Origin of the sequence: Sphingobium sp. (assembly GCF_049304695.1) — a bacterium.
Lineage (GTDB): Bacteria > Pseudomonadota > Alphaproteobacteria > Sphingomonadales > Sphingomonadaceae > Sphingobium.
The window spans coordinates 1-44,567 of sequence record NZ_JBAQOK010000005.1 but is presented as its reverse complement, the minus strand read 5'-3'; the positions used below and the strand labels follow the sequence as shown (position 1 = coordinate 44,567).

Below are 44,567 nucleotides of genomic sequence, written 5' to 3'. Positions count from 1 at the left end.
TCTGCCGGTAATCCCAAACTGGCGGACGACCGAGCTTCGAACGCGGTGGGAGCAGCGGTTCCAAAATCGCCCATTCCGCGTCAGTCAGATCACTTGGCAAAAGCAGTTCGGCTCTGGCATACTGCCGCCGGGTGGTGTAGGTCCACATGTGTCACTCCGTCGTCGTTTCGCAACTCCGACTGAATCACATCTCGCTGATATCACCCAACTTCTTTTTCGGTCAGCCTCTTAGGTTATCCAGCCAAGTATATGAGCGAATGGAGTGCGGTCCGTGTGGGCTGATACTGAAACCGACGTCGACTTCCTGAACTATTCCGAGGTTGCCGAGATGATCGCCGAGATGATCGGCGACGACACGTTGTTGCCGTTGTCCCTGGGCGTGTTCGGTGGTTGGGGCATTGGCAAGTCCAGCACGCTCAACTTGATCGAGGACCTGCTGAAGAAAGAAGGCGATGCCCATCTGGTCGTCCGCTTCGACGCCTGGCTGTATCAGGGTTTTGACGATGCCCGCGCAGCTCTCATGTCGGTCATCGCCAATGCCCTTGCCGCCGCTGCGCCGGAGGACATGAAGAAGAAAGCCGGCAGCCTCATCAAGCGGGTCAATAAGGTCCGCATGCTCGGCCTGCTCGTCGAGGGCGGTGCAGCGATGATGGGCTTTCCCACTTTCGGCGCAGCTGGCCGCTTGGTCGAGGCTGGAGGAAAGGCGCTCGGGGATGGACTCGACGAGGAGGATCGCGAGGACGCCGGAGAGGATGCGGAAAAGCTCGCCGAGAAGGCAGGCAAGCTGCTGAATCCCGCCAAGGCGCCGACCGAGGAAATCACAGCGTTTCGCAAGGAATTCGGTGAAATTCTTGCAGGACTCGACAAGAAGCTGGTCGTGTTCATCGACAACCTCGATCGTTGTCTTCCGTCCAACTCGATCCAGACCTTGGAGGCGATTCGCCTGTTCCTGTTCCTGCCGAACACTGCGTTCGTCGTGGCCGCTGACGAGGACATGATCCGGCACGCGGTGTCACAGCATTTCCACGATCCCGACGAGCGCCTTGTCACCGACTATCTCGACAAGCTGATCCAGGTGCCCGTGTATGTGCCGCGTCCGGGCATCCTGGAGATCCGTGCCTATCTCACGATGCTAAACGCCGTGCGCTCAGGTTGTGCCGAGGACAAGATCGCCGCGTTGCGCGACTTTCTCATCGAAGATCTTCGCCACTCTTGGGAGGATGGCGATGGCTACGACGTCGACAAGGTCATGGGATTGCTCGGATCGGCCGAACCGGGGCTGCGCAATCAGATCGAGCTGGGTCTCAGGATGGCACCGACGCTGGCGCAATCGGCTAAAGTCAATGGCAACCCGCGCATCGTGAAGAGGATGATGAACGTGGTGCGGATGCGCGCATCGGTCGCAAAGCGAAGAGTCATGAACCTCGACGAGACCGTCATTGCCAAGCTCGCGTTGTTCGAGCGATGCACCGACAGCAAGTCGATCCAGGCACTCCAGCACGAGATCTAGACCGCCGAGGGCGGCAAGTGCGAACTCTTCGCGAAGGCTGAAGCTGCGCAGACCGAAGCCGCACTGCGCGATCTTCTGCCCGACGCCATGAAGCCGCATCTTACAGTCCTTCGGGATTGGTTCGGTCTCGCTCCCAAACTGGCCGGCGTGGATCTGCGCCCGGCCGTCTATTTGTCGCGCGAGACGGTTCCGATGCGACTCCGCGGATCGGCCCTGTCACCCTCCACGCTCAAGGCAGTGGAAACGCTGCTCGCAACCGCGACCGTCGGCTCCTCAGTCGCGCGGGAGACTGCGGAGGGTATTGATGCCTCCGAAGCCGTCGCGGCGATGGATGCGATGATCGCTGAAATACGGAAAAGCGCAGACTGGTCGAAGGGCAGGAGCGATGTGCGCGGTGGCGTCGTCCTCGCGCGGACGTGGCCCGATGCGGCGGAGAGGCTCGGCCAGTATCTCACGTCGCTCACCTACCAGCCCAAATGGCTGAAGGCGCTGATTAAGAACGATTCCTGGGTGGAGATGGACTGATGGGCACTTCAGCTTCCGCGAAAGGACCAAACAGCAGATCGCCGTTGGTGCCACCCTGGGCTGACGCCACGCCCGGAGCGCCGGTGCCGCAGCCTGCCGGGCAACGCTTCCGTGGTTTCCGCACGGAATTCGGCAAGGTGGCGAGTGGCAGCGGCGGCTCCATGGCCAAAGCGCTGCAAAAATACGCTTCGGCCGCCACTGGTGGCTCCGCCGTCGGGCCACGGCGCTTCGGTCCAGCCTACGCGGCCGGCGCCGACCTCGCACAGGCCCTATCTGGTGGCGAAATCCAGACCGCCTCCGGGACGTTCAACCTCTCCGCTCTGGCAGGTATGCCGGTGGACGAGGCGGCTCAGGCGATAGCCGAGGCTCTCGCCCCCGAGAACGCCGATGTCGATCAGGTGCGCGCGGCGATGCAGGAGGCCTTGGCCGAAGTGCTTGGCGAGGATGGAGTATTTGATCCGGCGGCTATCGAGCCCGATCAGATCGTGACAGTGCTGGTCGAGTTCTTCTCGCAGATACTCTTCCAGGAGATATCGGCTGCGGCAGGCGAGGCATGGAAGAAGGCGCCAAGCGTCGAACGCTCGACCGCCACGGAGAACGAGCTTCTCGAGGTGGTGCGGGCCGCGATGGACGCACATCTCTCACCCCGCCTAACGGGCGACCTCGGCACCTTGACCCGCGATCAGATCGCAAAGATCGAGCAATCCGCCCTTGCGGACATCTGGCAGGTGTGGAGCGACACCGAATGACCCGTGTCGTTCTCGAACTGGATCCGGTGCGCGTCGGCGAAGGGCTCGCGGACGATGATATCCCTGTGCTGCTCTATGGTGCACATACCTCCATCAAGGGCGCCGGCCTGATCGGCAACGACCTGCGCGACCGCTTCTCCCGTCTGGGGGTTCCGCCATCGCGACAGGCAATGGACCTGGTCGCGGTAGCAATGGCGGTGACGGCCGCCGACACCTTCGTTCTGCGAGACGACGCTGCTGACGGCTGGCGGCGGGAGATCGAGATCGACGTGCCAGTGATCGAGGCGGACCGCTGGACGGCCCTGGCACCACTTCTTTCGAAAGCGCTGGGCTTCCTCAGCGGGGACAGCTGGTCGTTCAGATTTCGCAGCGGAGGTTTCGAACCGCCGACAAGGCTCGACGTGCGAAATCGCGCGGTGATAGACCCCTCCAAGATCGACGCCGTCGCTCTCTTCTCAGGCGGACTCGACAGCGGGCTCGGCGTAATGGACCTGATCGACGGCGGCATCCGGCCACTCCTGGTCAGCCATGCGCCGCGTGGCGACAAAACCTATCAGGCCGCGGTTGCCGGTTTTCTCCCATCCAAACCCCAACGCTTCGAGTTCAACAGCTATCCGAGCTGCGAGGGCGCCACCGAGATCACCACGCGCACCCGGAGCTTTCTCTTCCTCACCTTCGCAGCCCTCGTTGCGCAGGCGGTGCGGACCTTCCGCGGATCCGCTTCGATCGAACTCTTCATGTGCGAGAACGGGCTGATCGCTCTCAACCCGCCTCTGACGGCACGTCGTATCGGCGCACTAAGCACCAGAACTGCGCATCCCCACTATCTCGCGCTTCTCCAGGAGCTCTTCGACGCTATCAGTCTCGGGGTTAGGATCACAAACCCGCATCGACACGAAACCAAGGGAGAGATGCTGGCGCGTCGGGCGAATCAGGCGAATATCGCGGAGTTCGCCACGGCGACCGTCTCCTGTGGGAACTGGAAGCGGAAGAACATGCAGTGCGGTCGCTGCTGGCCATGCTCGATCCGCCGCTCGTCCTTCCATCGAGCCGGACTGACCGATGGAACCGAGTATGATACGGACAAGCTGGTCGACGCGCTCGGCGAAGACGACTACAGGGACGACATCGTGTCCATCCATACCGCGCTCAGGCGTCGTTATGACCGAGGCCTTCGGAGGTGGGTGATGCAGACCGGACCGCTTCCACGGGATCTCACAGAACGCACAGCGCTCTTCGCCGTCGTCGAACGTGGTATGGACGAACTCGAGAACTTCTTCGCGTCACATGGACTGAGAATTTGATCGACTTCCACTGCCATCTGGATCTCTATCCGGACCCAGTTCGAGAGGTTCGCGATGCGGAAGCCGCTGGCGTCTACGTCCTATCCGTCACGACGACGCCACGCGCATGGGTGCGAACAGCCCAGCTCGCCAAGGGGCACAAGCGCATCCGCACCGCGCTAGGTCTGCATCCGCAGCTCGCTCATGAGCGCCACAACGAGTTGGGGTTGTTTGAGGATCTGCTCCCCCGATCGCGCTATGTCGGTGAAATTGGCCTCGATGGGGGGCCTGGCTATCGTGAACACAAAGCTCTGCAGAGGAAGGTGTTCGATACCGTCCTACACCTCTCCAATAAGGGTGGTGGCCGGATCATGAGCATCCACAGTCGTCACGCCGTGGACGAGATCCTCGACCAGTTAGCCAAGGTCCCTGGGGCCGGCCTACCGATCCTGCACTGGTTCTCGGGGACCTCGTCGCAGCTTCGCCGGGCAGCTGACATCGGTTGCTGGTTCTCGGTCGGACCCGCCATGTTGCGAGGGGCGAAGGGTAGATCCCTTGCCAAAGCCATGCCGCGCAATCGGATTTTGACTGAAACCGATGGGCCCTTCGGAAGCGGTCCCGATGGCCCTCTGCACCCCGCAGACGCCTGGATCGCAGTCAAGCAGCTGGCTGGAATATGGGAGGTGCCTCTGGTCGAGGCCAAGAGGCAGCTTTTCGATAACCTAAGGTTTCTGAGCGAATCAGGACCAGATCATATCCGTGCGCGAACCCCAGTCGCCCAGCGCTCGATCGCCTAGAACGGAGTGCATCGGACCTGCTCGAGAAATCACTCCGTGGACAACGCCCAATCTTAACCGAAGCGAGATGTGCTTAGATGTTTCCATTGGAATTTCATCTGGCGGCCACTCCGCGGTCGCTCCAGGCAAAGAACAGCTCGAAGGAGAAATGGAAGGCGACTGTCGCCGACGCTGCACGCCAGCGGGCCGAGGAAACCAGCGAATTCGTCTGGCTGGAAGAAGATGCATCGCTAGCTGTCACAATTTTCTATTTTCCGATCGCGCCTATGGAAGGTGACGTCGACAACATCGTGAAGCCCATCCTCGATGCAATGATCGGCCAAGCGTATCTGGACGACAGATCGATAGAGAGGGTCGTCTCCCAGAAGTTCGAACCCGGAAAGGGCTGGTCCTTCGGCACTCCTACAAGTCAATTGGCAGCAGCATTGGATGCTGTGTCGGAATCCGGCGAGCCGCAACCAGTAGTTTATATCCGGGTCGATGACGATCTGAGTTGGAGGACAAATTCATGAGCGCAACTCAGCACGAAGCGAGTCAGGACGAGCGCGATCTTCTGGATTCGTTGCGCCGACAATATGAGGCAGAGGGCTTTTCGTTCGAGGTCGAACCTAATCGGAAAGGCATGCCTGAGTTCTTGGGGAGCTACACACCCGACGCTGTCGCGCGGAAGGGTGACGAGCACGTCGCGATCGAAGTCAAACGGAGCCGAAACCGCGTGAATGAAGGCAACCTTCAGCGAATCAGGGCGCGGTTTGAAGGGCAGCCCAACTGGAAGTTCGTTGTAGCCTATGTCGCCGACGATCCGTTGAAGTCGCTGATGATCAGATCGTCGGCGGTCACCCAAATCCGCATACAACTCGACGATGTTCGGTCACTGATGGATCAAGGCTACAACCGGGCTGCGTTCCTGCTTGCGTGGTCCCTGCTCGAAACTACCCTGCTCAATGTCGAAGGCGAGGATGAGGCCCGCCCTCGAACTCCGGGAAGCGTACTTCAGGCATTAGCCATGCTTGGTCGCATCGAACCCGAGACGGAGCAGTTGCTTCGCCCGCTGATTGTTCGGCGTAACGCCGTCGTTCACGGTGATCTGGGTATTCAGCCTACGCAGGAAGACGTGTCAGTCGTGGTGTCCGTCATCGAAGAGGCTCTCTCGGACTAACGGCGAAAATCATCTCTGAACGGAGCGAAGCTAAATCATCGCTATCTGCCGCGCCCCATCCGGCGGAGGCGATCCGCTCCGCCACAGATCCTTCCTCGGCTGCACCAGCACGCGGTCGGCCGGAAGAGGTGGTCGGAACTGGAACCGGATGACGTCCCTGATGCCGCCGCGCAGCCGGTCGTCATACTCGGACGGATCTAGCAGCACCGGCATGCGGTCGTTGGTCGGCGGGATGGCCTCGTTGGCCTCCATGGTCATGCCGGCATAGACCGGTCCTTCGCCCGGAATGTTCCTGCAGAAGCCCGCCCATGCCGCGATGGGCTGGTCCTTCACCGAAAACCAGGTGCGCGTCTTCGCTCCCTCGTCCCCAGCGGGATTGGCGAAATGCGTTAGCACGACGAGGCAGCGGTAGCGCGGCTCTACGACCATCTCCTCCCACATCGGATTGGTGAGGTCCGCCACCATGCCGACACGTCCGGGATCCTCGCCGCGCTCCCGCATGTCTTTCGTCAGGCGGGGAAAGCCCCAGGTCACCCGACCATCCGCCGGCGATGTTCATCTGGCGCCGGCGGCGATACCGCATCGTGCAGGCCAACGGCCCTGAACGGCTGCATGGCGAATGGTGGAAGGACGGCGGCCACGAGGCCGGCACGCCCTTATCCGTCCGCGATTATTTCCAAGTCGAAACTGAGCGTGGCGGCCGATACTGGTTGTTCCGTCTTGGGGACGGCGAGAGTCCAGCGACCGGTCCCATGCGATGGTTCATCCACGGCGCGTTCGCATGACTTCCAGCCTCGTCTCATTCCATGCCGCGATGGAACACCTCATAGTTTTTGTTCGCTGGAGCCGGCGCGATGGCCCATCGCGGCCGCTTGCCCTTACCAACGCCGAGCGCCGCCATCATAAGCGCCGCGTCGGTGTTAGTGTAGTCGGCACATTCCTCGTAAGTATGTTCACGACGGGCGTTAAAGAACGGGATTACACCGTATTTTTCCGCAAACCAGGCGATCAAATCGGCTTCGACATTCTTAAAAAGGTCGGGGCGGTTGCGGCGCCGCGTCCGGCAGACTCGGATCTCGATCTTCACATCCTTTCCGAACTCGTCGATCTCGTGCAGCCATCGGCTAAGGTGCGTAGACAACCGGCCGAGCGCGGATCCCCGCCCAATATAAAGGACCGGCGATCGTCCCGTTGGATAGGCGATGACAAAATCGCCCTTCATGCGGATGATGTAAACGCATCGCTTCAGATCAGCCGCGCCATAGCCCTGTTCCGCAAGCGCTTCGGTCAGTTCTTTCTTCAGCGTTTTCACGACGGCCGCGTCTGTTTTCAGCGACCGATCTGGCTTCAGGATGATCGTCTCCAGCCATACCAGCCCCGCAGTCGTCTCGTCAGCCATTCAGCAAATATCTCCAACCTTGTCCGACCGCACCCCACGGCCGTATTGCGCAAAGGTATCGCCTACCATGGGGAAGTCGAGGCGCGCCGCGCTTTATGACTGGCGACGATCCCCTCCATGGCGCACGCTACGTTGAACTGCAGGCGACCACGCACTTCTCCTTCCTGCGAGGGGCTTCGAGCCCGGAGGAGTTGTCTTCCGCTGCTGCTGTCCTAGGCCTGCCCGCGCTGGGCGTGGTCGATCAAAACAGCTTCGGCAGCTCGGTCCGCGCCTGGGACGCACAGAAGGTCACCGGCGTGCGCGCCGTCATTGGCTGTCGTCTCGATCTGGTCTGCGGCACGTCGCTGCTGGTCCATCCCACCGACCGCGAGGCCTATTCCCGGCTCTGCCGCCTGCTCAGCATTGGCAAGGGCAATGCCGGCAAGGGCTCCTGCCATCTCCACTGGTCCGACGTCGCCGACTGGGCCGAGGGCGTCATCGGCATCCTCGTGCCTGACCGCGCCGACGCGGCGACGGAGGAGGCGTTGGATCGGCTGGCCGGCATATTCGGCGACCGGGCCTACATGGCGCTGACCATCCGACGACGGCCGAAGGACGCTATCCGGCTGCTTGACCTCGCGGCCATGGCGATGAAGGCGAAGGTGCCAACCGTCGCCACCGGCGACGTGCTCTATCATACCCCCGACCGCCGGCTCCTACAGGACGTGGTGAGCTGCATCAGGGAAAAGTGCCCGGTCGACACGCTCGGACGGCGCCGCGAGCGGTTCGCGGACCGGCACATGAAGAGCGGGCAGGAGATGGAAAGGTTGTTCGCCCGCTATCTGGGTGATCTGGCGCCGCTTAGGCGCAGCGTTGAGATCGCCCGGCGCTGCACCTTCGACCTCGGCCAGCTCACCTACACCTATCCCGACGAGATCGGCGACAGCGGCCTGACGCCGCAGCAGGAACTGGAGCGGCTGACCTGGGAGAAGGCGCCCGGCCGCTATCCGGGCGGCGTGCCCAACAATGTCCGGCAGCAGCTCGAGCATGAGCTGAAGCTGATCGGCGATCTGGCCTACGCCTCCTATTTCCTGACCGTCCACTCGATCGTCGCCTTCGCCCGGTCGAAGGACACCCTCTGTCAGGGGCGCGGCAGTGCGGCCAACAGCACGGTCTGCTTTGTCTTGGGCATCACCTCCATCGACCCCGTCAAGTCGGAACTGCTGTTCGAGCGCTTCGTCTCGGCCGAACGGCGCGAGCCGCCCGACATCGACGTCCATTTTGAACATGAGCGGCGCGAAGAGGTGATCCAGTGGATCTACGAGACATATGGGCGCGAGCGGTCGGCGTTGACCGCCGTCATCACCCGCTTCCGCGCGCGAGGCGCCGTGCGCGAGGTAGGCAAGGCACTGGGCCTCACCGAGGACGTCGTCGCCGGACTGGCAAGCTCCATATGGGGCTGGAGCAGGGAAGGGGTAGAGGCTAAGCACGCCGAGGAATTGAACCTCGACACCGCCGATCGCCGTCTCGCCTTGACGCTGGAACTGGCCAAGGACCTGATCAACACGCCGCGCCACACCTCCCAGCATCCAAGCGGCTTCGTCCTGACGCTCGGCCGGCTGGACGAGTTGGTGCCGATCGAGCCGGCGGCCATGGCCAACCGGCAAATCATAGAATGGGAATGATTCGGGGCCATTTTTGGCTATCGCGATCAATCGGCAAAGCTCGGTCAAAGCATTGAAATAAAAAGACTATCTCACGCTATCTATCGAGGTCAATCGCGGAGCAGCGGTTGGCCCTGGCGTCCTGCGTGACGGTATCCGGCAAACTTGCACTTGGCCCAATCCAGCGATACCGTCAGAGGTATTGAAGCCAGTGACGGTATTCTTTCCGCACTAAGCCATTGTAAATCATGCGACAATTTCGGCAGAATTGCCGAAAATCGCCTGACGGTATTTTGCGTAGAGGAGGTCGGTATGCTCACCGATGTTGCCCTTAAGAACCTGAAACCACGCGAAAAAGCATACAAGGTCACGGACCGTGACGGCCTTTATGTTCAGGTCTCAATCTCCGGGACGCTGACGTTTCGGCTGGACTACCGGCTGCATGGGCGACGCGAGACGCTGACGCTCGGGAAGTACGGTCCCTCCGGTTTGTCCCTTGCTCGAGCCCGTGAAGCGACGATCGACGCTAAACGTGCAGTCTTCGAAGGCAGGTCCCCTGCCCAGGAAAAGCAGCGCGACAAACGCCGGATCAAAGAGGCCAAGAGCTTCGGTGAGTTTGGTGAGCGCTGGTTGGTGAAGGCGCCGATGGCGGACAGCACCCGCGCAATGCGGCGTTCGATCTTCGAACGAGAGCTTCTGCCAGTCTGGAAGAATCGGCTGCTGACAGAAATCACGCCGGATGACCTGCGCGCCCACTGCGGCAAGATCGTCGATCGCGGCGCTCCGGCGACTGCGATCCATGTCCGCGACATCCTGAAGCAGATCTACGGATTTGCGATCTTGCACGGCGAGAAGGTCGCCAATCCGGCCGACGATGTCGGCCCCGCCTCGATCGCGAAGTTCGTTCCAAAGGACCGGTCGCTGTCGCCGACGGAAATTCGCGTGATGCTCAAGCAGCTCGACCATGTGGCGACGCTGCCAACGATCCGACTCGGGATGCGCCTCTTTCTGCTGACAATGGTGCGCAAGAGCGAGCTGCAGGATGCGGTCTGGGACGAGGTGGACTTCGAGAACGCCGTGTGGACGATCCCCAAGGAACGCATGAAGCGATCCAAGGCGCATAACGTCTATCTCTCGCAGCAATGCCTCGACATCATGATCGCGTTGAAGACCTGCGCGGGTAACTCGCGCTACCTTCTGCCGTCTCGGTATGATGCGGATGCGCCGATGTCCCGGGCGACCTTTAATCGCGTCACCTATGCCGTCGTGGAGCGTGCGCAGAAGGAAGGCTTACCGCTGGAGCCGTTCACGGTACATGACTTGCGCCGCACCGGATCGACCCTGCTCAACGAACTGGGGTTCAACAGTGACTGGATCGAAAAGTGCCTGGCCCATGAAGATGGGCGATCCTCGCGCGGCGTCTACAACAAGGCGGAGTACGAGCATCAGCGGCGGCATATGATGCAGGAGTGGTCTGATATCATCGATGCTTGGGTGGCGGGGCAGAAGCGCGTGCCGGTCCTGATTCCGCCCTCGATGCCTATGCTCGTGCCTGATCCGGCGCTTTGACGGGGCGCGCCTTGCGCTTGCGTACATCAGGATGCGGCGCGCGGTCGATGGGCGATCGCCGAGCTGTCGCCAGGCGCTCGGTCAGCCACGCTTCGACCTCGGCCAGATCCCACACCACACAGCGCGGGGTGAGCGCAAAGCGACGAGGGAATTCGCCGCGCAGTTCCATCTCGTAGATGGTGGTGTCGGCCAGCGGTATGATCTGCCGAAGCTCATGGCGGCGGATCATCCGCTTTTTGAGGGCCTCAGGTTTCGTCGACATAACTCTACTCCAACGGGATTGGCGTCTGATGCCGATTGGAGCCGATAGACCCGACATGAAAAGAGCGAACACACCGGCGTAGGGCCCGCGGCGGCAATGGCGTACAAATCGGCGGGCTCGTTCTGGTTGTCCCTTGGCCCTAGTCATGCGCAGGACGCAGTCCGTCGAGCGGAGCGACGACGTCAACAAACTGCCGGCGCAGGCTTGCCAGTCCGATTGCCAGAGCCAGGTCTTGCCAATCCGAAAGGCCGCGTATCGTGCGTAGATCAATAAATTGAAGTGAAGAAGCAGTCGCCCTTAATCCTGCGCCAGCTTAACTGCTCAATCTTGAACTCCCGACCGAAGTTGCATCGTCACCTCCCGTTCCATACAGACCGTATTTCGGTGTCGACCACAGCAGCGTCTCCTCAGTCAAGGCGCCGTTATGGTAATTCGGTAACTACCCCAAAGGCGACACCAGGGCATGACAGGCGGAGGGATCACTGATTTGTTCCGATAGACGTGGTCGAGGAATCCGTTGCCAATCCTTGATAGGTCGATTCCTGCCACCCGAGTCCGAGTGATTTTTGGATGGCGATATAACTTGCCGTAAGAGCCGCAACCGCACTTTGAAGGTTTGATGCAGCAAGCACTTTCTGACGACCGGACTCGAGTGCGTCACTGCGGGAAATCACCTGTCGCTGGAAGCGTTGTTGTGTCAAAATGTCTGACTCGTCAGCCGATCGCTTGATCTCGGCGAGCGCTGCCACATTGCGACGTTGCTGTGCAAAGCGCGCGAGCGAATTCTCGGCGTCCTGGAACGCACCTAGAACGACCTGTCGATACTGTGCCTCAGCTTCGTCTCGTCCAGCGCGCGCTTGCGTTATCTGGGCCGAAGTTCGTCCAAAATCGAGCAACCCCCATTGTAGCTGGGGCACGGCAATGTTGGAGATATTTCCCAGATCGACCAGGTCTCCGACAGACGTTCCGCCGATGCCTAGGATCCCCATAAAGCTGATCTTGGGAAAACGCGCTGCTTCAGCGACGCCAATCCGGGCGGTCGTGGCCGCCAGATTGCGCTCGGCGGCGCGTATGTCGGGTCGACGGCGAAGTAGAGAGGCGGGATCGCCGATGGCGACGACCTGTGGTGGCAAGGGGACGTCACGCGGGATAGCCAGCAAGGAATCGAGCCTCCCTGGCGCCTCCCCTGCAAGCACGGCGAGCGCATTGAGATAAATTCCGATCTCCGCCTCAGCCGTAGCGAGATCGCCGTTGGTAGCCTGAATGGCGCGGTTCGCCTGACCAATGGCAAAGGCCGGCACCGTGCCCTGCTGAAAGCGTTGCCGAGCGAGGCCTAGCTGCTGCTTCTGCAGGTCCAGCCCCCCACGAAGTGCAGCGGCGCGCTGCTGCCGGTCCCGCAGATTCGTATAACTTTGCGCAACGTCGGCTGCGAGTTGAACGTGTGCATCTGCCGCGTTGTAGGACGCCGCTGCGGCTAGTGCGTTAGCGGATTCTATTTTTCGGATCTGGCCTCCCGCAAAATCGATTTCCCAATTTGCGTTCAGGCCGAGATTGAAAAACTGGAGAGAGGAATCCGCGTCCTGGGAAGGGGGCGTTGCGCCGTTCCCCTGAGCTGACTGCAGATCGATCCCGGGAAGGTCGGCGAAGATTCCGGTCGCTTGTGCCCCAGCTTTCGGAAAGCGGTTAGCGCGCTCCTGGCGCACGGATGCACGCGCCTGACGGAGTCGCGCCTGGGCGACATCGATCGACGGATTCGCTGCAAGTGCGCGTTGCTCAAGCTCGTTCAGGACCGGATCTTGAAGGGCCGTCCACCACTCAGCAACTGCGGGGTCATTGGTGCTCGTACTCGCGGTCTGGCGCACGAACTTGGATTGGGGGGCGGCGCGATCCAACCCCGGCGGTCCGGCGTAGTCCGGGCCAACGACACATCCGCCGAGCAGCAAGGGGGCGAGAACGAGACCTCTGAAGTTTATCATCGCAGCCTCAATGCATCGCCATGGACTGCCCTTTAGGCAGCGGGCGCAGGAACAAAACGAGTGGAAGCGTGGCTAGTGTCGCAAGCGCCATCGCCAGGAAAATGTCATTGTACGTCATGATGAAGGCCTGCTGCTGAATGGTCCCGGCAAGCGACTGAAGGGCGGCGTCCATCTGGCCGAACGTCCTGGTCATGCCGGCGAGATAATCCTGCAACCTTGGGTCGTTTGCCCAAAGGGTCTCTTCCATCCGTCGGCTATGGAGCGACATTCGCTGGTCCTGAAAGGAGGCCAGGGCGGCCAAAGCGAACGACCCGCCGAGATTTCGTGCGGCATTGAAGATGCCTGATGCATCACCGGCATCCTCCTTGCTGACCGAAGCGATAGTGGCCTGGTTCAGGAACAGCATGGTGAGGATCATGCCGACACCACGCAGTAACTGTCCGGCGGTAAAGGCTTCTCCGGCAGATTCCGCGGTGAGGCTGGTGTTGACGAGGCAGCTGGCGGCCATGAGCGCAAGGCCTGTGCCAACGGCGATCCTGATATCGACGACGCGGATAAGCAGCGGGATGACGGGCATCAGCAGGAAGGCAGGCACACCCATGAGGAAAATCACCTGACCCGTCTCAAGGGCGTTATAGTTAGCGATCAGCGCGAGGAATTGCGGGATGACGAAGGTCGAGCCGTACATCACCATGCCCAGCGCCAGCGCCATGACGACGACGCTGCCGAATTGTCGATTCATCACGATCCGCAGCTTAAGCACAGGCTTGGCGGCCCTGAATTGTCCGATACCCAGCATGACAAAACCAATCAGGGTCATGATCGTCAGCCGGACGATGTACGTCGATTCAAACCATTCTTCACGGTGCCCTTCCTCAAGCACGACCGTCAGTCCTCCCAGGCCGAGGATCATGCCGACGATCCCGAACCAGTCCGCCTCGCGGAAATAGACCCAGTTCGTTTTCTCGTGCGGCAGGCCGAGAAGCAGCAGCAGCAAGAGCAGACCGCAGACCGGCACGTTGACGAAGAAGGCATAATGCCAGCTCAGATTTTCCGTGAGCCAGCCTCCGAGCAGGGGGCCAAGAACCGGACCCAGGATGACGGTCATTCCAAAAAGGGCCATGCCGATTGGCTGTTGCGATGGCGGGAGGCGCTTTGCGACGATCGTCATCGCTGTCGGGATGAGCACGCCGCCCGTGAACCCCTGACCCGCCCTTCCGACGATCATTGTCATCAGATCCGTAGCGGTGCCGCACAGGACCGAGAATCCTGTAAAAGAGGTCACAGAGATGAGGAGAAGTGTCCTCAACCCCAAAAGCCGTTCCAGCCACGCGCTCAGCGGTATGATGATGATCTCGGCAACGAGAAAAGCCGTGGCGATCCACGTTCCTTCCGTGCCGGTCGCTCCGATCTCCCCTTGGATAGTCGGCAGCGCCGAGTTGACGATCGAGATGTCGAGTGTCGCGAGCAGCGCGCCCAGCGCGCCGGCCGCGACCGCGATCCAGGCCGTCGAGTCGGCTCGCTCGGCGCGTAACGTCCCCGGAGATGCAGCAACCGTCGCCACGCTCAGCGCTTCCGACTTACGGCCTGCCGGATTCTCTCCAGGTCGCCTTTGGCCGAACGGGTATCGACAGTAATGCCGACCGACATTCCGGGAACCAGAAGGGGCCTGACTTCGGGCGGCGCATCGATCGCGATACGGACGGGCACGCGCTGAACGATCTTCGTGAAGTTGCCGGTCGCGTTTTGCGGCGGGAGCACGGAGAACTGGGCACCTGTGCCCGGTGCGAAGCTGGCAACCCGCCCTTTCAGCTCGACCCCGGGGAGCGCGTCGACGTCGATGCTGACGGGCTGGCCGACTCGCATGAGACCTAGCTGCGTCTCTTTAAAATTGGCCTCGATGAAGAGGCGCTCCACCGGCACCAGCGTCATCAGGCGCGTTCCGGGCTGTACGAACTGCCCTACCCGGACAGCGAGATCGCCGACGCGACCATCGATCGCTGCCTTGAGCAACGTCGATTCGGTGTTCACACGCGCGGCGGAGAGCTGAGCGCGAGCGGCTTCGGCTTGCGATTGCGCCTGTCGTACCTGCGCACCAAGCGTGCCAACGCGCCTTTCTGCTGCGGTAAGGCCGGCCTGAGCAGCATTGGCGCGCTCATCTGCCTGTCGTGCCTGCGTCTGAAGCTGAGCAAATCGCTCGCCTGGCTCTGCGCCAGACGCCGCCAGCGGCTGATAGCGCGCAACCTGCTGCCGCGCGAAGGCGGCCTCGGCGCGCGCCGCGGCCGCCTGAGCACGCGCCTGGACGATTGTCGCCTGCTGTTCAGCGATCTGCGAACGGCTCGTCTCGACCGCAGCTTTCGCTGTGTCGATCTGGCTGGTGATCTGCTCGCTTTGGGCTCGATATTCGCGAGGGTCCAGTTCTGCCAACTGCTGCCCTTTGCGGACCGCTTGGTTCGCGCTGACAAACACGCGCTCGACATATCCGGCAACTTTCGGGGCCACCACGACAGAGTCCGCCGCCACATAAGCGTTGTCGGTTTTCTGCATGAACTTGCCGCGGTTCTGATGGTCAAAATACCATACCAACCCCGCTCCCACGATCGCGATCGCGACAATCAATAGCGCCAACCGAACCCGTACCGACTTGAGCGGACCGGCGGGCCGCTCACCGACATCGTCATGGTCGCCTGAACCGACTGGGGGATCTTCCACCATTCTATTCCCGATCAACTATCGATTCAAAGAGCCGGGGGACTTGACACGGCGGCCGAGCTTCGGCAATACCACATTATATGGAACCTCACCAATCGGGTATACGTGGGATCGCAACCACCTTCGGCTGGACCTGGTACAGGATGCGGCGACTGATCGACGCCTATCTTGCCTGTCAGGGTGCATCGATGGCCCAACTAAAACTGCTCGCGTATCTCGCGGAACAACCGCGCCGCTCCACCGACATTGCGAGCTTTTTCGATCAGGCGCCCCGCACTGTCACCCAGGCGATCGACGCGCTCGAACAAAATGGTCTCGTGTCACGATCGCCTGCTCCGGACGATCGCCGGTCCAAACTGGTGCAGATCACAGACGCCGGCCGGGCCACGTTGGGACTGGCCATGCCGCTCTACGACGACATCGTGGGGCAGACCTTCGGAAGCCTGACAGCGGATGAACTCGAGGGCCTCGACGCGGCGATCAAGCATTTGAACCGGCTCGTCGACCATCTGGAGACGAAGGCCAGCGTTCCCGAGACCCAAGTTCCCGCCCCGAAAAGCCGGGCGCATGATTGATCGAACTCCTACTGATGAAGCCGATACGACTGCTCTAAAAGAAAGGGAGCGGTTCGCACAGATTCTCGTCCTGTTCGGGCGGCACGGTCTCAAGGGGCTGGCCGCTCGGCTGGGTCTGGGGGTGGGGGGGGACGAGCCGCTTGAAGATACCCGGCCGGAAGCGATTGTCGCGCTTTTGCGGGATATCGGTCCTGTCGCGGTCAAATTCGGACAGATCCTTGCGATGCGAAGCGACCTTCTGGAGCCGGCATGGGTCGATGCACTTTCAAAACTGCAGGACCGCGTTCCTCCGCTTCCATTCGCGGCCGTGCAACCGCTGATCGAGGAAGCGATCGGCGGCCCAATCGAAACAAGTTTCAGCCACTTTGACACCGAAGCGCTTGCGGCAGGCTCGATCGCTCAGGCGCATGCGGCGACGCTGCTCGACGGGCGGGACGTTATCGTTAAGATTCGCCGCCCAGGCATCGAGCGGATCGTCGATGCCGATCTCCGGCTACTGCGAAGACTGGCCCGGGTCGCGGAGCGCCGTATCCCCGAGATTGCGAGACTGAAGCCGGACGAACTGCTGCGCCATTTCGCCGAGAGCCTCGCCCGGGAGATGGACCTCAGCGCAGAAGCGCGCGCCAGCGACGCGATTGGTGAATACCTCAAGGACTTCGGGGTTCGGACGGCACGCTTCGATTGGGAGCTTTCGGGCAGGCGAGTGAACATCCAGGAGCGGCTCCGCGGATTTCCCGCAAGCGATCTGGAGGCGGCACGCCGAAGCGATCTCGATCTGGCTGCGCTCGCCAGCACCTATGCGCAGGCGATCCTGCGCATGATCATCATCAACGGTCACTTCCACGCCGATCCGCATCCCGGCAACGTCTTCTTTCTTGAAGACGGGACGCTTGGCCTGATCGATTTCGGGGCCGTGGGCACCCTCCTGCCGAGACGCCGGGAGGAACTTGTTCGGCTTGGCCTCGCGATCGCTTCGGAAGACACCGGCGGTGTCGTCGATATCCTTATGCTCTGGGCTGGTGATCCGGACGTGGACCGGGTCCGGCTCGAAGAGGCAATGGCAGAGCTGATCGACCGCTTCAGCAACGTCCTGCTCGATCAGATTGACCTCGCCGACATTTTTCAGATGGTATTCGCGATTCTGCGCGACTTTCATCTCGCGCTTCCGCCTGACCTCGCTTTGGTGCTCCGGACCTTGCTGACCGCCGAGGGGTTCGTCCGGCGCATCGATCCGGCATTCGACATTGCTCGCGAGCTTGCTCCCATAGCAAAGGAAATGATGCGGGAGCGGGCGAGCCCTGCCCGGCTGCGCGGCGAGGCGGGCAAGCTGCTCGCAGCGCTCGGACGAGCGGTTCTGTCAACGCCGAACCTCGTCGGACAGATCGAGAAGGTTGCGCGAACCGGCTCGATCACCGTCAGTATCGCGCCCAAGGACCTTGAGCGTCTACGCGGAAGAGAGCGTGCCGGCAGGGGTACTCCGCAGCTCTATCCTGCCACCCTCGCGATCTGCGCCGCGATAGTGTTTTCCTCGCAGCCTCTCCTGGCGGGACTGTTGGCTTTCGGCGCTGTTGCACTGGCCGTTTTGGAAGGTGTGAGGCGGCGATGAGCGCGGCGCACGCAGAGCTGACCGCAAAGCATCGCGCCTGGCGCGACAGGTCTCGGGATTCCTAGCTCCCGATGGAAACGCATTCAAACTGGTTGAAGGTGAGCCTGATCGTGGGCCTGCTCATGGTCACTGCGATCGGATTCGCTTTGTGGCTTCTCCAGGCGAGCGATGCCAAGGGGCCGACGTACGAGATACGATTTGAACAATCCGTCGATGGCCTGCAACCGGGGTCGGCCGTGAACCTTCTCGGCGTTGCCATCGGTCGCATAACTGAGATCAAGGTTCAGCCCAAAAATCCAGATTTCGTGACCGTGCGGTTCGTGCTGACCAGTGACACGATTCTTCATCGAGGTGTGACAGCATCGATCGAACGGTCGTTATTTGATGGATCGGCAAAACTGAGCCTGAGCGGCGACAACAATCGCAACCCGGTGCTCGCGGCCCGAGAGGGGCAGCAGTTCCCGATCGTACCAGCAAAGGGCGGAGGACTCTTGGGCGGCGGTGGTCCAGCAGACCTCATTGCGAAGGTTTCGTCGAACGCTGAAAGTGTGTCTAAAAAGCTCGATCCCGTTGGTTTGCGTTCGATAGAGAAGCGTCTCGACGAACTCGCGCGCAACTCGCAGAGCTGGACTGGCAAAGTCGGTCAAGTGGCGGGACGGTTGCCACAGACGGACAGGCTCGATGCTTTTGCAAAGCAGATCGCCAATACAGGGGATGGTGCAACGAGACTTCGCCGACGCATTGAAGCGTCACGAGGAGGATTTCGTGAGCGTATTTCTAGGTCGCTGGACTCGGCTGACAAATCAGCCGTGTCTTTTGGGCAGTCGGTTTCGCGCGCACGACCTCGGATGAGGCAGTTGGAAGCGGATGCCCGCCAGGTCACTGAGACCGTTCGATCGCTCCGGGGACCAGTCGGTCGTGCCGGCGATGTCGCCAAGAGAATCGAACAGGGGGGCTTGGGATCGACCAAATTGCCTGATTTCAAACCCTCGCCTGCTGGTCAACCAAGCGAGATCGAGACTCCTGCGGCGAAAAATGGATCGAAGCCATGAACAGCGTGTGCCGATCCCCGGCACGGTTTTGCTGGCGAGTGGTTCGACCCGGGATCGATGCGAGAAGGTGCTATTCCCGAACAACGGCAGCAACCATCGGAGTGATCGATGCCGAATACCGACCCAAAAGACAAAGCGGCGACACTCATCGCTGCGCTGCTCGTCCTCCTTGCGGAAGCCGATGCGTTCGGATTCACGCTACCGGCGATACAATTCGACGCTGCGATCACAGCGTTGAGTGGGATTGGCGGCGTGGCTCAAATATCGACCAAAGGCTGACTCGACGGCATCCCGCGTCGATGCGTTTGCCCAGTCCGACCTCCTCTAAAAGGCCACAGAATAATGGGATCGCGTCGGCTTTCGTGGTTGGAGCGGTCTTCTCATCCAATTTGCATATTCTGCAAAGGTGACGAGGATGACACTTCCCGCCGCCATTGAGCAGACTGATCCGTTTATAAGCCAGCGCGGTTTTAGCCATGCTGTGCGCAGGGTGATGCCAAACCTGCGGATTTATGCGCGTCGACTGACGCGTAACGAGGCAGATACCGATGACCTCGTTCAGGATACATTGGTGCGCGCCTGGGCCGCGCGAGAGCGTTTCGAGATCGGGACGAACCTTAAGGCTTGGCTTATGCGGATCGCACGGAACAGCTTCCTGTCTGGGAAGCGAAAGGATCGGCGCTCGGTATCGTGGGATCCGGCAATCGCAGAACGTCTTTTAATTGCCCCTGCCACGCAGGACGAAGGGATTTTCTCCAGTGAACTCAACCAAGCCGTGTCGTCGCTTTCTGATGGACAACGCGTAGCCTTCGAGCTGGTGACACGAGACGGGCTGACATTCGAGGAAGCCGCGGATCGTCTCGGCGTACCGCTTGGCACCGTTAAAAGTCGCGTATCGCGAGCCCGTCGGGTGCTCGTTGACGGCTTTGAAACCGATCCGCCTCTCCCGGTCCAGCTACCAATGCTCCCCGCGCCCGCGTGCGAAGCTCCTGAAACAAGCGATGCGAAAATATACCGAAACTGGAAAAGATCCGGTTCGAGAACAATAGGATGAATACGCCGCAGCCTGGACAGTTCGGTTTCAATCGCGTCACGCCGGATCAAGGCCACATAATTGATTCAGTCAAAGAAAGGCACTGGAACACCATGCGTGAAATCCCGTCCGATATCGTACAGACGTGGGCGCCAGACCCTGCATACCTGCCCGATTGGTTTGTCGACGCGCTATCCGTGCCGCGGGAGGAAGGCTTCGTCGAGGTCTCTGGTGTGAGAATGCATTACTTCCGCTGGGGAGATCGTTCCGCGCCTCCTTTACTGATGACCCACGGCTTTCTCTCTCATGCACGGTGCCTGGCGTTCGTCGCGCCTTACCTAGCTGAAAATTACCATGTGATCGCCTACGACCATTCAGGAATGGGCGACAGCGACGTTCGCGAGAATTGTGACATGGTCGCGCGAGGACGGGAGATGATCGGGGTCGCGGAGGCCCTTGGACTTTTTGGCCACGAGCACAAGCCGATCATCGTCGCACACAGCTTTGGCGCGGCAGTCGCGCTCCAGGCGATCACGCTGGCGCCGGATGCCTTTGCCGGTACGGTGATTTGCGATCTGATGGTGCTGCGTCCGTCCAGCTTTGACGCCGTTTGGGGCGGCGGCCGCACCGGCCCGGGATCAGGCGACCCCGATCGCCCGCATAAGCGCTACCCCGATTACGCCAGCGCGCGCGAGCGGTACGTTCTATCTCCGCCACAGCCCGTTGGTGAGGCGTTCCTGATGGATTACATGGCCTATCACTCACTTCGACGCGAAGGCGAAGCGTGGACCTGGAAGTTTTCGCCATCAGTGTTCAAGCGGGATAATGTGCCCAGCGAATGGCTTGAAATGGGCAGAACGCTGGTCGAGGCACCAGGCCGCAAGGCGATAGTACACGGCGAGCAAAGCCTCCTTTTTACAAACGATTCCAGTGATTACGTGCGCGAGCTCGGCGGTATCGATATTCCGATCATCGCTGTACCCGAAGCTCGGCACCATCTGATGCTGGATCAGCCGCTGGCGTTCGTCGCCGCCTTGCGCGCGTTGCTGGCGGGCTGGAGCATCGAGCGCAATTAGACCGGTTTGATACCAAGCTATCCGCCGCGTCCGAGCAGGGTTTTAGGAAGCTTTTAGCACCGCATTCGACCAACCTAGGGAGCACACCGACCTGTACTCCGGTGTTACGTCTGCGCCGTCACAAGGGCGCGTATCGTCAACCGTTCGATCAAGCTGCTCACGTCATCGGCTGAACTGGTGAGTCCTTCCGTCAACCACCAGCTTAAAATGGTGATTATTCCGCCCACTACGACCCGAACAGCGAGTCCGCGAGGCACGGATGAATCAAACGGAAGATCGAGCCCCTCTGCGTATCGAATGGCGCGAGCCGTCACTTCCTGTCGCACTGCATCGCCACCGCCAACCAGCAGAGCTGCAGACGCGTGCCGATGGAGATCGACGAACTCCACGACCGATCGCACGGCGTTTCCCACATCTCCACGTACGAGAGCCGGGGCCACCTGCTTAACCAACCGTCCCATCAACTCGTCCGCCACGTCGAGCAACAGCATGTCGACGCCGGGATAATGGCGAAAGAAGGTCGCGTAGCCGACTCCGGCCTGGGCGACGATACGTTGCGCAGTGATCGAATGCGCGTCGCCGTCTTGCAACAGCGCCAGCATCGCGTCGCGCAGCAGCGAACGGGTTCGCGTGACACGAGCGTCCACGCCCTTTTCGCTATTACCCCTTTTATGAGCCACAGTAGATCATATATAGCGGACCTTGGAGTAAAGGAGCAAAGCGATGAGTTCGTATTCCACGCTATCGCGCGAACCGTCCAGCGGGGTCGACGATCTCCGTGACGATCGAAAAAGCATTCCATCGCAGCCCATGGGTCGCGGTTGCCCAGTCCAGTCTTTTTCAGAAGCACGCGCGCTACTCCGGGACGATGAGCTGCATCAGGCCAGTTTCCGCGCTGATCTGATGGCAAGGTTCAGCGACGAGCGCTTTGCGCCAATCATTTTCCAGCACGGTGAGCGCCATCGCCGTCAGCGTGCTGCGACCGCTCGGTTCTTCACCCCCAAAACCGTCGACACCAGCTACCGTGCGATTATCGAACGTGAATCCGATGCGTTAATCGGCGACATGCAGCGTCGCGGCCACGCAAAGCTTGACGACATGAGCATGCGGCTGGCGGTGTCCGTTGCGGCCGAGGTTGTCGGTGTTACCGATAGTAATCGCACCGGGATGGCGCGTCGGCTCGAACGCTTTTTTCAGGCTGGCAATGTCGCGCTCGGCAAGTCGATCCTCGATCTGCCACGCTTCGCGCGGGCTCAGATCCACATGCTTAATTTTTACGTTCGAGACGTGTTCCCAGCGGTTCTCGCGCGTCGCCGTGCCCCGCGCGAAGACGTGATCTCGCATTTGATCGCCGAAGGCTATTCGGATCGCGCGATCCTTACCGAGTGCGTGACCTACGCTGCAGCCGGCATGGTGACGACACGCGAATTTATCACGATGGCGGGATGGCATTTGCTCGAGCGCGAGGAGCTTCGGACACGCTTCCTTGCCACAGATGAGACCGGGCGGATCGCCATCTTGGAAGAGATCCTTAGGCTCGAACCGGTCGTCGGGGAGCTTTCGCGACGGAATCCAAATACCGGCCAGATTTTCAAAATCGATATCCGCCAGGCGAACGCTGATGTCGCGGCGGTGGGCGCGTGTCCGCATGCAGTCGATCCTGATCGCGCCTTGGCAGCGCGCGTCGGTAGCGCGGGGCTTGCGTTCGGTGATGGTTCCCATCGATGCCCTGGCGCGAGCATCGCAATTCTCGAAACCGCAATCTTTCTCGATCGCCTGCTGCGCATTGCGGACTTAACGCTGGAAGCACCGCCGAAGATCAACTGGAACGCGTTGATCACAGGGTATGAACTTCGCGATTGTCGCCTTCGCATTGCTTCCCGATCATTTTGAGTTCCTTGGCTTATTACATCTTGGGAATTGCCTTCCTCGTCAATTCGCTCTGGTGAGCGGCCTTCTTGCAAAACGGGATCGGCCGTAATCACGTGACGTTAGTAATTTCATATAAATAGAAGCATCGGCAAAGGCCTTTCTTGTCAAATGCTATTGCTATTTACTTGGTAATGGCTGTCGACTCCTGATTGGCACTATCTGCGGCCATCCGAAATAAATGCGTCGCGAGATTTGTCCGGAAAATACCGTTGGAAAGAGATATTGTATAACCAGTCTCAGGCATTCTATTGAAAAGCCATTCTGGTATTCTTTTTGATTCCGGCCTTAGCGAGCGCTAGCTCGCGAAGCCCGAGATCGAGGGATCTCTGTCGGGGCGGCGTCCGGAGTTTCTGGGAATTTGCGAGCCATCATGCAGGCCATCTCGCGCGATCAATCGATAACGCCTTGTCAACGTAAGCTTGGGGACCGGGACCCAGAAACGCTGCGACCATCGGAGAAGCCGCCGCGAGAGACGGATCAAGGCCCGTGGCGGGGATCGGCGAACCCGCTCGGAGCCCGCTAGGCCAGTCGTCATAGGGCTGGCTGCGCGCCGTTCGCGGCATGACTGTTCTGGATCGCGCCGATCATTCAGGGTCGGCGCGCGCCAATAGCTCTACACGTCGGATTATCTCGCATCTCAGATGAGAGATAATTCTTGCACGCGAAACCGGATGGTGGGATTAACGCGCATCTGAGACGCGAGATAATCCTATGGCTCTTCATTTGGTCGGTGAGACAATTGACGCCAAGCGCGCGCATCAGCGCGCGAAGGCCGGTGAGTTGATCCAACTCGTCCGCGGGGTTTACGTCGATCACCAAGGGGATATCGAGGCGACGATCCTCGGTCATGCGGTCCGGATTGCGCACTATCTCTATCCCAACGCCTATCTGTCGTCGGCGAGTGCGGCGCTGCTCGCCCCGACGCCCGACGGGCGGCTGTTCATCAGCGGCCGCCGCAACCAGCGCACGCGGTTGCGGACGCTTGAGATCATCCAGAACGAAGCGCCGAAGCATCCATCGACGGCGATGGCGGTCATTGGCGACGACCTGGGCGAATTGCGCGTCGACGCCTCATCGCCGCGCCAGCGCTTTCTCGAAGCGTTCCGCCTGCGCAGCGAACATGCGAGCGCGGCTACCGCCGACATGCGCGCGCAGATGGCGGCGCGTCTGGTGGAGGAACATGGGACGCCCCAAGCCGCAGCCGACGCCGTCTGGGTGCTGGCGCGCGAGAACGAATGGTATCGCGAAGGCGAAGGTGCCGAACGCTTTCTGCTAGCTCAGCCGGGCGTTGCCAAGGCGCCGGTCAACAAGGCAGCGCTCGATCTCCTCGTCGCCTGGCACGGTGAGCCGCTCGGCCGGCTGACCCACGATGGATTTGAATGGCGCTGGAAGCCGGGGCGTCGAGCGGGACCGGCCCTCGTGCGCGAAACCACGCCGGGCAAGCTGCCGGCCTTCATTGAATCGCTGCTTCCTGAGGGCTGGCTGGCGCAGGTTCTCCACGAACGCGATGAACGCGAGGCGCTCCGGCGCGGACGGCGATATATGTCGAACATCGTCATCGTCGAGGGTCGAGAAGAACTGGCGGCGCTGCCTGCTGACATTCTCACGACAACACTGGCTGGATACATCGACACCGGTCGCTTCACGGGCCGCTACGCCGGTCCGGCCCGGGGCGAGATCGAGGAGACCTTCGAGCAGAACCTGGCGCGCATCTTCGCGCGCGCGGAAACGCCGCGCCTGTCGGGCGTCCAGATCAAGGCGCCGATGAGCCTGATGCCTGATGGCGCCCTCGTTCCGGCCATCGATCAGCCGTTCACCCATATCCTCAAGCCCGCCGGCACGGCGGGCTTCGAGATGTTACCGGTCGTCGAGTGGCTTTGCCTGGAGCTTGGCCGCTCGGCCGGGTTCGATGTGCCCGACGCCGCGCTGCTGGAGATGCCCGACGGCATGTCGCCTGCACTGGTCGTCGAGCGGTTCGATATTCGTCGCGCGCCAGCGGATCAGCGGCGTCTGGCGATGGAGGACTTTTGCTCCATTTTGGACCTTCCAGCATCCGCCAAATACGACGGAACGATCGAGCGGATGGCGCGCGGCCTACGACCGCTGTCGACCGATCCGGCCAGCGATCTCGATATCCTGTTCCGCCGGGCCGTGTTCGCCTGGCTCATCGCCGATGGCGATATGCATCTCAAGAACCTCGCTGTGCTCAAAGTCGCCGAGGTGGATGCCAAGGCCTTCACGAGCGTGCGCTTCGCGCCGCTCTACGACGCCGTCACCACGCGCGTCTTCCCGGGTTTGGGGGGCGATCGCATGGCGCTCAAGCTCAACGGCAAGGATGACCGTCTGACGCCCCAGGACTTCCTCGCGCTGGCGCGGACAATCGGCGTATCCGCCGGAGATGCCGAGACTGCGATTGCGGACTTGACCGCGCGTGTGGCCGACCGGGCGCAGGGGCTTCAGCTACCTGCCTTCGCGGCCGAGGCTGAGGCCGCCAAGACAGCGCAGGAGAAGGTGATCGCCTTGGTCGGGGAGCGCTGCAAGGCACTTGCCGTTGAAGGCGACTGAGCGGCGCGACGTCACGGTTGGAGCCGGATTTGCAGGTCGGCGAGATCTTCTGCCGCCATGGCGGTTCCCATGAGGCTGTGAAGATACTCCAGCAGGTCTTCCTGACGCGGTTGTCCGAACGCGAGGCGATAGACGGTCAGGCTTCGTTTGAGCCACTCGAGTCGTCGGACCTCGCGGCTGAACGGGAGCATGGGCACGCGGCGTTCGACCTTCACCTGTCAATCGGCGTTCAATCGGGACCCCCTATCGGCGCGCAAAAGGGACCCCCTTGGTGTTGCATAGATTGATCGATGTTGGGCGCTGGTTTCGCGCTGCTGGCGGCGTAGGGAGGGCGTAGCCCGACCGGAGGCGTCAGCAGCGCGAAGTCGGTTTTCTGATCGGGTCAGCTGCGGTTTTTGAAGCGCCAGCTGTCGTTGCCGGTCTCGACGATGTCGCAATGGTGGGTGATGCGGTCGAGCAGCGCGGTGGTCATCTTCGGGTCGCCGAACACGGTGGGCCACTCGCCGAAGGCGAGGTTGGTGGTGATGATGACAGAGGTCTGTTCGTAGAGCTTGCTGATCAGGTGGAACAAGAGCTGCCCGCCGGATCGGGCGAACGGCAGATAGCCCAGTTCATCCAGCACCACGAGATCGAGTCTGCCGAGCTGGGCAGCGATGGTGCCGGCCTTTCCGATGCGGGCTTCCTCCTCGAGCCGGGTGACGAGGTCGACGGTGTTGAAGTAGCGCCCACGGGCACCGGCACGCACGACGCTGGCGGTGATCGCGATAGCCAGGTGGGTCTTGCCCGTCCCTGTGCCGCCGATGAGCACGATATTGCGCCGCCCTGGCAGGAACGAGCCGGCGTGCAGCGAACGAACGAGTCCTTCGTTGATCGGGCTGCCCTCGAAGACGAAGGCATCGAGGTCCTTGATTACAGGCAGCTTGGCCGCGGTCATGCGGTAGCGGATCGAGGCGGCATGACGATGCGCGGCTTCGGCACGCAGCAGGTCGGTCAGGATCTCGTGGGTCGTGCGCTTGCGCTGCAGCCCGGTGGTAACCGCCTCGTCGAAGGCCCCTGCCATGCCCTTGAGGCCGAGAGCGCGCATCGCCTCGATCATCTCATGCCGCTGCATGGAGGTCTCGCACCGTATCGTAGCGCGCGCAGTCCGCGATCGGCGGGTGACTGAGCTTGAGATCAACGACCACGTCCAGGGGGCACTCGGGTGGCGGGTCCCGGTATCGGGCCAGGATGTTGAGGATTACCTCGTCGCTGACGGCACCGCTATCAAGCGCCTCCCGGATCGCGGCCTCGACCGCTTCCAGGCCATCGGGCATTACGGCTGCCAGCACGCGCACGAAGCGACGATCGGCTTCGTCACCGCCGCCCAGCTTGCGCCGCAATCGCGCCAATGCCGGTGGCAGGTCCCAGCCCTGGAAGGGCGCCCCGTTCCGCAAGGCACCAGGCTTGTTGGCCAGAACGGGCAGGTAGTGCCAGGGATCATAGATCGTCCGGTCGCGGCCGAAGTGCCGGGCATGCTCGGCGATTACATCGTCGCCCAGGCGAACAATGATGCGGTCGGCATAGGCCCGGACCTGGACAGCCCGCCGCGCCGCCTTGGCCATGACCGAGTAGCGGTTGCGGTCGAAGCTGATCAGGCAGGTGCCGGTCACGGCATGGGCGGTCTCGTGGAAGCCGTCGAAGGGTGCCAACATCGGCTGCAAGGCAGGCCGTTCGAGGTCCAGCGCCTCGGCCACGGACAGCTCCTTCTGCTCGGGATGCGCGTGCGTTGCGGCCCAGCGAAGACACTCAGCCTCCAGCCATCCGTTGAGCTCTTCGATGCTGGCAAAGCGCAGGCGGGGCTGGAAGAAGCGTCCCCGGATGGTCTGGACCTGGTTCTCGACCTGCCCCTTCTCCCATCCCGCCGCCGGAGAGCAGGCGGTCGGCTCCACCATATAATGATCGGCCATAACCAGGAACCGGCGGTTGAACACGCGCTCCTTGCCAGCGAACACGGCGGTGACCGCGGTCTTCATGTTATCGTAGATGCCGCGCAGGGGAACGCCGCCAAAGAACGCAAACCCGCGAGCATGGGCATCAAACACCATCTCCTGCGTCTCGCGCGGATAGGCCCGGACGTAGACTGCCCGTGACGCGCACAGCCGCATATGCGCCACCTTCACTCGCATCGGCTTACCCGCGATCTCCACATCCTCGTGGCTCCAGTCAAACTGGTATGCCTCGCCAGGCTTGAACATGAGCGGGATGAAGGCTGGCGCGCCGTCGCCCGCATCCTTGCGACGCGCTTCCCTCCAGCGCTGGGCATAGCGCCGGACCGCATCATAGGAGCCCTCGAACCCCTCACGGCACAGCAGATCATGGATCCGCGTCATCCGCAGCCGATCGCGCCGGTGCCGGGCCTCATTCTCCGTCAGCAGCGTATCGAGCCGCTCCTGGAACGGCCCAAGCCGAGGCAGCGGTTGAACCGTGCGGCGATAATCGAATGCGCCTTCTGGTGCCCGGATCGCCTTGCGCACCACCTTGCGGGATAACCGCAGATCGCGCGCAATCGCCTTGATCGCCTTCCCGCTCGCGTGTTCCCGCCTAATCCGAACGACCGTCTCCACCACCAACATCCCGATCTCACCACCTGAATAACCAGGCGGTCAACTACACCATCAGAATGAGGGGTCCCTTTTAGACGCCGATCACCCCTCTAACAGGGTCCCTTTTGCACGCCGATCCACAGTGCTGGATTCACGCCATCCGAGGCGGATTTGCTCCGCCGTGCAATGGCCACATTCAAACTCACAGGCGGCGTGTCGTACTTCCGCGACAAGCTCATCAACGGCATGATCGGCCGCGGCTACAACCGGCGCATCGTCTTGGGCGCCCGCATGATGGGGCTGCGCGGTCAGGTCCAAAAGGAGGGCGAGGTCATCCACGTCATTGCCCAGCGGCTGGAGGACCTGTCTCCGCTGCTTGCGAGCGTGGGGCAGCGCGGGGATGTCTCCAATATCTATCAGGTCAGGGCATCGAGCCCGCGAACGCCAAATGACGTGCCTGCTTAGGCGGGGTCAGTTGTCCGGTTTATCAAGTTCGGCGCGCCGAATAAGAATCGCTATCGCCGCCTCTTCGTTGCATCGAGCGGTCTCCCGGGTCCACTGCACCACATCTCCTCGCCGACCGCAGGCAAAGCAGTGGTACAGTCCCTTTGCATCGTAAACGAGCAAGCCTCGCTCGCGGTCCTGATGAGCCGTGCATTGACCACGAAGTTCGTCGCCACAGCGTACAAGGTGGACCGTTTCACCAATGAGAGCGGCAATTGAGATGCGGTCCCGCAGTGTCTCCGCGTTTGGATGAGTGCTGAGCATCTAAGTACGATCGTCGTTGCCCGCTCGTGCGTCAACCAAATAGGAACGGTGGTGCAATGGCCCTGCATCAAAACCCACAGGCATCTCGGCTGTTGCGAAATCGACAAGGCGGCCTTCTGACCACGCTTACTGAACATCTAAGCCAATCCGATTTGCCAAGGTCCTCTGGGACCACCCAGCGGAATGGCGGGCTTCTCGTAAATCGTTGATCAAAATGTGATCTCAGTCGGGTTCATATATTGTCTGGCGGTTTCGCATTAGGCCAGAGTTCTTAACGGGCTCTCCCTAAACGACCAATGGCAATCACATTTGCACAGCACCACCCACTTGTCGCAATGATGATCGGCGATCATGGAGGCATTATTTGAACCGAATAGCCTCCGGCAAAACCGGGGCGTTTCAATCAGGCCAGGGCCGCAACCTCTAGCGGCTGGACCGCCGAGACTCTACCGTCCTCGATCATCAGCCGCATCCTGAAAGGACGCTGCAACGCTGACCGATCTTCCTCGCTCTCTTTTATTCCCTCCATAATCCGGCCGCCCTCCTCGGCCAGTTTCGTAAGAAACTTGTCGCCGGTTCGCATGATGCCTAGCTTGCGACTGTTCATCGCGCTCGCTGACCACAGGGACGACGCGTTTCGGAGCTTCTCGCGAAGGGCTGCATCCATGCGGCGAAGTCGGTCACCCGACGCCGTCAGTTCGTCAAGCGAGGCCAAGATGTCGTCGCGGCGGCGGCGCTTCGTGATTTCTCCGTCGGGGAACTCACACAGTAGCTGCCAACCGAGCGCGCGAGCCCTGAGGCACATTATTTGCTGCTCCGACAGATCGTTGAGCTGGTGTTGCTGCCTCTCAATTGCGTCCACGTATTCGGACGAGCTGAACCAGCTGCCGTCCTTCAGATCCTGCAATTCTTTGATCGCTTTAGCGAAATCGTGAGCCAGATGGTCCTGCACCTCCAGGAGTTTCGCTTCGCAATCCTCTATCCGGGAAGCTAAACCGCCCGAACGCTCGCCGGCCAGCACGGCAGGGGCAATCTGCTCGAAATAGCGGATGGAACTCGTCAGGATCGCCTTCCGCCCAGCGACCTGGAAGTCGGCCACGCTGTCGACTTCCTTCTTCAGTGCCGATAGCTTTTCGCTGATGTCAGCCAAATGCTTCTGCGCCAGAGCTACGGACGCCACGTTCATCAGCGCGGTCGCGTTGACGACCAAGGACAGCTTGTCGGCACCGAACAGGTTTGCGTGCTCCGTAATTTTCGTCCCGCTCCTCGACATCGCGCGATAGCCGCCGCCCTTCGCGGCTTTCATCAAATCGCCGTTGCAGACGACTTCCATGTATCGCGTCCCCGTAGCGCCCGCGATCTCCGCGGCGGTCCCCAAAGCCGGGACCGCCTGCACGAGGGAATTAAGCCGACCGACGCCAGCGTCATCCGCGTCTCCTATTCTGCTCCATTGTCGGCCGCCCATGTTGGGAACGTCGCGGATCGTAAGCAGTCGCACGCCCCCGTCGTCGTGCAACTCGAGCGAGGTTGTGGAGGCTTCGTCGGACTTATCGACCGGTTCCACGCGAATCTCGCCTGTCGACGGTCGTTTGGCCTCGTCCGCGCCAGCTCGCCCTTCCTCGAGGAACTTGCGGCGAAGGAACGCGACGTGAAGGACACACGGCACGGTCACCTTGTAGCTCGGGTCCAGCAAGCTGATGCCGAGGACTGCCGAACCAGGGCCAGTAAACAGGGTGGTCGCGAGAGCGGCCGCCCCACTCCGCGCATACCATGCCTTCTCGGAGGTCTTCCCGAGAGCAGCCTCCCTAGCTGCACCAGCGAGCAGATCCCGCTCCGCCGGATTAAGCGTGCGCCATCGCTGCTCTAAGAAGATGTCGAGAAGGTTCGCCTCGTTCTCAACAGTCCGACCCTTCTCGTAAGGCACGCTCAGCTTCCAGCAGACATTGGCCACGATCTCATCGTAGGATGGCCCCTCGACACCGCGACCTAGGTTCATCAGCGAGTTGCCGCCGTAGAGCCGCAGCTCGTCGCCGATCAGGGTATGATAGTTTCGATGGTTAGGCTGATAGCGCTTGTATTCGTCTTTCACGTCAAGAAAGTTCGTGAGCTTCGCGGTGATGATCTTCACCAGCGGATCGAGCTCCGCGTTCGTCGCGAGCGATAAGACGGCATAGAGGTCGCCGCCGAGCAGCCGACCGAGCATTTCCGTCATTCCCTACGTTCCCTCTTTTCGATGCAGCAGGCTACAGGATGAATGTATGGGTGGTCGCCGAACCACTGGCAACCTAGTCCTTTGCGGTCGTCATCCGGCTACACTGTACTAAAACCCTACCGCCTAGCCGTAGAGAGGACGTCCAGAGAGTCGGCTGGTCGCCGGATAGTGGAAATAGGCGGCGGTCGGTGAGTGTCATGCAGTCCTTTTGGACCGAGGTTTCAAGGTGTGAGGCGTTGCCGTCCGGTCTTACCTTCCACTACGCTTCCCAAGCAATGGTGTGCAGCTGTCCCATAGCTCCTGCTCGAGCGCCTCAAGCTCGATCAGATTAATATCCGGGTCATACAACCAGAATCTTAGGGTGATGTTCGCCGGCACCGCCGTCGCCCAGAGACCCAGCCGCATCGAGTAAGTGCCCGCACCGCCTATGCGGCCGACGTGCTGACCGATACGCGATCGGAAGCTCGCGCTTGATCCGACGTAGAGCGCGCACGGATCGGCGGGCGCCATCATGCGACTGTATCGCAACGGCTTCCCTTTTGAGTTCTCCATTGGCCTCGCGCCAAACGCATCTCGCAAACCAGCATATGAAGTCGGTTCATCCGCGACCAACTGGTAGATGACGCGACTATCGCGATCTACCATGTTGCCGAGGTCGACGTCGATTGCCTCCAACGCGTCTGGATCCGCCAGCCAGGCGAGTTCGAAGTCAATGCTATCCGCACCCAGCGGACGACGATCGACCACCTTCGCCGACAACAGCCGGAGTCGTGCAGAGGCTCTGGCAGCCAGACCAGGGATCGGCTCTGTCATTTCAGCGCCCACCTCTTCTTCAGCAGTTTCAATTCGACCGCCAGTCTGATCAAAATTGCGGGTTGGCGATGTACCCGGTCGGGCGGGATGGCCGTCTCGCACCACAGGCTGCCGCCCATTTCCGCGTCGCGATAGTAGGTCTCGGTTCCGGTGCGCACTTTCTGGACGTCCCACGATTGCAGCACTTTCGCGCCGATCCGAGTGATCCCTTCTAGGGCCGCAATTCCTGTGGCGCGGCTCTCGATGTAGGTCAACGCGCCTTCAAGCGAACCCGCGACGTGAACGCGGGGCGTAAGATAGCGGCGGTTCGTCCAAGTCGTGCTCGAGGCGCTGACGGTCAGGCCTTGGGCCTCGATCAGTCCGCGATGCTCGCGAGGGCTCGCGTGATAGACATAGACGCCGGGGGTGACCGGCTCCTGGGAGGTTGGCTCGATGCAGAATTCAAACAAGCCTGATCCTGCCAAAATGGACTTCCTGGTGATGTACCAGCCAAGTGGGATGACGACACCCGTGACGTCCTGCTCCCAGTCCCGACCGAGCATCGGACTCAGGAGAAACGCAACGCTGATATTGGATCGCTCGATCGAGCCGGCGAAGACCCCGCTCAGGCGCCAATCACTCGCTAGTGCGGCGATGATCTGCTTTGCCGTCGTCATAACGGGATGAACTCCGTAATTGGTTGATATCAATAGCATCGGTTGGCTCGAAGTCGATGGGTTCGATAGTGCCCGCTTAGCACTTGGCGGCCTCGAAGCGAGCGCGCGCATCCTTTAGCTTTAACGGTGGGGGTGACCAGCCTTGGCGTTCGAAGCTGCGCAGCGAGAGCGTCAGCATCTGCTGGGGGATGGTGCCGCGACGCTAACCCGTAACTCATCAGTCGGCTGATGGCCACGTTCGGGCGCGTACCGATGGCCGTCGGGAAAACACTGGACGTCGGTTCCTAGCGAGGGCTGATGTTGGAGGATTGACCAACAAACGGCGTATTTTGGTCGGCAGCCGTTAGAATAGCTGAACGTTTGCACCTGAGAGGTAGATTTGTGATGTTTAGCGTCAACTACCGGGTAAAATCTTGGAGGTTCTCGCTCAGCCATGCGGACACCGACCGTGCGGGTCTCCCGAGCAGCTCGCCGACAGTGGCGGTGGTCTCGGACAGGATGCCCTCCTTGAATATTAGATCGAGTTCAAGCAGCAGTTCCGCGACCATTTCGCTCGAACCGGCTTTCATCAGGTGTACGCGGTGATCAAATGTCGTGCGATGATGGTAGGTGACGGCGCGCCCAAGGAGATGCGATAGCTCGCCTGCGACTTGTGGCATGGTCACGGATCCCGGTCCGGTAAGATGATATGCCCGTTGAGAGGAGGCGAACCGCTCCTGGAGAAGCGCGATCCGCGCAACGTCCGCGACATCTCTCCTGTCGATCAGATTGACTGGTCCGTCTCCTGCGGCACCACCCCATGTCCCATCGACAACCGGCGCCTTCGCGCGCGTCAAGACATCCATGAACGAGCTGGGTCGTAGGACGGTGTAAGGACGAACTTACACCACATGCTAAGGCGCTTTTCGATCGCCTGTCGATGAGCATGTAGTTCAGGCTGTGTCTTGAAGGGCAAATCCGGTCCGAAATGAACCGAAGTGCTATATGTGACTGCAAAAGTCATTTGTTGCCGCACTGGACAACGATGACACAATTGGGTCACCAATCAGGGAGTTGCGATAGGGGGACTTCAAGTGGCGACTCGCGCTGCAGGTGAAACTGGCGAACAGACTTCGGTATTCCAGAGCGATTTGCCGGTTGATGACAAGCTCGACCGGGCGAGGATGGAACTGCTTGACCTTTCCGCCAGAAATCGGCTTCTCAACATGCCACGCTCCGGGAAGAGCGCGAAAGCCGTGCAGGTCGTCGATGAGAAGAGCGCGGAGATCTTCCGACTGCTGGTCGGGGAGGGCAAGGTCTTCACATTTCTGGCGGGGCGCCTGTCGCCCGAGGATGTCGCCGAGGGCGAGGAGGAACCGGACGAAGTTGCGAACCTGGCGCAGCCCGACGACGAGGTGGACGAGCAGGGGCGAGCAGCCCGGCACGTCGATACCCGACTTCAGACCCGTCTGACGTCGAAGGGGCTGCAGAAGCGGCTGCTCGAGCTCTTCTACGATGCCCGGACGCTCGAAGAGGAGCAGGGCGTCAACATCCTGTATCTGGCTCTCGGCGCGCTCAAGTGGATCGATCCGCAGAACGCCGCCAACGTGCGCTACGCGCCGCTGCTGCTTGTCCCGGTCTCACTTGAGCGGGGCAACGCCGGCGAGAAGTTCAAGCTCCGAGGTCGGCAGGAGGACTTCGCTGCTAATCTTTCGCTCGAAGCATATCTCGATCGCGTCCACGGGATCCGGCTTCCCGCTTTCGAGGCAACAGACGGGTTCGACTTCGAGGGCTACGTCAGCGGAGTAGCCGACGCTGTCACTTCGAAGCAGGGTTGGGAGGTGATCGCCGACGATGTGACGCTCGGCTTCTTCTCGTTCGCGAAGTTCCTCATGTATCGTGACCTCGATCCCGCGAGCTGGCCGTCGGGGGCCCTGATCAACGAGCGGCCGCTGATCCGCGGGCTGCTCGCGGAAGGCTTCGAGGGCGGCGACGGCATGATCCCTGAGGATGCCAAGATCGACGGCTTCATCCCGCCGGCGGAGATGCTCCACATCGTCGACAGCGACAGTTCGCAGGCACTGGTGGTGCACGAGGTCCGGCAGGGGCGGGACATGGTGGTTCAGGGACCGCCTGGCACCGGCAAGAGCCAGACGATCGCGAACATCGTTGCGTCGGCGGTGGCGGACGGAAAGACCGTGTTGTTCGTCGCGGAGAAGATGGCCGCGCTGGAGGTCGTGAAGCGCCGTCTCGACGCGACGGGTGTGGGCGACGCGTGCCTCGAGCTGCACAGCAACAAGGCGAACAAGCGCGCGGTGCTCGACGAGCTCCGTCGGACCTGGGAGCTGGGAGCGCCCCGCGGCCAGGAGCCGGGCACGCTGAACGCGCGCCTTCTCGAGGCCAGGGACCAGCTGAACGGACATGCCGACCGGATGCACCGGCGACATCCTGCGGCCGGGCTGACTCCGTTTCAGACCATAGGGCAGCTCATCAGGCTTCGGCTGGACGGCGAGCGTCCCAATGACGTGCGGCTCGAAGGCGCGACGTCCTGGAGCGCTGACGAATTCACGGACCGTCGCTCAGTTCTAGCCGAGCTGGCGGAGCGGGTCGATGCCATCGGCGTCCCGGCCGAGCATCCGTGGCGCGGGGTCGGCCTCGCTGCGATCCTACCGATGGACGTGGAGCGTCTCATCGCACGGCTAGCGGGCGTCCTCGAAAGGCTAATCGGCCTCGATGTGGCGCAACACGGACTGGCCGAGACGCTTCAAGCGGAGCCGGCGACCCGTCTTGCCGAGATTGCGCGGTTGGTCGAATTGGCCCGACGCGTGGCAACCGCGCCAGATCTCACCTCGGCCGCTCTATCGAGCCATGCCTGGTCGGATCACTCCACTGACATCTCCGCGCTGCTGGATGTCGGCGCGCGCCACGCGGCAGTGCGCGAGGAGCTGGGTGACGCCTTCCTGGATGATGCCTGGACGACGGACTTCGCAGAGGCGAGGGACACGTTGTCTCCGCTGCCCGGCGAGTTCGACGCGGAGGCGTTCGCGCTGGTGGCCGACGTCGCCAAGCGCCTTCCGACGCTTCTGGCTGCCACGTCCGCGCTGGCTCGCGCAGTTGGCCGGCAGGCTCCCGCCACGTTGGTGGACATCCGCCGTCTCGTGGACGTGTCGGAGAGGGTGGCGGTTGCGCCCGAAGCGAACGCAGAGGTCTTCGCGGCCGACCTGTGGGAGACTGGCGTCGAACGCGCGGGGGACCTGGCGTCAACGGTGGCCAAGCTGGAGGACGCGCAGGAGCGTACGCGGGGTGGACTGCTCGACGGCGCATGGGAGGCGGATCTCTCGGCGGCGCGCGCGACGCTTGCATCGCACGGAACGGGCTTCTTCCGGATATTCAGTGGGGAATGGCGTCGCGCCAATCGGCTCGTGCGCTCCTTCTTGGCGAGCCCTGACCAGCCGCTCGAGGACACGCTGGGCCAGCTCGATGCGCTGGCGTCGGGGCAGGCCGCACGGCGCGAGATCGAGTCCGACGACGCGCTTGGCAGGGTCGCCTTCGGTGACCATTGGCGTGGCGCCAGAACCGCTTCGGCACCGCTGGTCGCGATCGTCGAATGGATGCGGTCCCTCAAGGGCCTGGGCGCAGAGCCCAGGATGATCGCGGCGCAAAAGCCGGATGCCGACCTCGTCTCGTTCGAGATCAATGCCGTCGCCCCGGAACTGGACGAGGCGTCGAGGACGCTCTTCGAACTGCGTGACGTGCTGGGGAGCGCATGGGGTGTCGTGTTCGGCGAGACGGCTGCAGCCGATCGGGCGGATCTGAACGCCGCACTGGCTAAGACGGCCAGCATCGCAGGCGCCGACCGGACCACTGCGGCGGTGATGCGCTCGGTGCGCTCCACGCTCAATGAGCGCCGGAGTCTGTTGAACCGGATCGTTAACGGGCAGGAGCTCGCCGGACGGTTGGTAGCGGGGGAGAGCCTAGGACATCTTGCATTCGACGACGGATGGCGCGGCCCCGCCTCGGACTGGACGCGTCTTTCGCGCGCCGCCGGCTGGATCAGGTCGAACGAAGACATCCGCATGCTGGCCAGTCGCCTGACGGACCGGGCCGAGCCAGCTGCCCGCGGTGAGGTCATCGAGGCAAACGTGCGCGGCCTCAGCGAGGACGTTAATCGGATCCAAGCGGACTTGGAACTGGATGCGGTCGAGGCGGTTGGCGAGGCGGCGTTTGTCGACGTGCGTATCCCCCTCCTGTCAGACCGTTTCCAGCTATGGGCTTCCAGCGGAGAGCGTCTTTCCAGCTGGGTCGCATATCGAGGCCGGGCGGAGAAGGCGACCGAGCTCGGCTGTGGAGACATAGTGGGTCGGCTGCGGGATGGCGGCCTGTCGACAGTTCAGCTCATACCTGCCTTTGAGATGGCCTATTTCGAGGCGGTATACGCAGATCAGGTGCGGATCGAGCCCGATCTCGGCCGGTTCGACGGCACGATGCACGGTCGGCTTGCCCGCGAGTTCGCGGAGATGGACCGCCAGCGCATCGCCGCTGCGGGCGTCGAGGTCGTGAGGGCCCATCATAAGGCGGTTCCGCCGCGCGACGGCGGATCGGTAGGTCCGCTCGGCATTCTGCGCGGGGAGATGCAGAAGCGGCGCGGTCACATGCCTATCCGCCGTCTCATGGAGAAGGCGGGACCGGCAGTCCAGGCGCTGAAGCCCGTTCTGATGATGAGCCCGCTCTCCGTCGCCCAGTTCCTGACGCCCGGTGCGTTCGACTTCGACCTGCTGGTGATGGACGAGGCCAGCCAGATCCAGCCGGTGGATGCGTTGGGCGCGATCGCTCGCGCGAAGCAGGTTGTGGTGGTCGGAGATCCCAAGCAATTGCCGCCGACGGCCTTCTTCGCCAAGATGACGGGCGCCGGGTCGGACGAGGAAGAGGATGACGGCACCCGTGTGGCCGACATCGAAAGCATCCTCGGCCTCTTCACCGCGCGCGGACTGCCGACACGGATGCTCCGGTGGCACTATCGCAGCAAGCACGAGTCGCTGATTGCTGTCAGCAACCGGCAGTTCTACGAGAGCAAGCTGTTCATCGTGCCGAGCCCCTACACGGCCGAGGCGGGCATGGGACTTCGTTTCCATCGCATACCGGAGGGGATCTTCGACGCAGGCGGGACGCGCACTAATCAGGTCGAGGCCATGAGGGTGGCGGAGGCGATCGTCGCGCACGCCCGCGAACATCCCAACCTGTCGCTGGGTGTCGCTGCCTTCTCGGCCGCCCAGCGCCGGGCGATCCTCGACCAGCTAGAACTGCTGCGGCGGGATCTGCCGCCTGAGTTGGATGGCTTCTTCCAGGGCGCCCATCCGGCGGAGCCCTTCTTCGTGAAGAACCTGGAGAACGTACAGGGCGACGAGCGCGACGTGATCTTCATCTCCGTCGGCTACGGCCCGACGGTGGCGGGTGGCCGCGTTCCGATGCGCTTCGGACCATTGGGGACCGAAGGCGGCGAGCGCCGGCTCAACGTTCTCATCAGCCGTGCGAAGCAGCGGTGCGAGGTGTTCTCCTCGATGACGGACGAGGACATAGACCCCGACTTCGCCGCGAGCCGCAAAGGCGTCTTCGCCTTCCGCATGTTCCTGCATTACGCACGAACCGGCCGCCTGACGATCGCGGAGAGCACTGGGCGCGATCACGACAGCGTGTTCGAGGAGCAGGTCGCAAAGGCATTGCAGGCGCGTGGCTACCAGGTGCATCGCCAAGTGGGCCTTGCTGGCTTCTTCATTGACCTGGCGGTCGCCGACGAGGAGCGGCCGGGGCGGTATCTCATCGGCATCGAGTGCGACGGTGCGTCCTATCACGACGCCCGTTCCGCACGTGACCGCGACCGTCTCCGGCAATCGGTGCTGGAAAGCCACGGGTGGAGCATCCATCGCATCTGGAGCACGGATTGGTTCCAGAGACCAAACGAGCAGGTGGAGTTGGCGGTCGCCCGCATTGAGGCGGCCAAGGCCGAGCATGACGCCGCCGTCGAGAAGCGGCATCACCGCGCGGTGCCGATCGATGTGGTCACCGTCGAGCGCGAGGACGTGACGGAAATCGGTCTGGAAAGGGCCGCTGCCCCGGTCCCCTCAGACGAAAATGTCTACGTCGAAGCGGTCGTCACCCGTCCCACGCACCGGTTTGAGGAACTGCATGACACGCCGACGGGCATCCTGTCCGAACTCGCCGAGCAGGTCGTCGCGACGGAAGGGCCTGTCCACATCGACGAGGTGATCGACCGGATCCGGGATGCCTGGGGCCTCAAACGCGCTGGTGCCCGTATCCAGTCGGCAATCGAGCGCGCGATACAGATGTCCTTCACGATGCAACGGATCGTGGCGGAGGGCGAGTTCCTCGACGTTCCTGGACGCGAGCCGGCCGTGCGCGACCGCAGCTCCACTCGATCGCCGACCTTGCGAAAGGCGGAAATGCTGCCGCCGTCCGAGATGCGCGCGGCCGCCACCCGGATCGTCCGGGAGAATTTCGGGGCTACCGCCGATCAGGTGGTTCAGGCCGTCTCCCGCGCCCTGGGTATCAGATCAACGAGCGCGCAGGTGAAGGGGGTCATCCTCGAAGCGGTGGATGCCGAGGTCGATGCCGGCCGTCTCGCCCGCCAGGGGAACATGCTAGTGCCCGCGACCTGACGGGGGTCGTCATTTGCGAGCCGTGTCCGCGCGCGGCTCGAGGAAACGCAGGATCGCGACCACGGTGTCGAAGATGAGTCGGGCTTCGTGCGCGTCGATGAGATCGTTGTCATGAGCGAAGGAGCGGTTGTTGCGGATGTCGTTGAACTGCTGGAGGATGCCCATGCCGTTCTTGAGTATCTGTTGAGTCATGGGCCGGGGATCGCTGGTCTCAATCAGCCACTTCACGTATTTTCCAACCCTGCTCTGGAGCGGTTCCTCCCGCACGTTAGGTAGACCCGCCTGATCGAGGAGGTTAGTGAACCGCTTCATGCAGTAGGTATGGAGTCGGTCGAGGGCTGCGGCATGGCGTCCGGCTGCGACGTCGCGCTGGATCGCCTCGATCAGTTGGTCCAGCGTCGCGTTCTCCGCGAAGGCGAACAGGGCGTCGGTGTCGGAGAGGTTGGCTTGTCGCTCTAGCCGCTCGACCACCTCCATGAACCGCTGGCGCACGACACTTGGCCTCGGTTCGACCATCTCTCCCGGCGTCCATCCGCGCTGCTCCCGATGATCCCAAAGAGCTCGGAGGAGCTGTGCTGCGGAACCGGGTTCGGCGGTCTCGATGATGCAGCGGAGGCGGTTGGCCTTCGAGGTTCCGCGTACGGCGTAGCTTGCATCCTCGACGTCGATCTCGAGTTCTTCGCGCACGATGGCGCCAAACTCTCTATTTGTGAGGTCCATGACGTAGCCTGAGGACATGCCCAGCAATTCCTCGATGCACATCCTGTCCTGTCGCGGTAGCGTCGCCATAGTCGGCAAGGTTCCTCTTGCGTTCGCGGCCAAGTCAGCCGTCCCAACCGAAATGCGGAAGTCAGACGGTCCGCGATGAAGCGGCGGTTGGGGTGACAGGCGAACATGTCGTGTGCCCGGCGGCGGCCTGCTCAAATATCGCCTTGCGATAGGTGTTCTTGAGGTGGTCGACGAACGGTCCGACAGTAGCGTCGCCGTCGTGTCCCCTTACCCATTGGTCTACCGCTCTTTCCATCTGCGTGATGGCCTCTTTGACACTCTCGGCGTCGGCGGGGGCGAACCCGATCTTCGCGATGTGGGTCTCGATTGTCCCCACGACCTTCTGGAGATGCTCGATCTTTTGCGACTGATCGTCCAAGCCTTCGAAAGCCACTGCTGAAACTCCTGTGGTTTCATCGACAGTGCCTCATGGCAATTCGGCATTCCATAACAATCTGCAGGAGCATGATGACGATGGATTGTAGAGACTTTCGACTGCGAAAGGTCGGGACTAGCCGTTCCATTCCGCGAGGTCGGACATGTAAGCCTTCTCCTCGTGGACGCGTCACTGCTCAAGTTTAGTCAGTTCGGCGTCCCGCTTCGCCCGGCAGTCGTCGCGCTGCCTGCGCAGCTCGCTTATCCGGCGGCCGATTTCCGACAATTCGGCCTCGAATGCTCTCCGCTGATCCTCCAGTGCCGCGACGACCTTGTTGAGCTTGGCCCGACTGGGTTTGGGTTTCGGCTGCGCGCGCATTCGGCTCCCACCGTTCGCTTTGACCCGCCCTTCCTTCGGTCTTCTTCTGGTCGAGGGCTTCTCTGACCTGGCGGCAGCGGCGAGGTGCTGGGCCGTCGTGCCGCGCGGCGCCCGGATAACCTTGCCGGGCTCCGCGAGTGCGGCTTCGGCGAGCTTGGGATCGGTCACGATTTCGGCGACACCGTTGGCGAATAGGTTCGAGCGCGCACCCCATGCCTCCAGCGCCGCCTTCTGGCTGGTTGTTGCTACGTAGGCGTCCTGGAAGCCGGCGGTGGTGCAGAAGACCTTGAGTGGACGCTTTGCCATTCGATCACAACGCAGGACCTGCCCGCTGGTCCCATTCCGAAACTCACCTATATGAAGGTGGTACAACAGCTAGACCTCTTCGACCTGTCGGCAGCGGCCCCGTCAGTTCCCGCGGGCCTATCATACCATCCCGAAATCATCGGTTTGGCGGATGAGGGGGCGTTGATAGCGGCCATCGACGCGTTACCGCTGGCGCCGTTCCGTTTCCAGGGTTGGCTCGGAAAGCGGCTGACCTACTCCTTCGGCTGGTCCTATGACTTCGAGACGGCCCAAGTTGCCGTGGCGCCTCCGATGCCAGACTGGCTTCTCGACGTACGGCGGGGCGCGGCTGAGGCGACTGGCCTGGAGGAAGGCGACCTCGTGCAGGCACTGCTCCTTCGGTACGATCCCGGGACCGGCATCGGATGGCATCGTGACCGGCCGATCTTCGGCGATGTCGTTGGAATCTCGCTTGGGGCACCCGCCGATCTCCGACCCCGGCTGCGAAGGTCTGGCGGCTTCGATCGCCACCGGGTTCCACTCGACGCCCGGTCTCTGTATTCGCTCAGCGGCCCAGTGCGCGACGAATGGGAGCACGGGATCGCCCCCATGGAAGAAACCCGCTGGTCCATCACCTTTCGCAGCCTCTCAGCTAAGGGCCGCAGGCTGTTGGGTGACCGATGAACTGAAAGGAACCGCCTTTTGCTCGATGGCCCACGTCTCCCCGCGCTCTCGGAATCCCCGCCTGACGCCTTGGTCGTCCTCGTGCACGGATACGGCTCGAACGGCGACGACCTCATCGCGCTGGCCGAGATGGTGCGGCCGGCGCTACCCGATGCCGCGTTCGTCGCGCCGAATGCGCCTTCGCAGCTGCCCTACATGGCGGCCGCGCACCAGTGGTAGCCGATCGAGACATCCTCAATGGCCGAACGTGCCGCTGGGGCATCGGCGGCCGCGCCCGTCCTTGACGACTTCATATCGCGGGAGCTGGCCGCGGCGGGGCTCGGTAGCGACCGGCTGCTGCTGGTAGGCTTCAGCCAGGGGACAATGCTGTCCCTTCACGTTGGGTTGCGCAGACCAGAGCCCGTGGCCGGCATCATCGGCATCTCCGGTATGCTCGTGGCGCCTGAGCGGCTGCCAGCGGACGTGCGGAGTCGGCCACCCGTCCTCCTGATCCATGGCACCGAGGACGACGTCGTGCCGTTCCGCTCGATGAACACGGCCTCGTCGGCGCTGGCCGCAGCAGGCGTTCCGGTGCGGACCCATGCGTCTCCGGGGGTGGATCACAGCGTCGGACCGGACGGCTTGTCCGCTGCGATCGCATTCGCGCTTCGGGTCCTGCCCCAGGATAGAAGATGAAGCCTATCTCCCTTCCGATCGTTTCCGACCCCATGTCCGTATCTCTCGACTTCGAGGCCTCGTCCCTCGCAAAGCTCAGCCAGCCGATCGAGGTCGCCTGGGTGTTCGAGGATGGGATCTGCGAATCCCATCTGATCCGTCCCGCGCAGCAGTGGACGGACTGGCATGCCGAGGCGTAGGCCGTCCACCGTATTCCACGTGACATGCTGGAGAGGAATGGCGCCTCGCATAACGAGGTCGCAAGCCGGATGGAGGAGCGTCTGTCGGGGCACACGCTCTTCGCCAGTGCGCCGTCGTGGGACGGAAAGTGGCTCAGCGCGTTGCTGCGTGCGGCGAAGCTGCCACGACATGCCCCGCGTCTGCGGGATACCGAAGAGGCACGGGTGGAGGTGGCGAGGCGGATACTCTCCCGGGCTTCCCTTCCAATCGCCTTCATATCGAGATCGACGACCTGCCGACCCGGGTGGATGCTAGGTGTGAGGAGGGGGAGCTGGCGCATGGCGCCCTAGCGACGCCCGGGACGAGCATCGTCGCTGGCTCGACGTGGTTTCCGAAGCTGAGGCTTTCGTCAGGCGGGCGCGGCATGGCTGACGATCCGCCGTATGCTTGGGGTGGCGAGGAAGGCAGGGAACGGCGGGCGGAACACGAGGTGCGCGAAGCCGTCTATCGGGTGAAGCGCGATCTGGGTGAGCGCGGCCCTGCCTAGGACACGACGTCCGCAGACGTGATGAGTATCGGCGGCTCGCCTCCGAGCCGCTTCACGAACTCACGCTGCGCGATGCGATGGATGTCCGCTTCGAATTCTATGAACGCTTCGAGTGCAGTATCCGGATCTATGCCATCGAGCTCGGGGTTCAGAAGCTCGGTGATCGCGTCAGCCGTTATCAGGAACTCCACTGCGCCATGCTCCGTGGTGCCGATGAAGCCGACACTCTCGCGATGGGGAACCCATCGGTAGTCGCCCATATCGAATCTGACGCTGCGTTCAGTCATAGCTCACACCTCCCGATGCGTCCCGTGACGCGCAATTCAACGACAGCATACCGTTTTTTCAATTGCCCGTCAGCGACTTCGTAGGGGGATGACAGGGTTTTGAGGCCGTCCAGCGTCTATCAGAAGCCAGCAAGTCTCCTGCGATCCGCTCCTTTGGCCTGCCCATGACCTATCGCTCTGAAAACTGTCTGCGCAGCGGCACGAGGAGGTCTTCGATTAGCGGGGTCCGATCCATGCGAAGCGCGGCTCGGCGAATGACCGTGGAGATCGGGATCCGCTCCGACTGCCCCATCCCCATATGGAAGCAACCGCCCATCGACGACTGCTGGGCGCGGGTCTTCCACGTGCGGTATTCGCTACCGGAGATGAATACTGCAACACCGAGGTGCGTCAGCCGCTGGGTGGAATCTATGCGCTCTAACGTGGCGGCGGCGTATCCCAACGCCGATTGAAGCCTCTCCCGCACGATCTCCTCGATGATCAGCAACCCACTGAATCCGCTCATCCTGTCATTCGCTTCGGTATCTTCGAGCGGGAGGCGGAAAGCGACTGCTCCCTTCTCGGTCAGCCGGATCGATCCGCCCCGGTCTTGCCGGATCACGAGGTCGGAGCCATCAAGGCCGACGACACTACCTTTCGTGCGATCGAGAAGGCGGTTTTCGCCAAACAGCGCCTGCTGCTGCACCTCCTCGCCGAGCGCGGGGTTCTCTATCTCGATCGGGCGGAGTATCTGCTGAACGGGGCCACCTACGATCGCCAGCTCTAGAATGGTCGCCGAGTGCTGGTTCTGCCTTTCTGCGGGGATGAGGGCTGTCGCCTTTGTGATAAGATCTTCCTGATCGACGGGTCCTGTCGCGGTCGCGACGATGTAGTCGTGGAGCGATTGCGTAATGGCTTCGTGGAGATCCGTGACATCGTTGAAGCCGCGTCGGAAGAGGCCGCCCTCCCACGCCTGCACTTCATCGATGAAGGCGCGCTGCTCCGGCTGGGCATCGATACCCTGCTGGATGAATGCCAGGATCGGCGTCGTTCCCCGCGCCTCACGATACTCCTGATGAGTGGCGGATATGGCCGATCCGGCCGGAACGAAGCCGTAGTCGGGGCCGAGAATAAGAACGACGACGTCTGCAGCCCGCACACCCTGAAGGCAGGCGATTCGGGATGAGTTGGGCTGGGTGTTGAGTTGCACTGAGAAGTGACCCGGGAGGGTTATAAGTTTTCACTGAGAATTGACCCATGTTTTCCTAGCCCCTGGCTGACAGTCAGGAGGCATCGGAGTGATCGACATGGACTTACTCAGT

42 protein-coding genes and 3 pseudogenes are annotated in these 44,567 nt (G+C 61.9%); 24 read left to right on the top strand and 21 right to left on the bottom strand.

Annotation, left to right across the window (positions count from 1 at the left end; translation table 11 throughout):
* Positions 1-148, bottom strand: a pseudogene (locus tag WA070_RS00420) (IS5/IS1182 family transposase); the annotation flags it as partial.
* 123 nt (positions 149-271) lie between these two features.
* On the opposite strand from WA070_RS00420, the gene WA070_RS00415 reads away from it, so the two are divergent.
* The 7 genes from WA070_RS00415 (at position 272) to WA070_RS00385 (ending at position 6,023) form a co-directional block, all read left to right on the top strand.
* On the top strand, positions 272-1,510 hold the full coding sequence (locus tag WA070_RS00415; RefSeq protein ID WP_422632251.1) for a KAP family P-loop NTPase fold protein: 1,239 nt from the start codon (positions 272-274) through the stop codon (positions 1,508-1,510).
* Between the two features lie 87 nt (positions 1,511-1,597).
* Entirely contained in the window at positions 1,598-2,035 is a 438-nt protein-coding gene (locus tag WA070_RS00410) for a hypothetical protein (protein WP_422632250.1), read from the top strand.
* Between the two features lie 83 nt (positions 2,036-2,118).
* Entirely contained in the window at positions 2,119-2,784 is a 666-nt protein-coding gene (locus WA070_RS00405) for a hypothetical protein (protein ID WP_422632249.1), read from the top strand.
* Positions 2,781-4,088: a Qat anti-phage system QueC-like protein QatC gene (gene qatC, locus WA070_RS00400; RefSeq protein ID WP_422632248.1), complete on the top strand. Its 1,308-nt coding sequence runs from the start codon at positions 2,781-2,783 to the stop codon at positions 4,086-4,088. Before WA070_RS00405 ends, qatC begins: the two co-directional genes overlap by 4 nt.
* A complete protein-coding gene (gene qatD, locus WA070_RS00395) occupies positions 4,085-4,864 on the top strand; it encodes a Qat anti-phage system TatD family nuclease QatD (protein ID WP_422632247.1) in 780 nt (259 codons plus the stop codon). The genes qatC and qatD overlap by 4 nt, the downstream gene beginning before the upstream one ends.
* 86 nt (positions 4,865-4,950) lie before the next feature.
* On the top strand, positions 4,951-5,376 hold the full coding sequence (locus WA070_RS00390; protein ID WP_422632246.1) for a RusA family crossover junction endodeoxyribonuclease: 426 nt from the start codon (positions 4,951-4,953) through the stop codon (positions 5,374-5,376).
* Entirely contained in the window at positions 5,373-6,023 is a 651-nt protein-coding gene (locus tag WA070_RS00385; protein ID WP_422632245.1) for a hypothetical protein, read from the top strand. The genes WA070_RS00390 and WA070_RS00385 overlap by 4 nt, the downstream gene beginning before the upstream one ends.
* 30 nt (positions 6,024-6,053) lie before the next feature.
* Here WA070_RS00385 and WA070_RS00380 read toward each other — a convergent pair whose 3' ends face one another.
* Positions 6,054-6,557 (bottom strand): SOS response-associated peptidase family protein, encoded by a 504-nt coding sequence (locus WA070_RS00380; protein WP_422632244.1) that lies wholly within the window; start codon positions 6,555-6,557, stop codon positions 6,054-6,056.
* On the opposite strand from WA070_RS00380, the pseudogene WA070_RS00375 reads away from it, so the two are divergent.
* Positions 6,557-6,808 (top strand): annotated as a pseudogene (locus WA070_RS00375) (DUF6504 family protein); the annotation flags it as partial. The gene WA070_RS00380 and the pseudogene WA070_RS00375 sit on opposite strands and share 1 nt — an antisense overlap.
* Before the next feature lie 14 nt (positions 6,809-6,822).
* Here the strand turns inward: WA070_RS00375 and WA070_RS00370 are convergent.
* Positions 6,823-7,422, bottom strand: coding sequence for a hypothetical protein (locus tag WA070_RS00370; protein WP_422632243.1), 600 nt, complete (start codon positions 7,420-7,422; stop codon positions 6,823-6,825).
* A gap of 95 nt (positions 7,423-7,517) precedes the next feature.
* Here WA070_RS00370 and WA070_RS00365 point away from each other — a divergent pair, with 95 nt between their 5' ends.
* Positions 7,518-9,086 carry a PHP domain-containing protein gene (locus WA070_RS00365; protein ID WP_422632242.1) on the top strand — a complete coding sequence of 523 codons (1,569 nt, stop codon included), beginning with the start codon at positions 7,518-7,520 and terminating at the stop codon, positions 9,084-9,086.
* 291 nt (positions 9,087-9,377) lie between these two features.
* A complete protein-coding gene (locus tag WA070_RS00360) occupies positions 9,378-10,634 on the top strand; it encodes a tyrosine-type recombinase/integrase (protein WP_300396945.1) in 1,257 nt (418 codons plus the stop codon).
* On the opposite strand, the gene WA070_RS00355 is transcribed toward WA070_RS00360, so the two are convergent.
* The 4 genes from WA070_RS00355 to WA070_RS00340 all read right to left on the bottom strand — a co-directional run bounded on the left by WA070_RS00355 (position 10,606) and on the right by WA070_RS00340 (position 15,587).
* A complete protein-coding gene (locus tag WA070_RS00355) occupies positions 10,606-10,896 on the bottom strand; it encodes a helix-turn-helix transcriptional regulator (protein ID WP_037529236.1) in 291 nt (96 codons plus the stop codon). The two genes, WA070_RS00360 and WA070_RS00355, sit on opposite strands and share 29 nt — an antisense overlap.
* A gap of 479 nt (positions 10,897-11,375) precedes the next feature.
* Positions 11,376-12,872, bottom strand: coding sequence for an efflux transporter outer membrane subunit (locus WA070_RS00350; RefSeq protein WP_066485704.1), 1,497 nt, complete (start codon positions 12,870-12,872; stop codon positions 11,376-11,378).
* A gap of 7 nt (positions 12,873-12,879) precedes the next feature.
* Positions 12,880-14,436, bottom strand: a complete 1,557-nt coding sequence (locus WA070_RS00345) for an MDR family MFS transporter (protein WP_037529238.1) — start codon at positions 14,434-14,436, stop codon at positions 12,880-12,882.
* Between the two features lie 2 nt (positions 14,437-14,438).
* Complete coding sequence (locus WA070_RS00340; protein WP_422632241.1) at positions 14,439-15,587, bottom strand: HlyD family secretion protein; 1,149 nt, start codon at positions 15,585-15,587, stop codon at positions 14,439-14,441.
* A 140-nt stretch (positions 15,588-15,727) separates the two neighbouring features.
* Here WA070_RS00340 and WA070_RS00335 point away from each other — a divergent pair, with 140 nt between their 5' ends.
* From WA070_RS00335 to WA070_RS00310, 6 genes are all read left to right on the top strand, one after another.
* Positions 15,728-16,159: a MarR family winged helix-turn-helix transcriptional regulator gene (locus WA070_RS00335; RefSeq protein WP_051519962.1), complete on the top strand. Its 432-nt coding sequence runs from the start codon at positions 15,728-15,730 to the stop codon at positions 16,157-16,159.
* Positions 16,152-17,765, top strand: coding sequence for an ABC1 kinase family protein (locus WA070_RS00330; RefSeq protein ID WP_037533153.1), 1,614 nt, complete (start codon positions 16,152-16,154; stop codon positions 17,763-17,765). The genes WA070_RS00335 and WA070_RS00330 overlap by 8 nt, the downstream gene beginning before the upstream one ends.
* A gap of 71 nt (positions 17,766-17,836) precedes the next feature.
* The gene (locus tag WA070_RS00325) at positions 17,837-18,817 is read left to right on the top strand and encodes an MlaD family protein (RefSeq protein ID WP_082731229.1); all 981 of its coding nucleotides are present in this window, start codon (positions 17,837-17,839) and stop codon (positions 18,815-18,817) included.
* Positions 18,818-18,925: 108 nt separating this feature from the next.
* Positions 18,926-19,096 (top strand): hypothetical protein, encoded by a 171-nt coding sequence (locus WA070_RS00320; RefSeq protein WP_156442277.1) that lies wholly within the window; start codon positions 18,926-18,928, stop codon positions 19,094-19,096.
* A 136-nt stretch (positions 19,097-19,232) separates the two neighbouring features.
* Entirely contained in the window at positions 19,233-19,871 is a 639-nt protein-coding gene (locus WA070_RS00315) for an RNA polymerase sigma factor (RefSeq protein WP_082731228.1), read from the top strand.
* Positions 19,868-20,926 (top strand): alpha/beta fold hydrolase, encoded by a 1,059-nt coding sequence (locus WA070_RS00310; RefSeq protein ID WP_082731227.1) that lies wholly within the window; start codon positions 19,868-19,870, stop codon positions 20,924-20,926. Before WA070_RS00315 ends, WA070_RS00310 begins: the two co-directional genes overlap by 4 nt.
* A 104-nt stretch (positions 20,927-21,030) precedes the next feature.
* Here WA070_RS00310 and WA070_RS00305 read toward each other — a convergent pair whose 3' ends face one another.
* Positions 21,031-21,573, bottom strand: a complete 543-nt coding sequence (locus WA070_RS00305) for a TetR/AcrR family transcriptional regulator (RefSeq protein WP_128082253.1) — start codon at positions 21,571-21,573, stop codon at positions 21,031-21,033.
* A 76-nt stretch (positions 21,574-21,649) separates the two neighbouring features.
* Between WA070_RS00305 and WA070_RS00300 the strand changes: the two genes are divergently transcribed.
* Both WA070_RS00300 and WA070_RS00295 read left to right on the top strand, forming a co-directional pair.
* Complete coding sequence (locus WA070_RS00300) at positions 21,650-22,819, top strand: cytochrome P450 (RefSeq protein ID WP_197418116.1); 1,170 nt, start codon at positions 21,650-21,652, stop codon at positions 22,817-22,819.
* 750 nt (positions 22,820-23,569) lie between these two features.
* Complete coding sequence (locus WA070_RS00295) at positions 23,570-25,423, top strand: type II toxin-antitoxin system HipA family toxin (RefSeq protein ID WP_066489062.1); 1,854 nt, start codon at positions 23,570-23,572, stop codon at positions 25,421-25,423.
* An 11-nt stretch (positions 25,424-25,434) separates the two neighbouring features.
* Here the strand turns inward: WA070_RS00295 and WA070_RS00290 are convergent, their stop codons facing one another.
* The 3 genes from WA070_RS00290 to istA form a co-directional block, all read right to left on the bottom strand.
* Positions 25,435-25,638, bottom strand: a complete 204-nt coding sequence (locus tag WA070_RS00290; protein WP_422632240.1) for a hypothetical protein — start codon at positions 25,636-25,638, stop codon at positions 25,435-25,437.
* A gap of 167 nt (positions 25,639-25,805) precedes the next feature.
* Complete coding sequence (istB, locus tag WA070_RS00285; protein WP_422632239.1) at positions 25,806-26,534, bottom strand: IS21-like element helper ATPase IstB; 729 nt, start codon at positions 26,532-26,534, stop codon at positions 25,806-25,808.
* The gene (istA, locus tag WA070_RS00280) at positions 26,521-28,035 is read right to left on the bottom strand and encodes an IS21 family transposase (RefSeq protein ID WP_185885804.1); all 1,515 of its coding nucleotides are present in this window, start codon (positions 28,033-28,035) and stop codon (positions 26,521-26,523) included. The genes istB and istA overlap by 14 nt, the downstream gene beginning before the upstream one ends.
* Before the next feature lie 156 nt (positions 28,036-28,191).
* Here istA and WA070_RS00275 point away from each other — a divergent pair, with 156 nt between their 5' ends.
* Positions 28,192-28,470, top strand: coding sequence for a hypothetical protein (locus WA070_RS00275; protein WP_422632238.1), 279 nt, complete (start codon positions 28,192-28,194; stop codon positions 28,468-28,470).
* Positions 28,471-28,476: 6 nt separating this feature from the next.
* Here the strand turns inward: WA070_RS00275 and WA070_RS00270 are convergent, their stop codons facing one another.
* The 5 genes from WA070_RS00270 to WA070_RS00250 form a co-directional block, all read right to left on the bottom strand.
* Positions 28,477-28,773, bottom strand: a complete 297-nt coding sequence (locus tag WA070_RS00270) for a CHC2 zinc finger domain-containing protein (protein WP_422632237.1) — start codon at positions 28,771-28,773, stop codon at positions 28,477-28,479.
* Positions 28,774-29,176: 403 nt separating this feature from the next.
* Complete coding sequence (locus tag WA070_RS00265; RefSeq protein WP_422632236.1) at positions 29,177-30,985, bottom strand: hypothetical protein; 1,809 nt, start codon at positions 30,983-30,985, stop codon at positions 29,177-29,179.
* A gap of 249 nt (positions 30,986-31,234) precedes the next feature.
* Complete coding sequence (locus WA070_RS00260) at positions 31,235-31,744, bottom strand: hypothetical protein (protein ID WP_422632235.1); 510 nt, start codon at positions 31,742-31,744, stop codon at positions 31,235-31,237.
* 50 nt (positions 31,745-31,794) lie between these two features.
* Entirely contained in the window at positions 31,795-32,454 is a 660-nt protein-coding gene (locus tag WA070_RS00255) for a hypothetical protein (RefSeq protein ID WP_422632234.1), read from the bottom strand.
* A 398-nt stretch (positions 32,455-32,852) separates the two neighbouring features.
* A complete protein-coding gene (locus tag WA070_RS00250; RefSeq protein WP_422632233.1) occupies positions 32,853-33,113 on the bottom strand; it encodes a hypothetical protein in 261 nt (86 codons plus the stop codon).
* 504 nt (positions 33,114-33,617) lie between these two features.
* On the opposite strand from WA070_RS00250, the gene WA070_RS00245 reads away from it, so the two are divergent.
* A complete protein-coding gene (locus WA070_RS00245; RefSeq protein WP_422632232.1) occupies positions 33,618-39,107 on the top strand; it encodes a DUF3320 domain-containing protein in 5,490 nt (1,829 codons plus the stop codon).
* 9 nt (positions 39,108-39,116) lie between these two features.
* On the opposite strand, the gene WA070_RS00240 is transcribed toward WA070_RS00245, so the two are convergent.
* The 3 genes from WA070_RS00240 to WA070_RS00230 all read right to left on the bottom strand — a co-directional run bounded on the left by WA070_RS00240 (position 39,117) and on the right by WA070_RS00230 (position 40,935).
* Positions 39,117-39,896, bottom strand: a complete 780-nt coding sequence (locus tag WA070_RS00240; protein ID WP_422632231.1) for an abortive infection family protein — start codon at positions 39,894-39,896, stop codon at positions 39,117-39,119.
* Positions 39,897-39,957: 61 nt separating this feature from the next.
* Entirely contained in the window at positions 39,958-40,269 is a 312-nt protein-coding gene (locus tag WA070_RS00235) for a hypothetical protein (RefSeq protein WP_422632230.1), read from the bottom strand.
* A gap of 171 nt (positions 40,270-40,440) precedes the next feature.
* Positions 40,441-40,935, bottom strand: coding sequence for a hypothetical protein (locus tag WA070_RS00230; protein ID WP_422632229.1), 495 nt, complete (start codon positions 40,933-40,935; stop codon positions 40,441-40,443).
* Between the two features lie 51 nt (positions 40,936-40,986).
* Between WA070_RS00230 and WA070_RS00225 the strand changes: the two genes are divergently transcribed.
* The 4 genes and pseudogenes from WA070_RS00225 (at position 40,987) to WA070_RS00210 (ending at position 42,979) form a co-directional block, all read left to right on the top strand.
* Complete coding sequence (locus WA070_RS00225) at positions 40,987-41,598, top strand: alpha-ketoglutarate-dependent dioxygenase AlkB (RefSeq protein ID WP_422632228.1); 612 nt, start codon at positions 40,987-40,989, stop codon at positions 41,596-41,598.
* Between the two features lie 18 nt (positions 41,599-41,616).
* Positions 41,617-42,273: pseudogene (locus WA070_RS00220) on the top strand (alpha/beta hydrolase).
* A complete protein-coding gene (locus WA070_RS00215; RefSeq protein WP_422632227.1) occupies positions 42,270-42,452 on the top strand; it encodes a hypothetical protein in 183 nt (60 codons plus the stop codon). The pseudogene WA070_RS00220 and the gene WA070_RS00215 overlap by 4 nt, the downstream one beginning before the upstream one ends.
* Before the next feature lie 404 nt (positions 42,453-42,856).
* The gene (locus tag WA070_RS00210) at positions 42,857-42,979 is read left to right on the top strand and encodes a hypothetical protein (RefSeq protein WP_422632226.1); all 123 of its coding nucleotides are present in this window, start codon (positions 42,857-42,859) and stop codon (positions 42,977-42,979) included.
* On the opposite strand, the gene WA070_RS00205 is transcribed toward WA070_RS00210, so the two are convergent.
* Both WA070_RS00205 and WA070_RS00200 read right to left on the bottom strand, forming a co-directional pair.
* A complete protein-coding gene (locus WA070_RS00205) occupies positions 42,976-43,266 on the bottom strand; it encodes a hypothetical protein (protein WP_422632225.1) in 291 nt (96 codons plus the stop codon). The two genes, WA070_RS00210 and WA070_RS00205, sit on opposite strands and share 4 nt — an antisense overlap.
* 169 nt (positions 43,267-43,435) lie before the next feature.
* Positions 43,436-44,455 (bottom strand): DUF4062 domain-containing protein, encoded by a 1,020-nt coding sequence (locus WA070_RS00200; protein WP_422632224.1) that lies wholly within the window; start codon positions 44,453-44,455, stop codon positions 43,436-43,438.
* Positions 44,456-44,567 lie beyond the last annotated feature (112 nt).

What these genes read in the sequence shown, in the direction of transcription:
- WA070_RS00410 (WP_422632250.1), top strand. Translation starts at nt 1,598, where the DNA reads ATGAAGCCGCATCTTACAGTCCTTCGGGATTGGTTCGGTCTCGCTCCC.
- qatC (WP_422632248.1), top strand. Translation starts at nt 2,781, where the DNA reads ATGACCCGTGTCGTTCTCGAACTGGATCCGGTGCGCGTCGGCGAAGGG.
- WA070_RS00385 (WP_422632245.1), top strand. Translation starts at nt 5,373, where the DNA reads ATGAGCGCAACTCAGCACGAAGCGAGTCAGGACGAGCGCGATCTTCTG.
- WA070_RS00370 (WP_422632243.1), bottom strand. Translation starts at nt 7,422, where the DNA reads ATGGCTGACGAGACGACTGCGGGGCTGGTATGGCTGGAGACGATCATC.
- WA070_RS00365 (WP_422632242.1), top strand. Translation starts at nt 7,518, where the DNA reads ATGACTGGCGACGATCCCCTCCATGGCGCACGCTACGTTGAACTGCAG.
- WA070_RS00360 (WP_300396945.1), top strand. Translation starts at nt 9,378, where the DNA reads ATGCTCACCGATGTTGCCCTTAAGAACCTGAAACCACGCGAAAAAGCA.
- WA070_RS00355 (WP_037529236.1), bottom strand. Translation starts at nt 10,896, where the DNA reads ATGTCGACGAAACCTGAGGCCCTCAAAAAGCGGATGATCCGCCGCCAT.
- WA070_RS00350 (WP_066485704.1), bottom strand. Translation starts at nt 12,872, where the DNA reads ATGATAAACTTCAGAGGTCTCGTTCTCGCCCCCTTGCTGCTCGGCGGA.
- WA070_RS00340 (WP_422632241.1), bottom strand. Translation starts at nt 15,587, where the DNA reads ATGGTGGAAGATCCCCCAGTCGGTTCAGGCGACCATGACGATGTCGGT.
- WA070_RS00335 (WP_051519962.1), top strand. Translation starts at nt 15,728, where the DNA reads ATGCGGCGACTGATCGACGCCTATCTTGCCTGTCAGGGTGCATCGATG.
- WA070_RS00330 (WP_037533153.1), top strand. Translation starts at nt 16,152, where the DNA reads ATGATTGATCGAACTCCTACTGATGAAGCCGATACGACTGCTCTAAAA.
- WA070_RS00325 (WP_082731229.1), top strand. Translation starts at nt 17,837, where the DNA reads ATGGAAACGCATTCAAACTGGTTGAAGGTGAGCCTGATCGTGGGCCTG.
- WA070_RS00320 (WP_156442277.1), top strand. Translation starts at nt 18,926, where the DNA reads ATGCCGAATACCGACCCAAAAGACAAAGCGGCGACACTCATCGCTGCG.
- WA070_RS00315 (WP_082731228.1), top strand. Translation starts at nt 19,233, where the DNA reads ATGACACTTCCCGCCGCCATTGAGCAGACTGATCCGTTTATAAGCCAG.
- WA070_RS00310 (WP_082731227.1), top strand. Translation starts at nt 19,868, where the DNA reads ATGAATACGCCGCAGCCTGGACAGTTCGGTTTCAATCGCGTCACGCCG.
- WA070_RS00300 (WP_197418116.1), top strand. Translation starts at nt 21,650, where the DNA reads ATGAGTTCGTATTCCACGCTATCGCGCGAACCGTCCAGCGGGGTCGAC.
- WA070_RS00295 (WP_066489062.1), top strand. Translation starts at nt 23,570, where the DNA reads ATGGCTCTTCATTTGGTCGGTGAGACAATTGACGCCAAGCGCGCGCAT.
- istB (WP_422632239.1), bottom strand. Translation starts at nt 26,534, where the DNA reads ATGCAGCGGCATGAGATGATCGAGGCGATGCGCGCTCTCGGCCTCAAG.
- istA (WP_185885804.1), bottom strand. Translation starts at nt 28,035, where the DNA reads ATGTTGGTGGTGGAGACGGTCGTTCGGATTAGGCGGGAACACGCGAGC.
- WA070_RS00275 (WP_422632238.1), top strand. Translation starts at nt 28,192, where the DNA reads ATGGCCACATTCAAACTCACAGGCGGCGTGTCGTACTTCCGCGACAAG.
- WA070_RS00270 (WP_422632237.1), bottom strand. Translation starts at nt 28,773, where the DNA reads ATGCTCAGCACTCATCCAAACGCGGAGACACTGCGGGACCGCATCTCA.
- WA070_RS00265 (WP_422632236.1), bottom strand. Translation starts at nt 30,985, where the DNA reads ATGACGGAAATGCTCGGTCGGCTGCTCGGCGGCGACCTCTATGCCGTC.
- WA070_RS00255 (WP_422632234.1), bottom strand. Translation starts at nt 32,454, where the DNA reads ATGACGACGGCAAAGCAGATCATCGCCGCACTAGCGAGTGATTGGCGC.
- WA070_RS00250 (WP_422632233.1), bottom strand. Translation starts at nt 33,113, where the DNA reads ATGCCACAAGTCGCAGGCGAGCTATCGCATCTCCTTGGGCGCGCCGTC.
- WA070_RS00245 (WP_422632232.1), top strand. Translation starts at nt 33,618, where the DNA reads ATGGAACTGCTTGACCTTTCCGCCAGAAATCGGCTTCTCAACATGCCA.
- WA070_RS00240 (WP_422632231.1), bottom strand. Translation starts at nt 39,896, where the DNA reads ATGGCGACGCTACCGCGACAGGACAGGATGTGCATCGAGGAATTGCTG.
- WA070_RS00230 (WP_422632229.1), bottom strand. Translation starts at nt 40,935, where the DNA reads ATGGCAAAGCGTCCACTCAAGGTCTTCTGCACCACCGCCGGCTTCCAG.
- WA070_RS00225 (WP_422632228.1), top strand. Translation starts at nt 40,987, where the DNA reads ATGAAGGTGGTACAACAGCTAGACCTCTTCGACCTGTCGGCAGCGGCC.
- WA070_RS00215 (WP_422632227.1), top strand. Translation starts at nt 42,270, where the DNA reads ATGAAGCCTATCTCCCTTCCGATCGTTTCCGACCCCATGTCCGTATCT.
- WA070_RS00210 (WP_422632226.1), top strand. Translation starts at nt 42,857, where the DNA reads ATGGCTGACGATCCGCCGTATGCTTGGGGTGGCGAGGAAGGCAGGGAA.
- WA070_RS00205 (WP_422632225.1), bottom strand. Translation starts at nt 43,266, where the DNA reads ATGACTGAACGCAGCGTCAGATTCGATATGGGCGACTACCGATGGGTT.